Origin of the sequence: Micromonospora sp. NPDC049060, from assembly GCF_040649055.1 — a bacterium.
Classification (GTDB): domain Bacteria; phylum Actinomycetota; class Actinomycetes; order Mycobacteriales; family Micromonosporaceae; genus Micromonospora; species Micromonospora reichwaldensis.
The window spans coordinates 1-57671 of the sequence record NZ_JBEZEV010000031.1 but is presented as its reverse complement, the minus strand read 5'-3'; the positions used below and the strand labels follow the sequence as shown (position 1 = coordinate 57671).

Below are 57671 nucleotides of genomic sequence, written 5' to 3'. Positions count from 1 at the left end.
ACCGTCCTGTCCACCCAGATGTTCCCCGGGATCCTCTTCCTGTTGCCGCTCTTCCTGATCTACGTCAACCTCGGCACCGCCACCGGCATCCAGCTGTACGCCAGCCGCACCGGCCTGATCATCACGTACCTGACGTTCTCGCTGCCGTTCTCGATCTGGATGCTTGTCGGCTACTTCGACTCGATCCCCCGCGGCCTCGACGAGGCGGCGCAGGTCGACGGCGCCGGCCCGCTCCGCACGCTGTTCCGGGTCATCCTGCCGACGGCGGTGCCGGGCGTCGTCGCCGTCGCCGTGTACGCCTTCATGACCGCCTGGGGCGAGGTGCTCTTCGCCTCGGTGATGACCGACGAGGGCAGCCGCACCCTCGCCGTCGGCCTCCAGGGCTACTCCACCCAGTTCAACGTCTACTGGAACCAGGTGATGGCCGCGTCGCTGGTGGTCAGCGTCCCGGTGGTGGCCGGCTTCCTGGCGTTGCAGCGCTACTTCGTCGCCGGCCTCACCGCCGGCGCGGTCAGGTGAGGCCGTGACGGCCGCACACGAGGCCATGTCGGCCGCACATCCGAAGGAGAGCCCACCCGTGCCGGACCTGTCCACGCTGCCGCCCGACTTCCTCTGGGGGGTCGCCACCGCCGCGTACCAGATCGAGGGGGCCGTCCGCGCCGACGGCCGCGCGCCGTCCATCTGGGACACCTTCTGCGACGTGCCGGGCGCCGTCGACAACGGCGACACCGGCGCGGTGGCCTGCGACCACTACCACCGGTGGCCGCAGGACGTGGCGCTGATGCGGCGGCTCGGGGTGGACGCGTACCGGTTCTCGGTGGCCTGGCCCCGGGTGCGGCCCGACGGCGTCGGCCGGGTCAACCCGAAGGGCCTGGACTTCTACGACCGGCTGGTCGACGCCCTGCTGGCGGCGGGGATCCGCCCGTTCGTGACGCTCTACCACTGGGACCTGCCGCAGGCGTTGCAGGACCGGGGCGGCTGGCCGGAGCGGACCACCGCCGAGGCGTTCGCCGACTACGCCGCCGTCGTGGCCGCCCGCCTCGGCGACCGGGTCGCCGACTGGACCACCGTCAACGAGCCGCTCTGCGTGTCCTGGATCGGGCACCTGGAGGGCCGGATGGCGCCCGGCGAGCGGGACCTGGCCAGGGCGGTGCGCGCCTCGCACCACGTCCTGCTCGGGCACGGGCTGGCCACCCGGGCGATCCGGGCCGCCGCCGCCCGGCCCGCCTCCGTCGGGATCGTGCTCAATCCCAGCCCCTGCGAGCCGGCGAGCGACCGGCCCGAGGACGTGGCCGCCGCCCGGCGGATGGACGGCCACGTCAACCGGTGGTGGCTCGACCCGCTGCACGGACGCGGCTACCCGGCCGACATGGTCGCCACGTACGGCGTCGAGCCGCCGGTGCGGGGCGACGACCTGACGGTGATCGCCACCCCCACCGACTACCTCGGCCTGAACTACTACTTCCGTCAGGTGGTGGCCGACGACCCGGCGGGGCCGGCGCCGTACGCCCGGCAGGTGCCGGTGCCGGGCGCGGTGCACACCGCGATGGGCTGGGAGGCGTACCCGGCCGGGCTGGAGCAGCTGCTGGTCGCGGTGACCGAGGAGTACGCCCCGGCGCGGGTGCTCGTCACCGAGAGCGGGTCGGCGTGGCGGGACGAGGTCACCGCCGACGGCACCGTCGAGGACCGGGAGCGCACCGACCACCTGGAGCGGCACCTGGCGGCGTGCGCGGCGGCGGTCGACCGGGGCGTGCCGCTGGCCGGCTACTTCGTCTGGTCGCTGCTCGACAACTTCGAGTGGTCGTACGGGTACGACAAGCGCTTCGGGCTGGTGCACGTGGACTACCCCACCCAGCGCCGGACGGTCAAGGCGAGCGGCCTGCGCTACGCCGAGCTGATCCGCGCCCACCGGCGGCGTACCGGGCGGCTGACGCCCTCCCGGTGAGCCGGCGACGATCCGCCGGACCCCTCGGAGTCCCGGTCCCGCCCGGGACTCCGAGGGTCACCCGCCGGGCGGGGTCAGCAGAACCAGCCGTCCTGCACCCAGCCGCGCCGGTTGACGTGCCCGTAGGCGAAGCCGTAGACGTAGCCGCCGCTGCGCGGCCCCTCGACGAGGAACGTCTGGCCGCGGTAGAGAGTGCCCATCCACGCCCCGACCGGGGCGGTGCGGACGAAGAGGTCCTCGGCGCACACCGTCTCCCGCTGCCCGATCGTCCCGTTCGCGGCGTGCCCGGCCGACGGCGTGAGCGCCAGTACGGCGCAGACGGTCGCCAGCAACGCGCCGAGCCGGCGCGGCACTCCCCCGCTCACCACGAGTCGTAGCCCCCGATGCACTCGCTGCGCACGTAGCCCCAGTCGTTGGGCCCGAAATCGACACCTCCGGGGTGGAAACCTTCCTTCCCGCCCCCCTAACGAATACGTCGAAAACCTTCTATGCCTGCGATCCCCCGCGTCCTCGTGCCGGCGTCCGGGATGCCGATAGGGTCGGGGCCCATGCGGACGAAGCAGGAACTGGGCGCGGCCATCCGGCGGGACCGGCGGGCCGTCCTCGTCGTCAACGCCCACTCCCGCCGTGGCCGCCAACTGCACGAGCAGGCCCGGGCCCGGCTGACGGCGGCCGGCTTCCACCTGCTGGGCGACCACCCCGTCGAGCAGCCCGGCCAGCTCGAACGCGTCCTCACCGCGGCCGTCGACCTCGGGCCGGACCTGCTGGTGGCCGGCGGCGGGGACGGCACCCTCAGCACCGCCGCGCGGCTGCTCGCCCACCGCGACATGGCGCTCGGCCTGCTGCCGCTGGGCACCACCAACAACTTCGCCCGCACCGTCGGCGTCCCGCTCGACCTCGACCGGGCCGTCGACGTGCTGACCGGCGGCACGGTGATCGACGTCGACCTCGGCCTCGCCGGCGACATGCGGTTCACCAACCACGTCGGTGTCGGCCTCTCCGCCGACATCATGCTGCGGACGCCGCCGCGCCTGAAGCGGGTCACCGGCCGGCTGGCGTACCCGCTCACCGCCCTGGCCCTGCTGGCCCGGCACCGCCCGCTGCGGGTCACCGTCCGCGCCGGGGACGCCCGGCACGAGTTCCGCACCCACCAGGTGTACGTGGCCAACGGCGGCTTCCACGCCGGACGCCCGATCGCCGCCGACGCCGACGCCGACGACCGGCTGCTGGTCGCGTACCCGGTCGGCGGCGCGAACCGCCGTGGACTGCTGCGCGACACGGCCCGCAACGCGGTGACCGGGCACCGGCGCTCCGTCGGCGACGAGCCGTTCCTCGCCGTCGGGGAGCTGTGGCTGGAGACCGACCGGCCGGCGCGCGTCGAGGTCGACGGCGAGCTGTGCGGCCGTACGCCGATCCGGATCGGCCTGGACGCCAACGCGCTGCGCGTGATGGCGCCGGCCGGGAGCCCGGACCGCTGACCCGCGCGGCCGGCCGGGGTGCTACTCCGCCCGGTCCGCCGCGTCGAGGGCCGCCAGGAAGTCGGCGACGAGGTCCTCGGTGTCCTCGATGCCGGTGGAGACCCGGACGAGGCCCTCGCCGATGCCGGTGGCGGCCAGCTGCTCGGCGTCGACGATCCCGGCCCACATCGAGCGCGGGTGCACCACGAGGGTGCTGACGCTGCCCAGGCTGGCCGCCCGCTTGGCCAGGCGGAGGCCGTCGAGCAGCCCGGCCGCCGCCCGCCCGTCGCGCAGCTCGACGCTGAGCACCCCGCCGAAGCCGGTCATCTGCCGGCCGGCCAGCTCGTGCTGGGGATGCGTCGGCAGCCCCGGGTAGCGGACCCGCCGCACGGCCGGGTGGCCCTCGACCGCCCGGGCCAGGGCCAGCGCGTTGGCGTTGTGCCGGTCCACCCGCAGCGACAGGGTGCGGATGCCCCGCAGCAGCAGCCAGGCGTCGATGGGGCCGAGGGTGCTGCCGGTGACGATGGCGGTCTGCCAGACCCGGTCGACGAGGTCGGCGGAGCCGACGACCACCCCGGCCGAGACGTCGGAGTGCCCGCCGAGGTACTTCGTCCCGCTGTGCCACACCAGGTCGGCGCCGAACTCCGCCGGCCGCTGGTTGACCGGGGTGGCGAAGGTGTTGTCGACCGCGACCAGCGCGTCGTTGGCGTGCGCCAGCTCGACGACGGCGGCCAGGTCGGTCAGTTCGAGCAGGGGGTTGCTCGGGGTCTCCACCAGGACCAGCCGGGTCTGCGGGCGCAGCGCCCGGACGAAGGCCTCGGTGTCGGTCTGGTCCACCTGGGTGAAGGCCACCCCGAAGCGGGCCAGCAGGCCGGTGACCAGGGACGTCGTGCCGCCGTACGTGCTGCGCTGCACGATGACGTGGTCCCCGGCGGAGAGCAGGGCCAGGGCGATCGTGCTGATCGCGCCCATCCCGGAGGCGGTGACCAGGCCCGCCTCGACGCCCTCCAGCTGGGCGACCACGGCGGCGACCTGCGCGTGGTTCGGGTTGCCGTAGCGCGTGTAGAAGGCGTTGCCCCGGGTCTCGGTGGCGACGGCGGCGAACTGCTCGTCGGACTCGGCGCTGAAGGTGGCGCTCTGCACGATCGGCGGCGACACCGCCCCGCCCGGGCTCAACCCGTCGTCGCCGTGGACAGCGATCGTGCCGGTGCCGGTCACAGGTTCTCCTCACGTGGTGGGCTGCCCGCCGGGACGGCGGGTCGGACAGGTGCGGGCGTCACCCGGGCGGCGGGCGCCCGACGACGGCTCGTCCGCGTGGACGCTCCCGGCGGACGGGCGGTCACCCGGCCGGGACGGGCACGGCCACCGGGGGCTGCGCGGGCGCGGCCCGGTCGGTGAGCATCCGCAGCGCGTCGCGGTGCCGGCGCAGCACGGCGTCGTCCAGGTCGGCGACGGCGAGCCCGGGTCCCGTGCCGGCGTCGGCGAGGACCCGACCGTCGGGAGCGTACACGGCGCTGCGACCGGCGAACTCCCAGTCGCCGTGCGATCCCGCGAAGTTGGCGAACAGCACGTAGCAGGTGTTCTCCAGGGCGCGGGCCGGGAAGTACACGCCGCGCCGGTGGTCGGAGTCGCCCGTCGTGAAAGCGCTCGGGCACAGGTAGGCGTCGGCGCCGGCGAGGGCCAGCGCGCGAGCGTGTTCGGGGAAGCTCGCGTCGTAGCAGACCCCCAGGCCGAGCCGCCAGCCGCGCACCTCGACCAGGCAGTCGGCCCGGCCGGGCACGAACAGCTCGCGCTCGTCGCGGTCGAGGTGGCGCTTGTCGTACGCGGCGGCGGGCCGGCCGTCCGCGCCGACCACCAGGGCGCCGATCGCCCAGCCGTCGGCACGTCGCCGGCAGCCGCCGACCACCGCCACCACCCGGTGGGTGCGGCAGGCCTCGGCGACGACGTCGAGCGGGTCACCGCCCGCCTCGACGGCGCACCGCGCGATGTCGTCGTGCAGCAGTCCGATGTCGTAGCCGCAGAGCGACAGCTCGGGGAAGACGACGAGGTGGACGCCGCGGGCCGCCGCCTCGGCGATGCTCCGCGCCGCGGTCCGCGCGTTGCCGGCGAGGTCGCCGGGGACGGCGGTGACCTGGGCGGCCGCGACCCGCAGCGGGGCGCGGCCGGCGGGGTGGGCGGCCGTCACACGGCCCCCAGCCACCAGCGCAAACCGAAGAAGACCACCAGGCCCACCGTCCAGACGATCATGAAACGCTCGACGAAGAGGCCGGTCACCAGCGTGACCAGGCCCGCCACCAGGTACGGGACGGTGACGACGGTGATCTCGATCCGGTTGTCCACCGGGGCGATCACCGACGGGACGGCGATGGCCGCCAGCAGCGCCGGCGGGAGGTAGCCGAGGAAGACCTTGACGTCGTCGGGGAGCACCCGGTCGCGGAAGACCAGCAGCGGCAGGTACCGGGGCGCGAAGGTGGCGAGCCCCATCCCGAGGATGAGCAGCAGCATGGACATTCCGGTCACCTTCCGTCCGTGTCACGGGCCGTCTCGACGGCCCGGCGTTCCCCGGCCGCCGCCCCGGCGGTCCGCGGCTGCGGCGTTCTCGGCTCCGGCCCGCCCGACTCCGCCGTCTCCCCTGGCGTCTCCCCCGGCTCGCCCGGTTCCTCCCCCGGCTGGCCCGGCTCCGCCGGCTTCGGCGGGAACCACCGCCGTTCCACCAGCTCGCAGGCCATGCCGACGAACGCGCCGCCGAACGCCGCCACGATCAGGCCGAGGTTGTAGGGCAGCCCGAGCAGGAGCAGGGCCAGCGCCCCGGCGGAGACCGCCGTCGTCCAGACCTTCCAGCCGACCAGCGCCGAGGCGAGCACGACCAGGAAGACGGCGGTCATCGGGAAGTCCAGGCCGGAACGCAGCCGCTCCGGCAGCAGGTGCCCGGCGATCATGCCGACCACCGTGGCGACAGCCCAGTTGACGTACATGACCGCGGAGGCGCCGAAGTAGAACATGCTCTTGCGCCGGGCCGGCTCGTCGCCCTTGATCCGGTCGAAGGCCACGAAGAACACCGCGTCGATCAGGCCGAAGCCCAGCAGCAGCCGCCAGCGCTGCGGCAACTCGCGCACGTGCGGCGCGAGCAGCGTGGAGTAGATCAGCATCCGCAGGCTGAGGATCAGCGTCGTCAGGACGATGACCGGCCAGGCCGCCCCCTCCGAGATCAGCTTGAAGCCGATGAACTGGGCGGTCCCGGAGTTGACCACCATGGCCAGGCCGAACGTCTCCAGGTAGGACAGGCCGGCGGCCAGGCCGAGGGTGCCGCCGATCACGCCCAGCGGAAAGGCGGAGAGCAGGAACGGCACCATCGAGCGGGCGCCGGCGACGAACTCGTCCCGCGCGGTCGGCGTACGGTCAGACATGGTTCTCCCCAGGACGGCGGGCGGACGGTACGGCGGCGGCCGCCGGCGGCGCGCCCGGACCCGTCGCGCCGACGATAGCGGCCACGTCGGCCGCGCGGGTGCGGCAGAAGTAGTGTCCGCCCCCGTCGATCTCCCTCAGCTCCACGTCGGCGGCGACCCGCCGCCACGCCTCGTGCGCCGCGCCCGGCCCGGCCGTCAACGGGTCGTCGGCGGCCACGACCACCGTGACCGGCACCGGCAGCGGCTCCCCCACCCGGTCCCGCAGGTAGCGGTGCGAGCCGACGGCGTCGTGCCGGAAGGCGGCGACCAGGGCGTCGACGTGCCCCGCGTCCAGGCCGTCCAGCTCGGTGAAGCCGGTCTGGTCCACCAGCCAGCCCACCACGTCCGCCGGCGCCATGCCGGTGACCTCCGCGATGCTGGCGTCGATCTCCTCCGGCCCGCGCAGCAGCTTGCCGCCGAGGAAGAGCCGCTCGGGTGGCCGGCCGGCGGCGGCGAGCAGCCGGGTGACCTCGATCGCCGCCGCCGCGCCGACGCAGTGCCCCCAGACCAGCACCGGCCGGCCGCCCAGCTCCCCGATCTCGGCGGCCACCCGGCGGGTCAGCTCCGGCAGGTCCAGCAGCGGCTCGGGCCGGCTGACGTCGTGCCCCGGCAGCGCCACGGCGTGCACCGCGATCCGGTGCGGGGCCAGCGCCTCGGCCAGCGGCCGGAAGGCGAGCGGGTTGCCCGCCGCGTACGGGAAGCAGACCAGGACCCGGTCGTGCGCGGCGTCCGGCGGGGACAGCGGTTGCAGCAGCCGGTCCTCCGGCGCGGCGTCCGCCTCGACGGCCCGGGCCAGCGGGCCGAGCGTGGAGGTGGTCATCAGCTGCCGCAGGGTGACCAGGGGCCGTAGCGCGGCGATCACCCGCATCGCGGCGAGCGAGTTGCCGCCCAGGTCGAAGAAGTTGTCCTCCTCGGCGATCCCGGCCAGCGGCACGTCGAGCGCCGCCGCCCACGCCTCGGCGATCCGCCGGGCGACGGGCGTGCCCGGCGCGGTCCGCCCCGCCGGCGCCGCCGGCCGGCGCGTCGCCGGTGCGGCCCGGTCGAAGCGGCGCCGGGTCGGGGCGACCCGGGGCTCGGGCAGGCCGGGCCGCAGCCCGTCGTGGGCGCGCTCCGGGTCGGTCGCCAGCTCCGCCAGCACCCGCCGGTACACCTCGCCGATGCCCGCCGCCTGCTCCGGCGTGAAGGCCGCCGAATGGTAGTGCAGGCTCAGCCGGACCCGGTCGGTGAAGAAGTCCCGCATGAACTCGGCGCGCAGCGCGAACTCCGTCTCCGTGCTCACCTGCACGTCGAGCAGGTCGAAGCCGGGCAGCTCGCGCAGCTGCTTGAGCAGGTAGAAGTGGGTGTAGTTGAAGACGGTCTCGAACAGCAGGTCGGTGGTGCCGGCGTCCGCCTTCATCTGCGCCATCGGGTAGCGCCGGTGGGGCAGCAGGTCCGCCTCCGCGCGGTACACCGCCCGGACCAGGTCGGCCCAGGAGCCGCCGCCCAGGTCCACCCGCATCGGCACGGTGTTGAGGAACAGCCCCAGCGCCCCCGTGGCGCCCTCCGCCTCCGGCCGGCCGCTCTGCTCGTACCCGGTGACGACCTCGGTGTCCCCGGCGAGCGCGCCGACCACCTTGACGTGCGCGGCCAGCAGCACGGTCTTCAGCGGCACCGCCAACCGGTCGGCCGCGCGCAGCAGCCGCTCGGAGAGCGCGTCGTCGATCTCCACCTCGTGGAAGACGACGGGCCGCTCGGCCGGCGCCTCCGGCGGCTGCCACCGGGGCAGCTCGGTGACCCCGCCCGCGGCGAGGACGCCGCGCCAGAAGTCGCGGTCCGCCGCCGACTCCAGCGCCCGGCGTTCCAGCCCGATGTAGTCGCGGAAGTGGTTCTCCGCCGGTCCCTCGTCCGGCCGGTCCCCGGCCAGCAGCCGGTAGTAGGTGTCGAAGAGCTGGGTGTGCAGCAGGGTGATGCTCCAGCCGTCCAGCGCCGAGTTGTGCTGGCTGACGCTGTAGCGGTACAGCTCGTCGCCGAGGACGTGCACGTGGATGCGGACCAGGCCCGGCTCCTGCCAGCGGAACCGGTACGACTGCTCGCGCGCGTGCCAGTCGGCGTGCCAGCGTTCCTGCTCGGCCGGGTCGCGGTCGCGCAGGTCCACCACCCACAGCGGGCTCGGCGCGTCGGCGTGCACGAGTTGCAGGTACTCGCCGAAGCCGGTCAGGTGGTAGCTGGTCCGGAAGATCGGGTGCCGCGCGACGAGGATCCGCACCGCCTCGGTGAACGTCGCCTCGTCGAAGGGCGCATTGATCAGGAAGCTGATGATGTCGTGGTACTGGGCGGCGCCCCGGGACAGCTCGTTCTCGTAGATCAGCCCCGCCTGGAGCTGCCCGAGCGGGTACGCGTCGACCACCCCGTCCGGCAGCAGGGCCCGGTCCGCCTCGTCGAGCAGGGCGAACGGCGGGTGCGCCACCGCCCGTTCCGCGCCCGGCGGGCCGGCCGCGAGCAGCGCCGCGATCGTCGGGTGGCGGAACAGCTGCTGGAACGTGAGGTCCACCCCGGCGGCGTGCGCCCGGGCCAGCACGGTGACGAAGTGGATCGAGTTGCCGCCGATGGCGAAGAAGTTGTCCTCCACGCCGACCCGGTCGAGACCCAGCACCTCGGCCCAGATGTCGGCGAGGATCCGCTCGGGCCCGGTGCGCGGCGCCACGTACGGCCGCTCGGGCGCGGCCGGCTCGGGCAGCGACCGCCGGTCCAGCTTGCCGCTGCCCGACAGCGGGAACTCCGCCAGCTCGACCACCCGGGCGGGGACCAGGTAGCCCGGCAGCAGGGTGCCGAGGTGGGCGGTGAGCGTCGCCTCGCCCACCGGCTCGTCGGCGACCACGTAGCCGATCAGGTTGCCGTCGCGGGCCACCACCACCGCGTCCTTGACGGCCGGGTGCCCGCGCAGCGCCTCCTCCACCTCGCCCAGCTCGACGCGGTAGCCGCGAACCTTCACCTGGTGGTCGAGGCGGCCGAGGTAGTCGAGCGTGCCGTCGGGCAGCAGCCGGGCCAGGTCGCCCGTGCGGTACACCCGCTCCTCGCCCACCTCCGGCGCGGCGACGAAGCGGTCCCGGGTCAGCTCCGGGCGGTTGAGGTAGCCCCGGGCGAGCTGCACCCCGGCGACGCACAGCTCCCCCGGCACCCCCACCGGCTGGGGGCGTAGCCGCTCGTCGAGCACGTACAGGCGGGTGTTGTCCACGGGCCGGCCGATCGGCACCCGCTCCCGGCCGGGCCGGCAGCGGTGGTGGGTGACGTCGACGGTGGCCTCGGTGGGGCCGTACAGGTTGACAAGCGTCGCGCCGGGCAGCAGCTCCGCGAGCCGGTCCACCTGCCGGGGACCGAGCGCCTCGCCGCTGGCGAAGACCTGCCGCAGGCTCGCCAGCCGGCCGGTGTCGGCGGTGCCGAGGTAGTCGAGGAACGCGCCCAGCATCGACGGCACGAAGTGCACGGTGGTGACGCCGTGCGCCTCGACCGCCCCGATGATGGCCTCCGGGTCGCGCTCCGCGCCAGCGGGAAGCAGGCAGACGGAGGCGCCCTCGCGGGCCCACCAGAACAGCTCCCACACCGACACGTCGAAGGTGGTGGGGGTCTTGTGCAGGATCACGTCGGCGGGGCCGATCGGGTACAGCCGCTGCATCCAGGCCAGCCGGTTGGCCAGCGAGCGGTGCTCGATCATCGCGCCCTTCGGGGCGCCGGTCGAGCCGGAGGTGTAGATGACGTACGCGAGGTCCCGCCCGTGGCGCGGCGCGTCGGGGCCGGGCGACGGGACGGCGGCGGGCACCGGGCCGGCGGTCGGCAGCGGGAGCACCGGCACGCCGTCCGGGACCCGCGCCGGGTCGGCGGCGAGCACCACAGCGGCCCCGCTGTCGTCGAGCAGGTAGGCGACGCGCGCCGCCGGGTAACCGGGGTCGACCGGCAGGTAGGCGCCGCCGGCCCGCAGGGTGGCCAGGATCGCCACCAACTGCTCGCGGGAGCGCTCGGCGAGCACGCCGACGATCGACTCCGCGCCCACCCCGGCGCCGCGCAGCCGCTCGGCGTACGCGGCCACCCGGGCCTCCAGTTCCGCGTACGTCCAACTGCCGGCCGCGGTACGGACGGCGACGGCGTCCGGGCGGGCGGCGGCCCACCGGGCGACCCACTCGTCCGGCCGGCCGGCCGGGTCCTGGCCGACGCCGGTGTCGTTGACCTCCCGCAGCACGTCCCGGTCGCCGTCCGTCAGCAGGCTCAGGTCCGCCACCGGCGCGTCCGGCTCCGCCAGCGCCCGACCCAGCAACAGCGCCAGGTGGGCGCCGATCCGCTCGGCCGTGGCGCCGTCGTAGCGGCGGGCGTCGTGGTGGACCGTCACCTCGGCGGCGCCGAGGGCGAAGAACACCCCGACCCCGGCGCCGTCCGGGGCGCCGCCCCCCACCGCCACGTCGACGAGCGGGTGCGGGCCGGGACCGGCGTCCGCCGCCAGTTCCTCGGCCAGCAACTCGACCGGGTAGTCGGCGTGGCGCGCCGCCTCGGGCACCGCCGTGCGCAACTGCCCGACCAGGTCGCGGTAGCTGCTCTCCGCCGCGCAGCGCACCCGCAACGGCAGCATCCCGGCCAACTGCCCCGGCTCGCCCGGACGGCCGACGAGCATGTCGTCGGCGCCGGTGTAGCGGCGCAGCAGGGCGGCCACCGCGGCCGTCACCAGGACCTGGCGGGCGTCCTCGCCGCCCCGGCCGGCCCGGGTGAGCCGGTCGACCACCGCCTCGTCGAGCGGCACGGTGACGGCCGCCGGCTCGGGCGGGGCGCCGGGCGCCGGGGTGCGGTCGGCGGGGAAGCCGACCGGGTCGGCGCCGGAGCCGAGCACGGCACGCCAGTGGCGGGCGTGCTCCGGGCGGCGCGCCGCGGCGATCTTGAGCTGGCCCCGCGTCATCAGCGACTGCATGATCTCTCCGGCTCACAACTCGATGTCGATGGTGGAGGGTGCCCCGGCGGCGACCCGACGGGCCCCGGTCAGCTCGCCGACCGGCACCCCGGGGTCGGCCAGGACGGTGTCGGCGATCTCCAGCCAGAGGTCGGCGAAGGCCCGCACCGTCCCGGGCAGGAACAGCCCGGCGTCGTACGCCCAGTGCACGCGCAGCGAGTCCGCGCGCTCGTAGACCTGCATGTCCAGGTCGAACATGGCCTGGCCGGTGGGCGCGACGGCCAACTCGACCCGCCGCCCCAGGAAGTCGGCGGCGGCCACCTCGGCGTGCTGCATCGCGAACAGCGTGTCGAAGAGCGGATGCCGGTCCTGGTCGCGGACCGGCAGCACCTCGGCGACCAGCGTGTCGAACGGGTAGTCCTGGTGCGCGAACGCGTCGACCACGTCGTGCGCCACCTCGGTCAGCAACTCCCGGAAGGTGGCCTCCGGCCGCACCCGGTGCCGCAGGCAGACCGTGTTGACCAGCATCCCCATGGTCGCGTCCAGGCCCGGGGCGCCGCGACCGGCCACCGGGGTGCCCACCGTGACGTCGGTCCCGCCGGTCGCCGCGGCGAGGAAGGTCGCGTAGCAGGCGAGCAGCACCTGGAACAGGGTCACCCCCTCGCGCCGGGCCAGCGCCCGCAGCGCGGCGGTCCGCTCCGCCCCGACGTCGAACTCGACCGTGCCGGCCCGCGCCGTCGCCGGGCGGCCGGTCAGCCGCGCCGCGTCGGTGGGCAGCCGCAGGGGCGCCGGCGGCTCGGCGAAGCGCCGCCGCCAGTAGTCGCCCCCGGGCGGCTCCCCGGCGGCGGCCCACACCGCGTAGTCGGCGTACTGGGCGGGGACCGGCGGTGGCTCGCCGCCGGCGTAGACGGTGTCGACCTCGCGCAGCAGCAACGCCAGGGAGAGGCCGTCGGTGACGATGTGGTGCAGGTCCAGCGCCAGCACCGGGCCGTCGCCGGTACGCCGCAGGCCGGCCCGCAGCAGCGGCGGGGCGGCCAGGTCGAACGGCTCGACCGGCAGCGTCCCCGTGCCCTCGACCTCCGGCAGGTCGAACCCGACGGCCGGCAGCACCCGCTGCACCGGCCGGCCCGCCTCGGTGCCGAAGGCGGTGCGGAGGATGTCGTGCCGGGCGATGACGGCGCGGAACGCGTCCGCCAGGCGGGCGCGGTCGACGTCCGCCGGCAGCGGCACCAGCAGCGGCAGGTTGTAGGTCACCGACGCGGGGTCGCGGGACTGGGCGAGGAAGACGCGGCGCTGCTGCGGGGAGAGCGGGTAGGCGTCCGCCGCCTCGGCGCGGGGCAGCGGCACGGCCGCCCGGGCCCGACCGATCTCCTCGGCGAGACCGGCCACCGTCGGGTGGCGCAGCACCGCCGCGAGGGAGACGCCCACCCCGAGGGCCCGCTGCGCCTCGACGGCCAGCCCGGTCGCGGCGAGCGAGTCGCCGCCGGCGGCGTAGAAGTCGTCGAGCACGCCCAGCTTCGGCACGCCGAGCAGGCGTTCCGCGATGCGTACCAGGACGCGCTCGGTGTCGTCGCGCGGCGGCAGGTACGCCCCGAACCGGTCGTCCGGCTCCACCAGGTCGGCGGGGTCGAGGGAGTCGACCTGCACGATGTGCCGGGGCAGCTCGGCGTCGGGCACTTCCCGGGCGAGCAGGCCGCGCAGGTGCAGCGGGTCGAGGTAGTCCTCGGCCACCACGTACGCGCAGCCGCCCTTGACGGCCACCTCGCGCACCTGGGGCCAGAGGCGGGTCAGCGTGTCGACGTCGGCCATCACCGCTCCGTACCGGTCGCGCCGACCAGGGCGCGCACCGTGGGGTGCACGTACAGGTGGCGGGGGGTGAACTCGCCGAGGCCCTGCGCGCGCAGTTCACGCAGCAGCCGCAGCGCGAGCAGGGAGTTGCCGCCGAGGTCGAAGAAGTTGTCCTCCGGCCCCACCTCGGCGCCGAGCACCCGCTCCCAGACCACCCGGATCCGCTCGGCGCGGCCGGGTCCCGCCCCGGGGTCGGCGGGTTCCCGGGGGGCGGGCAGGGGCCGGGCGGCCGGCGCGGGCAGCCGGGCGGCGTCGAGCTTGCCGTTGGCGGTGAGCGGCAGCGCCGGCAGCGGCGTCACCGTGGCCGGCACCATGTACTCGGGCAGGATCCGGGCCACCCGGCGGCGCAGCTCGGCGGGCGGGTCGGCCCCGTCGGCGAGCACCACGTACGCGTGCAGCCGGGCGTCGGCGGTGTCCACGGTGACCGCCACGGCCAGCACGTCCGGGTCGTCGAGCAGCACCTGGCGGATCTCGTCCAGCTCGATCCGGTAGCCACGGATCTTGACCTGGTCGTCGAGCCGGCCCAGGTGCTCCAGCCGCCCGTCCGGGAGCAGCCGACCCCGGTCGCCGCTGCGGTACATCCGCCCGCCCCGCCAGGGGTCGGGCAGGAAGCGCTGGGCGGTCAGCTCGTCGCGGTGCAGGTAGCCGTCGGCCACCCCGGCGCCGCCGACGTGGATCTCCCCGGCGGCGCCCGGCGGCAGCAGCCGCCCCGCCGGGTCGAGCACGTGGACGTACCAGCCGGGCAGCGGGCGACCCACGGAGCGGGTGCCGGCCAGGGCCAGGCCCCGGTCGATGGTCTGCGCGGTGACGTGCACGGTGGTCTCGGTGATGCCGAACATGTTGACCATCCGGCAGTCGCGCTCCGGGTACCGGTCGAACCAGCCGGTCAGCATGCCGGCGTCCAGCGGCTCGCCGCCGAACACCACCAGGCGCAGCCCCAGCCGGTGCGCGGCGCGCCGGTCGGCGTCGACGAGCTGCGCGAACGCCGACGGGGTCTGGTTGAGCACGGTGACCCGCTCCGCGCGCAGCAGGGCGTGGAACTCGGCCGGGTCGCGGACCACCAGGTGCGGAACGACGACCAGGTGCCCGCCGGTGAGCAGGCAGCCCCAGATCTCCCAGACCGAGAAGTCGAACGCGCTGGAGTGGAACATCGTCCAGGTGTCCGCCGGGCCGAGCCCGAACTCGTCCCGGGTCGCGGCGACCAGGGCCAGCACGTTGCGGTGCGGGACCTGGACGCCCTTCGGCCGGCCGGTGGAGCCGGAGGTGTAGATGACGTACGCGGGGTCGTCCGGGCCGGCCGTCGCCGGCCCGGTGCCCGCCGCGTCGTCGGTGTCGGCGGCGAGCAGTTCGTCGACCTCCACGCCGTCGGCGCCGACGAGCAGGCTCACGCGGGAGTCCTCGACGGTGTAGCGGATGCGCTCGGCCGGGTAGGCGGGGTCGATCGGCACGTAGGCGGCGCCGGCCCTGAGCACGCCGAGCAGCGCCGCCACCAGGTCCACGGAGCGTTCCAGGCAGACGCCGACCCGGGTGCCCGGGCCGCAGCCCCGCGCCCGCAGCGCCGCCGCGATCCGTCCGGCGCGGGCGTCGAGCTGGGCGTACGTGAGCCGGTCGTCGCCGTAGGACACCGCCGGGGCGTCCGGGGTGGCCCGCGCCCACCCGGCCACCCGGTCGTGGATGCCGCCGGTCGGCTCGGGCAGGCCGACGGCCGCCCCGCCGAGGGCCGCGACCCGGTCCCGATCGGCGTCGTCGAACAGGTCGCAGTCGGCCAGCGCGCGGTCGCCGTCGGCGAGGAGCTGGCCGAGGACGCGGGCGACGTAGCCCGCCACCGTGGCGACCACGTCGGCGGACCACACGCCGGTGCGGAAGTCGCAGGTGACGGTGCCGCCGCGCAGCGTCAGGGTGAGCGGCCACGGCGGCGTCAGGCTGGGCAGGTAGGTGTCGGCGGGGCTGTCGGCGGTGAGCACGCCGACCACGGCCTCCGGCGGCCCGGCGTCGGGCGTCCGCCCGGAGGAGGGCCACGGGGCCGGCTCGGCGGGTCGGGTCGCGAGGGCGCGCAGGGTGCCGTCCACCGACACGGGCACGACCGCCGGCCCCTCGTCGCGCAGCGTGCCGACCCGCACCCGGCGCACGCCGCCGAAGCGGGCCAGCACCGCGCCGACCGCGCCGGTCAGCGCCAGCAGGTCGGTCCCGGCGGGCACGGCGAAGGCGTACGACGCGGGCCGGTCGGCGCGCGGGTTCCCGCCCCGCCAGGCGGTGTCGCCCTCGTGTTCCCCGTCGTTTTCGGCCCCGGTCCCGGCCGTCTCGACGGCGGCGCTCCCCGGCGGCTCCGCCTGCCCGGCCGGCCTCGGCTGCCCGGCCGGGTCCGGCGCGACACCCTCGGGGCGGTCCCCGGGCCCCGGGCCGGCGGTCGGCTCCGCCCCGGCCGACGGCGTGGTCCCGGCCGCCTCGACGGCCAGCTCGCCCAGCGCGCGGCCGTTGAGCGGGCCACGCCGGGCGACGAGCACCAGGTCGGCGCCGTCGTCGTGGCGCAGCAGCACCGCCCGCACCGGCGGACCGTCGGCGGGCAGCGGTCGCGCCAGTTCGGCGGCGCGGCGCGCGGCGGCCGCCGACGCGGGCACCCGGTCCACCCAGAGCCGGGCGGCGTCGAGGCCCCGCCGCGCCAGCGCGGCGGCGAACCGGGCGGCGACCTCGGCGGGGTCGCCGGCGACGGCCACCGCCGCCGCGTGGCAGGAGCGGCCCGGGTCGGACTGTTGTCGGGTGGGCTGTGGACGGCTGCTCATCGGGTCGTGAATCCTCCGTCGACGGTGATGACCGAGCCGGTGACCTGCGACGACTCGTCGGAGGCCAGCCAGAGTGCGGCCTGGGCCACCGAGTCGGGCTCGATCAGGGCGTTCATCGGCTGGGCCTGGACGAACGTCTCCTCGTGCTCGGCGACCGGCACCTCCAGCGACCGGGCGATCTCGGCCAGCATCCGACCCTCGACGTACGGATCGTCGCGCACCGAGCCGGGGCACAGGGCGTTGACCCGCACCTTCAGCGGCGCGTAGTCCAGCGCCGCGGCCCGGGTCAGGCCAACCAGGCCGTGCTTGGCGGCGACGTACCCGGCGAAGTGCCGGTAGCCGACCAGGCCGGCGGTCGACGCCACGTTGACGATGCTCCCGGCGCGCTGCCGGCACATCACCGCGCCGACCGCGCTGACCATCCGCCACGGGCCGGAGAGGTCGACGTCGAGCATGAGCTGCCACTCGGCCTCGCTGATCTCGTGCACCGGCTTGCCGGAGGGCGCCGCGATGCCGGCGTTGTTCACCAGGACGTCGATCCGGCCGAACCGGTCCAGGCAGAGCGCGACGGCGGCCCGGACCGCGTCGAGGTCCCGCACGTCGGCCTCGACCGGGTACGCGGCCACCCCCAGCTCCGCGCAGAGCTTGGCGGTGTGCGTGAGCTGGCTGGCCGAGCCGAGCGGGTACGGCACGTCGGGCAGGTCGTGGGCCACGTCCACCAGGACCAGGTCGGCGCCCTGCGCCGCGAAGGCGGTCGCGCAGGCCCGGCCCAGCCCTCGCGCCGCGCCCGTGATGATCGCGGTCCGGCCGGCCAGCCGGCCCGGCGTCGGCTCAGGCACCGGCCAGCCTCCGTCGCACCAGCGCCAGCAGCTCGGCCGGGTCGTCGGCGAGGTACATGTGTCCACCGGGGACGGTGAGGGAGGCGAACCCGGCGGAGGTGACCCGGTCCCAGCCGGCCAGCGCCGACGCGGCCACCAGGGTGTCGTCGGCACCGCGCAGCGCGGTCACCGGCACGTCCAGCCGCTTGTCGCCGCCCGGCCGGTAGCCCTCGTGCAGCTCCACGTCGGCGCGCAGGGTCGGCAGCAGCAGCTCCCGCATGTCGGGGTCGGCCAGCGCCGGGTGCGTGTAGCCGGCGAACTCCTCCACCCGCGCCACGAACTCGTCGTCGGGCAGGTCGGCGGCCGTGTGGTCGCGGCCCGACCACGGGTCGGGCGAGCCGCTGACGAACAGGTGCGCCAGCCGCACCCCGACCGCCTGGGCCAGCCGGCCGGCCATCTCGTACGCGAGCACCGCGCCCATGCTGTGGCCGAACAGCGCCACCCGGTCGCGGCCGGCGACCAGTTCGAGCACCTCGTCGAGGAGCCCGTCGACGGCCTGGTCCATCCGGCGGTACGGCTCCTCGACGAAGCGCTTCTCCCGGCCCGGCAACTGCACCGGGAGGATCTCCAGGTCGGGCGGTGCGACCCGCTGCCACGGTTGATACACCGAGGCGCCCGCGCCGGCGTACGGGAAGCAGAGCAGTGACGTGACGGTCAAGACGGCTCCTTGCCGAGGAGGGCGGACCGGACGGCGCCGAGCAGTCCGGGGTCGGCCCGGGCGAGCAGGTCGTGCCCGCCCGGGACGGTGACGGTGGTGCAGCCGGCGGTGGTGAGGTCGGCCCACGCCGCCGTCCCGACGTCGTCGACGTGCGGGTCGGCGTCGCCGCGGATCGCGGTGACCGGCACGCCGATCGGGCCGGCGTCGCGGTAGCGGTAGCTGCGGCCGAGTTCGAAGTCGGCGCGGGCCGCCGGCAGCGCGGCGGCGGCCAGCTCCGGGTGCGCGGCGACGGCCGCCGGCATCGTGCCCAGCGCGACCAGCTCGGCGAGGAACGTGGCGTCGTCGGCGCCGGAGTGGTCCGGTTCGACCTCGGCGCGGTGCGGGGCGACAGCCGAGGAGACCACCAGCAGATCGGCCGGGCGGTGCCCGCGTCGCTCCAGCCGGCGGACCAGCTCGAACGCCACGTACGCGCCGAGGCAGTCGCCGTAGACCGCGTAGGGCCGGTCCAGGTGCGGCGCCAGGGCCGCCTCGAGGGCCTGCACCAGCGGCGTCATCCGTCGTGGCGCGGGATCGGCGACCCGCTCTCGGCGGCCCGGGTACTGCACCGCGTTCACCTCGACGGCGCGCGGCAGCCCCGCCCGCCAGGTCTCGAAGGCCCCGGCGTTGCCGCCCGCGTAGGGCAGGCAGAACAGGCGCAGGGCGGGCCGGGCGACGGGCGCCCGGACCACCAGCCACGGGTTCTCAGCCATCGCGGCTCACCCGCTCGACGACGGCGCCGTAGCTGCCCAGCGCGACGAACTCCGGCAGGGTGATGGTGCTGCCGTGGCGCTGCCGCAGCGCGGTGACCAGGCGCAGCGCGCGCAGCGAGTCGCCGCCCGCGGCGAGGAACTCCGCCCGCTCGCCGCGCGGCGCCACGCCGACGACCTCCTGCCAGACCGACGCGACCCGGGCCGCCCAGCGGTCCCGGGCGTCCCCGTCGCGCGGGGCGGGGACGACGGGACCCGACGGTCCGACGGCCGGCAGCGGCGCCGTCGGGTCGGTCGCCAGCAGCCGGCGGTACGCCTCGGCCAGCCGGTCGGCCCGCGCCTCGTCGACGTGCCGGGCGTCGTACTGGAGGGTCAGGGCGAGCTGGCCGGTCGCCGGGTCCACCTCCACGTCGACGGCGAGGCTGAACGCCACGTCGACAGTGATGCCCCGGCTGTCGACGATGCGGCTGCCACGGCCCCCGCCGCCCTCGCCCTCCTCGGCGCCGCCGTGGAAGTGGGTCCAGTTGAAGAAGTGGTCGAACCGGGGCCCGGCCCCGCCCGCACGGACGATCTCGGCGAGCGGGAACCGGTGGTGGCCCATCAGCGACCGCTCCGCCTGCCAGGCGTCGGCGGCCAGCTCGGCCAGCGACCGGGTGCCCAGCACGGCGCTCACCGGCAGGGTGTTGAGGAACAGCCCGAGCGTGGCGTCGCTCCCCTCGGCCTCGGGCCGGGCGCCGACGACCAGCCCGGTCACCACCTCGTCCCGGCCGGCGACCTCCCCGATCACCCGCAGGTGGACCGCGAGCAGCCAGGACTTGGCCGGTACGCCGGCGGCCCGGGCGGCCTCGGTGACGGCGTCGGTGGTGGACGCCGCCAGCGGCACCCGACGGGTGGTGGTGATCCGTGGCTCCGCCCCGCCGAGCAGCAGCGGCGGCACGCCGCCGGCGCCCTCGAGCCAGAACCGGCGCGACCCGGCGTCCGCCACGGCCTCCCGTTCCGCCGCCACGTACGCGCGGAAGGGCAACGTCGGGCGGTGCGGCACGGACAGCCCGGCGCGGCGCCGGTCGTACGCGGCCAGCAGCTCGCCGAGGAGGAGGTGCAGGCTCCAGCCGTCGAGGATCGCGTGGCACTCCGCCACGATCAGGGTGAAGGTGTCGGTGTCGTCGCGCACGGCGTGCAGCCGCAGCAGCGGCGGCCGGTCCCAGTCGAAGGGCCGCACCCGCTCGGCCGCCACCAACTCGTCGACGCGGGCCCGGCGGGTGGCCTCGTCGGCGTCGGTCAGCTCCGTCACCGGCACCTCGACCGGCACCTCGGCGTGCACCAGTTGCAGCGGCTCGGTGTGGGCGCCGAGGGAGAAGCCGGTCCGTAGCACCGGGTGCCGCGCGACCAGGTCGGCCAGCGCGGCGCGCAGCGCCTCCGCCTCCAGCGGCGCGTCGACGCGGTGCGCGGTGACGTTGTGGTACATCGCCGGGTCGCCGGTCAGCTCGCAGTGGTAGACCATGCCCTGTTGCAGCGCGGTCATCGGGTAGGCGTCGGTCAGCCCGGCGGGCAGGCGGTCCCGGTCGGCGGCGACGACCAGGGCGAACGGCTCCGCCGCCCCGGCCACGTCGGAGGCGTCGGTGGCGTCGGCGTCGGGCCCGGTGAGGGTGATCTCGCCGTGCGCGACCAGTTCCCGGATCGACTGGTGCACGAAGATGTCGCCGAGCCGGAACGACAGGCCGCGCCGGTTCGCCGCGACCTGCATCTGGATGCTGCGGATCGAGTCGCCGCCGAGGGCGAAGAAGCTGTCGGTCACCCCGACCGACTGCGTGCCCAGGACCTCCCGCCACGCCTCGACGAGGATCTCCTCGGCCCGGTTGGCCGGCGCCACGGCCGGCTCCCGCCGGGCCCGGTCGAGCTCCGGCGCGGGCAGCGCGGCCCGGTCGAGCTTGCCGTTGCGGGTCAGCGGCAGGTCGTCGAGGAGCACCACGGCCGCGGGGACCAGGTGGGCGGGCAGCCGCTGGGCGAGCCAGTCGGTCAACCGGGCCTCCAGCGGGCCGGCGGCCGGGCCGTCCGGGACCGCCACCGCGGGCCGCGGGTCGGCGGCGTACTCGGGACGCACGGCGTGCAGGGTGTGCCGGTCGGTGCCGGTGAGCAGGTCGTCCTGGCGGGTGACCACGTCGAACCCGCGGTCCTCGAAGAGGGCGATCAGCTCGTCCAGGCGCCCCTCGGTGCCGGTGCCGACGGCGTCGTGCACCTCCATGGCGACCTGCGCGATGAGCGGCCAGTGCCGCTCCTCGATGCCGGCGAGCACGTCGGCCTCGGCCCGCTGCACGTCGATCTTCAGCAGGTCGATGCGCTCCGGCGCGACCTCGTCGATGACCTCCGACAGCGGGCGCACGTCGACTGTCACCTCGGCGCCGTCGAAGCGCTCCGCCAACAGCTCGTCGACCCGCTCCAGCAGGGTCTCCCGGTCGGACTCGCCCCGGTCGCGCTCGTTGGCGAGGAACCGCTTGATCACGGCGACCTCGGCCGCCGGGTCGGCGTACGCGGCCTGGCCGGACATCATCGAGTAGCCCGGGTAGTAGGTGAAGGAGACCTGCCCCGGCGCGGTGGACAGACCCACCGGGTGCACGGTGGCCGGCACGCCGAACTCCTCGACGTTGCGCCGCAGGGCCGCCACGACCGACGGCACCGGCTCGAAGGCGTGGATTGTCGCGTCCGGGCAGGCCGCGTGGACGAACAGCGAGAACATGCCGATGTTGGCGCCGACGTCGAAGACCGTCGCGCCCCGGCGCAGCACGATGCCGTCGCGCAGGTAGACCCGCTGCGTGAAGATCTCGTCGTACAGGTAGCGGGTCTCGTGCGGGTTGATCCCGGCGACCCGGTCCAGGTCGACGTCGACGGCCGGCGCGGCCGGGCGGACGTAGCCGACGAGGCGGTCGCCGTGCCCGTCGTCGTCGCGGGCCACGACCGCCGCGTCGGCGACCTCCGGGTGTGCCCGCAGCGTCGCGGCCACCTCGCCCGGCTCCACCCGGAAGCCGTGGATCTTCACCTGGTCGTCCAGCCGGCCCAGGTAGCTCAGGCGCCCCTCGGCGTCGAAGCGCACCCGGTCGCCGGTGCGGTAGACACGCTCCGTCCGGCCGCCGGGCAGGGCGGCCCGGACGAACCGGCGGCCCGTCGTCTCCGGGTCGCCCAGGTAGCCGTCGGCCAGCTGCGGCCCGCTGACGCAGAGCTCGCCGGCCACGCCGGGCGGCACCGGCCGCAGCCGCTCGTCGAGGACCCACGCGCCGACGCCCGGCAGCGGACGGCCGATGGTCGGCGCCGTCGCGGGGCGGATCTCGGCGGCGGTGCTGTCCACGGTGCACTCGGTGGGCCCGTACAGGTTGACCGCCCGGACGCCGGGCAGCGCGGCGAGGGTGTCCCAGAGGTCCGGCGGGATCGCCTCGCCGCCCACCAGCAGCAGCTCCGGCAGCCGGGCGTCGCCGGCCCCGGCGAGCAGGATGCGCAGCTGGGAGGGGGTCAGGTCGAGCACGTCGACCCGGTTGTCGGCGAGGGTCGCGGCCAGCTCGGCGCCGTCGCGCCGGGCGTCCTCGGGCACCAGGTACAGGCTGCGGCCGTGGGCCAGCTGCACGAGCTGCTTGACCGAGGCGTCGAAGGTGAGCGGGGCGTTCACCGCCACCCGCAGCCCGGCCCGGCTGCCCGCGTACACGGTCTCCTCGAGCGCGTACGCCAGGTGGGCCGCGGCGCCGTGCGGGACCTGGACCGGTCGCGGCGTGCCCGTGGAGCCGGAGGTGAAGATGACGTAGGCCACATCGGTGGGCGCCGCCGGGGGCACGGCCGCCGTCGCGGTGCCGGCGGCCAGCTCGGCGACGGTGGCGCCGGCGAGTCCCGCCGGGCCGCCCGCGCCGACGACGAGCCCGGCGTCGACCGCGCGGACCTGCGCGGCGAGCCGCTCCGCCGGCGCCGCCGGATCCAGCGGTACGTACACCGCGCCGGCCCGCAGCACGCCGAGGAACGCGGCGACGGTGTCCCGGGACCGGGTGGCGAGCACGCCCACAGGTGAGCGGTGCAGCCCCCGCTCGACCAGGCCGGCGGCGACCCGGGCCGCGACGTCGCGCAGCTCGCCGACGGTGTACGTGCCGTCGGCGGCGACCACCGCCGGGCTGTCCTGGTCGGCGCCGGCCAGCCCGTCGTCGAGCAGCTCGACGAGGGTGCGCACCGCGGCGCGGGACGGCTCGCCGGCCGCGTCGGCGAGCCAGCGGGCCTCCCCCTCGCCGGTGAGCACCAGCGGCGTGCCGTCGGCCAGCGCCCGGGGCAGCGACCCCAGGATCGCCAGCAGGCCCTCCAGCAACCAGCGGCCCCCGACGACCCGCAGGGTCACCTCGTCGTCGCCGACCACGGCGGTCAGCTGCGGGCCGGCCGTCGCGGGCGGCGCGGAGACCTCGACGGCGGTGGCGCCCAGGCCACCCAGGGCCGCCGGGTCCCCGGCCGGTACGACGGCGAAACCGGCGACCGCGTCGGAGTGTTCGCCGACCGGCTCGACCAGGTGGAACGCCTCCTCGGCGGCGGACTCGGCGGCGCGTACCTCGTCGAGCAGCGCCTTGGGCGCGGCCGGCAGGGGCAGGCCCAGCCGGACCGGCGCGTGGCCGCCCAGCGGGCCGACGACACCGGCCGTCCCGGTGGCCTGCCGCCCGTCGCTCCACCGGGCCAGCACCAGGTCCGCGTCGTCGACCCCGGCGGGCGGCTCGGCCCGGCGGGACAGCGCGAGCGCCCAGGCGGCGAAGAGCAGGTTCGCGACGCCGACGCCGGCCTCGCGCGCGGCGGCGCTCAGCGCCGCGGCGGGCACGGTCGCGGTGCCGACCTCGACCGGGTCGTCGCCGTGCGGGGTGACCAGCCGCGCGGCCGGCGCGGCGGGGGCGCCGAACGGGTCGGCCTCCTGCCGCTGCGACAGCTGCCACTCGGTGACGTCGAGGAACTGCAGGGCGTCGGGGTCGTCGGCCAGCCGGCCGTCGGCGTACGCGCGGGCCAGGTCGGCGAGGACGAGCCGCAGGCTCGCCGGGTCGGCGATCAACGGCGTGGCGGCCAGCTCCAGGGCGTCGTCGGTGACGGTCACCGACAGCTCGCCCTGGGCGCCGACGACGACGCTGCGGTCGTCGTCGACGTCCTGCAACGGCACCCGCAGCCCGGGGTGGTGCACCAGGGTCAGGCGCAGCGCCTCGTGCCGGGCGACCACCGCGTCCAGGGCGGTCTGCAACCGGGCCCGGTCCAGCGGGCGGTCGAGCAGCACCCGGGCGCGGACCAGGTCCTGCGCCCCGGACCAGGCCAGCCGCTGGATCGGGGACAGACGGTAGCCGTTCACACCACGCTCCGGTTGAGGTAGAGGTCGGACATGGCGACCAGGATCTGCCGGTCGCCGCTGAAGGGTTCGCGACCGTGGGTCGCGAGGAAGTTGTCCACCACCAGCACGTCGCCGCGCTGCCAGGGAACCGACACCGCGTGTTCCCGATACAGGTCCCGGATGCCGGCCACCACCTCGTCGGGGATCGGTTCGCCGTCGCCGTAGTAGGCGTTGCGGGGCAGCCCCTCGGGCCCGTACTCGCGCAGCAGGGCGGCCGACACCTCGGCGGGCATGTTGGAGACGTGGAACAGGTGCGCGTGGTTGAACCAGACCGTCTCGCCGGTGCGCGGGTGGGTCGCCACCGCCTGCCGACGGGCCCGGGTCCGCAGCCCGTCGCCGTCGAGCCAGGTGTACTCGGTGGCCGAGTCGGCGCAGTACTTCTCCACCTCGGCGCGGTCGGTCGTCTGGAACGCCTCCTGCCAGGGCAGGTCCAGGTGCGGGCCGTAGTTGCGCACGTAGCTGACCCCGTGCCGGAGGAACCGCTGTCGTACCTCGGCGGGGATGCGCGGGCTCACCACCCGCTCGCTGGCCAGCGGGGTCGCGCCGCCGCTGCCGGTGGCCGGCTGGGCGCACCAGAAGTAGAGGTGGGTGGGCCAGTTGTGCGAGTACGACATCTCGTGGTGCAGCGGGATCCACTGCTCGGCGTTGAACTCGGTGGAGGTGAAGACCTTCTCCGCGACCTCGTGCCGGGGCGCGGCGCGTTCCAGGTAGCCGAGCAGGTCCGGGCTGACCGCGCGGGCGGCCCGGCTGAAGTCGTCGGCCGTGGCCACCTCGAAGCCCCGGAAGAAGACCGCCCCGTGGGCGTCGAGGTCGCGCAGCAGCTCGTCGCGGCGCCCCGCCAGCCAGCCGGCCAGGTCGAGGTCCGGCACGGCGGCCTCCACCAGCAGCACGAACGTGTCGTCGACCAGCACCCGGCGGGACACCGGCGAGGTGACCGCGCCGCTGCCCCGTCGGCGCGGCGCCGGCCCGGTCACGACCGCACCCCCGTGGCGGTCACGGTGGCGGCGGCCAGCTCGGGCGCGGCGACCGGGTCGGACATCGCGGTCAGGATGCGCCGGGGCGGCGTGAACGGCTCCCGGGCGTGCGCGGCCAGCATGTTCTCCACCAGCAGCACGTCGCCGCGCCGCCAGGCGAAGGAGCGGGTCTCGGCCGCGTACGCGGCGCGCAGCTCGGCCAGCACGTCGTCGCCGATGGGCGTGCCGTCGCCGTACGCGGTCTGGTAGGGCAGGTCCTCCTCGGCCAGCGACGCGCGCAGCCCGGCGCTGACCTCCGCCGGCAGCGAGGTGACGTGGAAGAACAGGGCGTGGTTGAACCAGGTCCGCTCCCCCGTCACGGGGTGCTCCCGCACGGCGGGGCGGACCTGGCGGGTACGCAGCTGCTGCTCGCCGACCCACTCGACGTCGATCAGCGCGCGGGCGCAGTACGCCTCGACCTCGGCCCGGTCGTCGGTCTGGAACGCCGTCTGCCACGGCAGGCTGATCCCCGGCAGGTAGTTGCGCCGGTAGAGCACGCCCCGGCGCTCGAACCCGGCGACCGTCTCCGGGCGCAGCCGGGCGAGCACCCGGCGGCTGTCGGCCAGCGGGGTGCGCCCACCGGCGGCGGGCTCGGTCTCGCAGTGGAAGACGATGCGCAGCGGCCAGTTCACCGTGTACGACTGCTCGTTGTGCAGCACGATCGGCTGGTCGGCCGGGTGCTCGGTGGAGGTGTAGACGCCCTCGGTCACCTCGCTGCGCGGCGACGAGCGCTCGCCGTAGCTGAGCACGTCGTCGGAGAGGGCGGCCATGACGGTGCGGAAGTCGGCCGCGCCGTCCACCGCGAAGCCACGGAACAGCACGGCGCCGGCGCGGCGCGCCAGTTCGTCCACGGTGGACCGGTTGCCGGCCAGCCAGGCGGCCAGGTCCACGTCGGGCACGTTGGCCTGGACGAGGGCCGGCAGGGGCCCGCCGGGCCAGTCGGGGCGTACGTCGACCAGGGACCGTTCGCGGCCGCGGCGCGGGATCACCGGCGCGACCGGGGTCTGCTCACTCATCTCTCGTTCCCCCCAGGGTGTGGGCACATCGGGCGAGGCTGCGCCGGGGATCGGCGGCCGCGCCGCGTAGGAATGCGGTGAAGCGGCGGTGCCACGTGTCGACCAGTTCGCCGTCGAAGCGGTCGGTGCGGTAGGTCCAGAGCGCCGCCAGCCCGTCGCGGCGCTCGTCGAGCCAGAGGGTCAGGTCGAGCCGGGCGGTGTCGGGGGTCAGCTCCACCCCGACGAACTCGCCGCCGGAGGCGTCGACGTGCCGGGCCGCCGGGGCGTTCTGCACGCCGAACGCGACCTGGACCAGCGGGTTGCGGCCCGGCTGCCGGGCCGGGCGGAGCCGCTCGACGACGACGTCGAACGGCACGTCCTGGTGGGCGGCGGCGAAGAGGGTCACCCGGCGCGCCTCGTCCACCAGGTCGGCGAAGGACCGCTCCGGGGCGGGCCGCAGGCGCAGGGGCATGGTGTTGACGAAGCAGCCGACGCTCTGTTCGGCGGCGACGCTGGTCCGGCCGGCGAAGGCGACACCGATCAGCACGTCGGTGCGGCCGGTCTCCGCAGCGACCAGCGCGGCGAAGGCGGCCAGCCCGACCATGTGCAGGCTGGCGCGGCTGGCGCGGGCGAGGTCGCGGACCACGGCGGCGGTGTCGTCGTCGATGCGGGTCCGCAGGGCGGCCCCGGCCGGGGAGCTGTCGGCGCGGGGCGACGTGGCGGCGGCGAGCGCCGGTGCGGCGGCGGGCAGGTCCAGGGTCGTCGGCGCGCCGCGCAGCGCGGCGACCACGGCGGCCACGGCCTCCCGGCCGGCCGGGGCGGCCAGCCAGTCCCGCTGGGCCACGGCGAGTTCCGCCGGGCCGGTCGCCGGACCGGCCGGCCACGGCGGGCCCGCCCCGGCGCCCGCCGCCTCGGCCTCGCAGGCGCGGCCCAGGTCCCGCACGATGACGCTGAACGACCAGTCGTCGCAGACGATGTGGTGGGCGACCAGGAGCAGCGCCGCCCGCCCGTCGTCGGCGGCGACCAGTCGGGCGCGCAGCAGCGGGCCGGTGGCGAGGTCCATGAGGGTACGCGCCTCGGCGGCGGCGAGCTGGTCGAGCTGCTCGTCCAGCGGCACCCCGGCGCGGGGCGGGGCGACGACCAGCGGGACGTCGAGGTCGTCGCGGACCCGCTGCACCGGGCCGTCCGGGGTCGACGGGAAGACGGTACGCAGCGCCGGATGCCGGGCCACCACGCGGCGCAGTGCCCGGTCGAGCGCTCCCGGGTCGGTCCCCGGCGGCAGCCGGACCGCGAACGACACCAGGTAGGAGGTGTCGGCCGGATCCAGCTGGTGCAGGAACCACAGCCGGGTCTGCGCGGCCGAGAGCGGGGCCGCGTCCACGGGCGCCGCGGGTGGCGTACCGCCCGCCGGGTGCCCCGGCCCGGGTGCGGCTCCGGCGGTCGCGGTCCCGGCGGTGCCCGTGGTGGTGGCTCCGGCGGCCCGGCGCAGGTCGTCGAGGTGGCCGGCGAGCGCCTCCACCGTGGCGTGTGCGAACAGCGCCGCCGGGGCGACCGGCAGGCCCGTCGCGGCGGCGAGCCGGGTGGCGCAGCGTACGGCCAGGAGGGAGTCGCCCCCGAGGGCGAGGAAGTCGGCGTCCGTTCGGTCCACCGGCCGGCCGAGCACGTCGCGCCAGACGGCGGCGACCGTGGCGGCGGAGCCGGCCAGCGGCGCGCCGTCGCCGTCGCTCGCGGCGGGGGCGACCTCCGGGGCGGGCAGCGCCGCCCGGTCGACCTTGCCGTTGGGGGTGGTCGGCAGGCGGTCCAGCCAGACGACGGCGGACGGCACGAGCGGGGCGGGGACCGTCTCCCGCAGCAGGTCCCGCACGTCGTCGCGGCGCTCGCCGACGAGGTAGCCGACGAGCAGCGGGTCGCCGCTCGGCCCGGTCCGCACCGCGGCGGTCGCCTCGCGTACGCCAGGCAGGGCGGCCAGCCGCGCGGCCACCTCGCCCAGCTCGATGCGGTATCCGCGCAGCTTCACCTGGTCGTCCATCCGGCCGAGGAACTGCAACTGCCCGTCCGGGCGCAGCCGGACCCGGTCGCCGGTGCGGTACATCCGCTCCCCGGGGCGGAACGGATCGGCCAGGAAACGCGCCCGGGTCTCCTCCGGCCGGTTGAGGTAGCCCCGGGCCAGCCCGGCGCCGGCCAGGTACAGCTCTCCCGGCTCCCCGGGCGGCACCGGCCGGCCGTCCTCGTCGAGCAGGTAGACGCGGGTGCCCGGCAACGGACGGCCGATCGGCGGGTCTCCCCCCTCGGCCGGCACCTCCGCCCAGGTCGAGTAGGTGGTGTCCTCGGACGGCCCGTAGAGGTTGCAGAGCCGGCGTACGTGCGGCCGGGCGAGCACCCGGGCGGCGAGCGCCGCGGTCAACGGCTCGCCGGCGAGGCAGACGGTGCGGACGCTGCCCGGTAGCGCGCCTGCCGCGAGCAGCTCGCTCATCGCCGACGGCACGGTGTTGACCAGGGCGACGGGCAGCCGGTCGGCGTCCGGCGCGGCCAGGGCCAGCGCGTCGCGGACGAGCACCACCCGACCGCCCCAGCAGAGCGGGCCGAAGAGCTCGAAGACGGACAGGTCGAAGCAGACGGACGTGGCGGCGAGTACGCCGCCCAGTTCGACGTCGGTGAAGGTCTCCCGGGTCCAGTGCATGAGCACGGAGGCCGAGCGGTGCTCGACGGCGACGCCCTTGGGCCGGCCGGTCGAGCCGGAGGTGTAGATGACGTACGCCAGGTCGGACGGGTCGCCGGGCAGGCCGGGCCGGGCCGCCGGGCGGGCGTCGGGGTCGAGGTCGGGGTCGTCGAGACGCAGCGCGGCGTCGGCGAACCGGTCGGCGAGGTCGGCCACCGTCAGCACCAGTCGGGCCCCGGAGTCCTCGGTCATGAAGGCGACCCGGGCGGCCGGGTAGGCCGGGTCCAGCGGCACGTAGCAGGCACCGGCCTTGAGCACGCCCAGCAGCGCGGCCACGAGCCGGGGACTGCGGGGCAGGCAGACGCCGACGCGGTCCCCCTGGCGCACCCCCCGGTCGACGAGGAGCGCGGCCACCCGGTTGGCCGCCGCGTCCAGCTCGCCGTAGGTGAGGACCTGCCCGTCGCACCACACGGCGTCGGCGTCCGGGGTCCGGTCGACCTGGGCCTCGACCATCCGGTGCAGGGTGTCGACCGTGGACGGTCGGACGGCGGGTCGGGACGGGGTGGGCCGACGGACGGGCCCGGCGGGGCGCGCAGGTGCGCTCACCGCGAACCGCAAACTGGCATGGCGCGTCCCACCGAGCGCTCCCCCAATACTGACGGTGATCGGTCGCGCGCCCGCTGCCAGGTCGACGACCGGAGATGGTGACACATCGTGACCATGAGCCACCGAGCCATCGCTCTCCGCAGAGAGAGTCCACGACCGCCGATTCCACTGCCAAGATGTCTCCCAGAATTCGGGACACGAGTGGCGCCCGCGTGGAATCCCAGATCCGGCCGATCCCGCGGGTGATCGGGCCGCCCCGACGGGCCCCACCACGGCAGACGTCCCGCCGCGCGATCAACGGGTCCGATGTGGGCACCCGGCGACTGTCAGGTATCGGGCAGCTCCCCCGGCCGCCGGCGGCCGGTCGCGTCGGCAGCGTTCGCGCCGGGACTGGAAAGCGCTTACCATCTTCCATGCATCGACGGGATTGGATTGCTGGCGGCCTCGACGGGGTGGTCACGCACCCCTCCCGCCGCCCCGCGCCAGCCGAAGGAGCCACATGACGTCCCCCGACACGCACAGACACCCCACCCGTCGACGCCTCGGCCTGGTGGCCACGGCCGTGCTGGCGCTCGTCGGCGCCGCCGTGGCCGTCGGTCCGCGACCCGCCGCGGCGGCCACGGTCGACCCCGGCGCCACCTACGTCCTCGTCAACCGACACAGCGGCAAGGCCATGGACCTGTGGGGCTGGTCCACCGCCGACGGCGCGCCGGTCAACCAGTTCACCCGCAACGACCTGGCCGTGCAGCAGTGGCGGTTCGTCGACGTGGGCGGCGGATACCACCAGATCCGCTCGGCGCACAGCGGCAAGGTGCTGGAACTGCCGAACGCCGAGGACGGGGTCCAGCTCGTCCAGAACACCGCCGCCAGCGGCAACACCCGGCAGCACTTCCGGCTCGCCGACTCCGACGGCGGCCACGTCCGCCTCGTCAACCGGCACTCCAACAAGGCGCTGGACGTGTGGCAGTGGTCGACCGCCGACGGCGCGATGATCTCCCAGTACCAGGACCTCGGCGGCGCCAACCAGCAGTGGCGGTTGGTCAACCTCGGCTCCGGCGGCACCGGCTGCGGCAGCGGAACGTTCCACGCCGAGGCGGTGCTCAGCGGCGGCACCTGGACCGCCCGCAACGGCGCCAGCACGGTCTACACCGGAAGCGACATGCGCGCCGCCGTCCAGGCCGCCGTGAACAGCCTCAGCGCCGGGCGGACCAGCAAGCAGCGCGTCGTCGTACGCGGCTCCGGCTCGATCAGCGCCGGCTCACGGATCTCCCTGCCCAGCCACACCGCGATCGACGTCTGCGGCACCATCAACGTCACCGGCTCGGGCAGCGGCGACCAGGCGCCGATCTACTCCCGCGGCACCAGCGACATCGAGGTCGGACACCTCACCGTCACCGGCACCCCGCTCTACGGGATCTTCCTGCGCAACGTGACGAACGTCGTCCTCGGCCGGATCGACATGCGGCTGGGCGGCGGGCTCGGGATCCGCATCGACAACCGCGGGGACACCAGCCAGTGGACCCGCAACGTCCGCATCGACAGCGCGTACGTCTCCGGCGCCAGTTCCCACGCGGTCGAGACGTACGGCGTGGACGGGCTGACCATCGGCACCGTCACGGCGCGCGACGTGGGCGAGTCGGGTCTGCTGCTCAACCAGACGATCAACGCCACGGTCACCACCGTCGACGCCGAGAACGCCGGCGCCGGCACCGGGTACGCCGCCTTCCGGATGGCCAACCGCAACGGGCGCGTGGGCTCCGGCTACCCGACCAACATCCGGGTGGGCACCGTCCGGGCGCGCGGCGGCGGCCGAGGGATCTTCTGCGTCTCCGAGTCCGGCGGAGCCGTCATCGACCGGGTGGACATCGCCAACACCGGCAACAACGCGATCCTGATCGAGAACTGCCAGAACGTGGACATCGCGGCCGGCGGCGGCACGATCAGCGGCGGCGGCGAGGTGCGGCTGGCCGAGCGCACCGAGTTCCCCGGCAACCGGGACATCACGCTGCGCAACTTCACCCTGGTGAACAGCCGGATCGTGGAGAACCCCTGCGCGGACAACCTGACCATCAGCAACGTCGGGCTGAGCAACTCCACGATCGTCCGGTGCTGAGACGGGGCGGCCCCGGCGCGCTCGCCGGGGGCCGCTCCTGCCGTCCGGCGTCAGCGGTCGACCGTCGACGCCGGGTCGACGGCCGCTGTGCCGGCCAGGGTGTGATGGCGGTGGGTAGGTTGAGGCCGCTGGCACAGGCGAGCAGACCGGCGGTGGCGCCGACGATGATGGCGGCCAGGGCGGCGATCGCGAGCCAGAGGCCGCGCGGTGACCGCCATCGACACCACCGGCGGCCGGTGGATCGTCATGATCGAAGCGCCGCGACGGCGGCGGGTGGGCGCTGCCCGGCGGCAACGTCGAGCCGGGCGAGACCGCGGCCGACGCGGCGGCCCGGGAGCTGACCGAGGAAACCGGGCTGGTCGTCACCTGCGCCGACCCGCGGGTCGAGACAATCGATCGTCAAAAAGTCCCGAAGTCACGGCAACGTTTGCTGGAGTCGAGAGCGTAAGTAGTGGCCGTGAGATTGAAGCTCAGGGTGCGGGTGGCTGATGCATGATCGCGAGGACAAGGAGGTGACGGCCTTTGTGCGGGCGCGGTACGGAGCGCTGCTCCGGACCGCCTTCCTGCTGTGCGGAGACCGAGGGAAGGCCGAAGATCTGGTCCAGACAACGTTGGCCAAGACGGTTGTGGCATGGCCTCGACTGCAACGCTCGGAAGGCGTCGATCACTACGTCCGGCGCATTCTGGTCAACACCTTCGTGACCTGGAGGCGGCGCCGATCCTGGTGGGAACAGCCCTTGGGCCGGCTGGTGGAGGGTCAGGCACGCGACGAGTACGTGGGGGTGGAACAGCGGGACCTGCTCCGCCGGGCGTTGGACGGGCTGCCAGCACGACAGCGTGCCGCCGTCGTACTGCGCTTCTACGAGGACCTGTCCGAGCAGGACACGGCGCACGTACTGGGTTGTTCGGTCGGCACGGTCAAGAGTCTTTCTTCAAGGGGTCTGCAGGCTCTGCGTAAGCAGTGGGTTGGGGCCGACGCGGTTGCTGATGAAGAGGTGCGCTATGCGTGACACGACAGAGTTGCGTGACGGCCTGGCGGATCTGGCCGAGTCGGTGGTACCGACCGCGGGCTATGAAGGCAAGATCATGCGGCGGGCAGAGCGGCGTCGCGGGCGGCGGCGTATCACCGCCGCAGCCGCAGCTGCCATGTGCGTGGCGGTGCTGGTCGCGATGTTTCGGGTTGTCGGATTCGGGCCCGCACCGCAACTCGCTGCACCGCCGCCGGACGGCCCGTTTCTGGGCTGGTCCCCGGTGGGAGACGTGGACGCTGGCCTGGTAGATGAGGCCACCAGCGTCTGGGACCGTACCAACTCGGCAGGCCCGCACACTGATGTTCGGGCCCTTGTCGCGACGCGCCATTCACGCCTACGCTCGACGGTGGTCGTGCTGCAGGGATACGACAAGCAGGGCGACGCGCGGTTGGCGTTCTTCACCGGTGATCTTGGTGCGGCGGACGCCTTGAGGATGAGGGTTGATCGGCCGGCGCCCGACCCGGTGAAGACCCAGGTGATAAGCCTGGTCAGTCCACGGTTGTCCGGAGCCGCCGGCGAGGTCAGTCATGACCCTGCGGGCACCTACGCCATCGCCATTGCCGTGCCGGGCGTGACAGCGGTGCGGGTGTCGAATACCGCAGTCGATGATGAAACGGTCCAAGAACCGGACGGACCCACCAGTCGCCTTGTGGTAAAACGATTCCCGCTCGCTGCGACCGCGCAGACGACGACGATCGCGGGGTTCACCAAGCCGAAGCGACCGTTCGCCAGCCTCACGAAGGTGTTCGAGGTACCCGGAGAGGACGGCGTGGACGGCGACGCGCGGGCCGTACCCGCTGAGGTGGTCGGCAGGAGTGGCCAGCAGATGATCGTGGCGTTCCCGAAGGACCAGGGAGTCCGGCAGGGGCAACTAGCCGTGGTCGCCGAAGGTTTGGTGGGACGCGTAACGGCAGTCGATGCCGTCCGCGGCGAAGCCACTGTCGACCTCATTACCAGCACCGGTTTCACCGGCCAGGTATACACGAATATCAGTAATGTTCCGGGTTCCGTACGTGGCACCGGCGAAAAGCTGGTCATGGAAGGCGTTCCCGCAGACGGTGAGGTCTACCAGACCAACCGTGTCTTGATGCCGGATCCGTCCCAGCAGAGCAGCCAGGTTGGCGCTGTCACGATCGGGCGGGCGTCTGCGGACAAGGCGGCAGGCGCGACCACGGTGGAGCTTACGCCGACAGCCGACCTTGCCAACCTGACCAGATTGTCGATCATGACGCCATCCCCAGGCTGACGGCAGCCCGCCGACGCAAGGATGCGCGGAGGCGACTCGCCTCCGCGCTGAGGCGAAACGGATGGGTGTACTCGATACCGCAGCAGGTGCACCAGGCCCGGAACAGCAGACTGGTCGCGGTGTCGACGGAGCTTGGTTCCACCTCGTAGCGGATGCCGTCGATCTTGTCCAAGAAGCGGGAGGATCCCGCAAGCCCTGCGGCATGACTCGAGCAGGCCCATCCGATCCGGCGCGTCGGCCTACTCGCCTCCGCTCGGTGGGTGCCTGGCGACGACGTCCGCGAACAGCTCGGGGTCCGAGTGCGGCATGACCGCCCAGTGCAGGTCTTCGGCGGAGTCGATCAATGAAGCGTCGGGCGCATCCTGTTGACGGGTGTGGTCCTCGATCAGGTGCATCTGCACCACTTTGGCGGTGCGCCGGATGGCGTTCGCGATGTCGCCGGCGGTGATGGCGAGAGGGCTGGTGATGCTCTCGCCGTCCCGATCGACGTAGAAGCCTGCCTGCTTGTCGAGGTTGCGCTGCTTGGCTGTAGCCGTGAACGTCTCCAAGTCGGGACGCTCGTAGTACTCCATCCGCCGGTCCAGGCTCCAGAACCCGGCGAGCCCCGAGGCGAACTGCTCAGCCGCCTGCAGCTTCTCCGCGTGCGGCCGTCGGGTCGAGCGCAGGCCCTCCGGCACGATCACGTCGCCCGCGGGCCTCGGTTCGAGGCCGTAGAGGCCGAGCGGCGCCGTCCACTGGTGCTCGGCCGCCTCGTACAGCCAGCGCGCCTTGGCGAGTTCCTCCATGGCGAGCACGATCAGCGCCTGCGCCCGGCCGGGGCTGTCATGGGAGGCGAGGAGCGCCGCGTCCTCGACCAGCGCGACCGTGTTCGCCATCAGGGACTTCCACCACCGCCGCGCGAAGTCCGCGGTGATGGTCTCGGGTTCCTTCTCGCTCGTCTTCGCCATGATCCAAGTATCGGCGGAGGCTCGTGCGCTGATACGTGAAACGACGTCGTGTCGGCGGTGATCCAAGCCGCCATCAGGGACGCAGATGGTCGATCATCACCCGTTCGACGCGTCGATGAGCCCCTGCAGCGCGTCCCTCGTCGTCGTGAGCTCAGCGATGCGGCCGTCGTACGTCTGGAGATGCTCCATGAGCAGCGGAACTGCGCACGGTTCGAGGCGGTCGGTGTCGTGGATGCAGTCGAGGAGCTCGCGGATAGCCTCCACGGGCAACCCTGCGCTGAGCAGCCACCGGATGGAGCGGACCTGCTCGACGACGGACGGGTCGAACAGGCGCTGGCCGGCGGACGAGCGCTCCGCGGCGATGAGGCCCTGGTTCTCGTAGTGACGCAGCATCCGCGGCGTGGCCGACGTGAGAGCCGCGACATCGCCGATCCGCAGTGCCGTTCCCTGGGTCGCGCCGCTTGCCCCTGCCACTGGTGTCAACTCCTACGGTCGCTTGCATGACCACATCGATCACTCTGTTCAATGGTAGGGCGGCCGAGGCGGCGGACCTCGCGCCACTGGCCTTCGCCGGGTTCGCCCACTTCACCGCGATGCAGGTCCGGGACCATCGTGTGCGGGGGCTGGACCTGCACCTGGCTCGTCTCCGGGAAGCCAGCGACGAGCTCTTCGGCCGCCACCTGGCTGACGAGACGATCCTCGAGCAGATGCGCAGCGCTCTGGCGGCCGCTCCCCCGGACGCGTCGCTGACATGCTTCGTCTCCTCGCGGCCGGGAGAGTTCGCCCCCGCTGGGGACGACGTTGACCTCGACGTGCTGGTGAAGGTCACCGATCCCGCGACTGCGCCGTCCGGACCTCTCTCGCTCGACGTCGTCGAGCACGAGCGGCATCTCCCCCGCGTCAAGCACGTCGGCGAGGTGTCCAAGACGCTCCTGCTCAGGCGCGCGAGCGCCCGGGGCTTCGACGGCGCCGCGTTCGCCGACCGATCGGGTCGGCTGAGCGAGGCCACCATCTGGAACCTCGCCTTCTGGGACGGAGAGGCCGTTATCTGGCCGTGCGCCGAGGTCCTCCCCGGCATCACGATGCAGATCCTGACGCGCCGACTCGACGCACTAAGAGTCCCGCAACGGACGCAGGAGGTCAGGCGCGGCGAGCTCGGCGGGCGTCTCGCGGCCGCGGTGATGAACTCGTGGACGCCGGGCATCGCGGTCGCGCGACTCGGCGACGAGCCGCTCGTTCAAGACCAGGAATTCCTGCGCATTCTGAACGCTGCCTATGCCGAAGAGCCTGCGGTCGCCCTGTGATCGTCGAGAGCGCTGTGGTGTAACGGCGTGGGCGGTCACCCGCTCGTGACCGCCGGCCATCCGGGTTGGGCTGGCCGCAACGACCTGATCTTGCCCAACCCGTCGTAGCGTGAGCGGCAGCCGTACCCGCACGTGGAGCTGATGCTGGCGGCCGCGGCGGACGCGGACGATGAGCAGCGGTGGCCGATCCACCCGCGCGGACTGGTCAAGGTCCGGCCGACACCGCGTTCCGCCGGCAGCGACCTCGCAGCGAAACAGGACGCCGCGCGGCGACATGCCGCTGCCGTGCGGGCCCGCCGCGGGACCCGCGACGAGCTGGCCGGCGCCCGGGTACTGCTGGTCGACGACGTGTTCACTACCGGCGCCCAACTCGATGCTGTCGGCCGCAAGCTGCAGCAGCGCTGGGGCGCCGACCGGACGGTTCGGACGGGGCACGGACGCCGCGCGGGCGACCGTGCCCCGTCCTCCCGCCCTGGGCGCTCCCGGCCCCGAAGGGGGCGGGACCGGGAGCGCCCGGACGGAGCGCGTCGGTCAGCCCGCGGCGGAGCGGAAGACCGGGTAGTAACCGCCGGACTGGCCGGCCGCGGTCGGGTGGTACGAGACGCCGAGGGTGGCGAAGTTGAGGGCGTGCAGCCACTTCTCGCCGTAGCTGCACAGCTGGTGCCCGACGAACTGCGCACGCACATCGGCGAACTTGAAGCCGGCGGCGACGGCGGCGCTGCGGGTGATGTCGTCCACCAGGTTGATGCCCTCGTTGATCTTCGCCCGCGAGGTGGCGCTCAGGCCGGCGCAGACCGTGCCGAGCTGGTAGAAGACCGGGTAGCCGACGACCACCACGCGGGCGTTCGGCGCCCGGGTCTTGATGCCGTTGTAGACGTTGCGCAGCAGGCCGGGCAGCTGGGCACGGGCCTTGTCCTCGGCGGCCTGCACGGCGGCCACGCACTGCGTGGTGCCCTGGAGCACGCAGGTGGACATGATGTTGGCGAAGCCGACGTCGTTGCCGCCGACCGTCACGCTGACCAGCGTGGTGGTCGAGCTGAGCGCCGACAGCTGGGTGTTGATCACGCTGGTGGTGGTGGCACCGGAGCAGGCGACCGAGCGGTACGACGCGGGCTTGATGTTGGCCGCGTACAGCGCCGGGTAGGCCCTGGTGCTGCGCTGGCAGGAGCCGCTCTCGCTGGTGTAGCTGCCGGCGCCCACGCCCGAGGCGTACGAGTCACCGAGCGCCACGTAGCGGTCGGTGGCGGCGGCCTGGGCGGGGGCTGCCATGGTGAGGCTGACGCCGAGAGCCGTGGCCAGGCTCAGGGCGAGGGAAACGAGACGGGTTCTCCGCACGTCGCAACTCCGGGGGTAGAGGAATCGAGTGCGAGATTGATATCACCGAATATTCGCGAACGAAAGATCTTGCCGGAACATATAGGGGTGCCGGTAAAGACCTACCGGGTTCAGGCGCCGACACCGGTGCTCCACAGGGGTCGCGCGCGTCCCGACCGGGGTCCCGACCGCGGGGTGCCGCGAGTCGCGCGGCCCGGCGGAGGCGACCCCGGTCGGGGCGTACGCGGACGGGGCGGACCTCAGCGGGACGCGCCGCCCCCACCGGTGGCCGTCGCCACGAACATGGTCTGCACCTGATCGGCGGCGTCGAGCCCGGGCACGGCGTGCGCCCGCACGTCGACGAAGCCGGCCCGGCCCAGGGCGGCCCGCCAGCCCGCCACGTCCAGCAGCGGGGACGCCGGCACCCGCGGCTCGTCCTCCGCGTGCCGCCACCAGCCCTCGGCCAGGCCGAAGGTAAGCGTGTTGTAGTCGAGGCGGCTGGTCATCTCGTTGATCACCAGGATGCCGCCGGGCTTGAGCAGCGCGTGGCAGTGCCGCAGCGCGGCGGAGATCCGCAGGGTGGCGTGCAGGACGTTGCTGGCCAGCACGACCTCCATCGAGCCGGGTTCGAAGCCCTGGTCCTCGGGCGCGCCCTCCACGTTGTAGCGGGCGAAGTCGACGTGGGGGCGGTCGACGCCGAAGCGCTGCCGTCCCAGCCGCAGGAACGCGGGCCCCACGTCGGTGTAGAAGTACCGCAGCCGCTCCGTCCGGTCCGTCAGGGCGTCGAGCACCGGGCCGCTGGTGCCACCGGTCCCCGCGCCCACCTCCATGACGTGGGCGTAGGACCGCGGATAGCGCCGCAGGAACTGCCGGACGTGCTCCCGCACCCGCGCCGCGCAGAGCCGGTTGTAGAAGTCCAGCTGGACGTTGTCCCGGTAGATCGCGGAGACCAGGTCGGCGGAGCCGCCCGGGAAGAGCACCTCGTTGGCCGGCCGGTCGCCCCGCACCACCTCGACGAGCTGCGTCTGGCAGGCGACCAGCAGCGGCACGTACCCGGCGGCCTCCGGGTGCTCCCGGCGCAGCGTCGCCGCCGCCGCGTCCACCGCGTCGTCCCCGGCGAACCCGGCCGCCTCGGCGACCCGTCCGGTCACGGCGAGCCCGTCGCCCTGCCGACGCAGCAGGCCGGCGTCCGCCAGCAGGTCGAGCAGGGCGTCGCCGAGCCGCTGGTAGCCGGGAGCCACCGCGAGCCGGGCCAGGATCTCCTCCCGGCCGGCGACGGCCCCGGGGGCGGGCAGGACGCCCGCGGCGGCCAACCGGGCCGCCAGCAGCCGCCGCCCGAAGTCCGTCACCGCCTCGAAGGAGGTACGGAACCGCGCGTGGCGTTCCTGGTCCACGTCCACGAGCGGCTGCGGCGTCGCCTCGACGTCCGGTGCGGTCACGATGCGCCCTCCAGGTGCGAATCCGGCGGTGCCGGTCAGGTCAGGTGCGCGGCCACGGATGCCGCGGCACGGGGTACGGTCGGCCGGCCGGCGAGCTGCGCGGTCAGGTCCGCGAGCAGCTCCGCCCGCGCCGGCACGAGATAGAAGTGGTCGCCGGGGAACGCCCGCAGCCGGAAGCCGCCGGTGGTCAGCTCCGCCCAGGCGGAGACCGACTCCCGGTCGCAGGCCGGATCCCCCGTGCCGAGGTACGCCGTGATCGGCGCGGGCACGCTCCGCGGCGCGCGCGGCAGGTAGCCGTGGATCAGCCGCAGGTCGGCCCGGAGCGCCGGTACGACCAGCTCCCGCAGCTTCGACGAGCGGAATACCACCGGATCCACCTCGCCGAGCGCGGCGATCCGGACGAGGAACTCCTCGTCGTCGAGGTGGTCGGGGTGCTGGTCGATCCGGGTGACGTGCGGTGCCCCGTGCCCCGAGACGAACAGGAACTCCGGCACGACGCCGAACCGCTCCTCGAGCCGGACGGCCACCTCGTAGGCGACCGAGGCGCCCATGCTGTGGCCGAACAGGGCGAGGGGACGGTCCAGGTACCCGGTGAGCGCCTCGGTGACCCGGTCGGCGAGCACGTCCATCCGGTCGACGCACGGCTCGGAGAGCCGGTCCTGCCGGCCCGGGTAGCGGACGGCGAGCACGTCGACGGAGTCCGGCAGCCGCGCCGCCCAGGTCTGGAAGAACCCGGCCGAGCCGCCGGCGTGCGGCAGGCAGACCAACCGCAGGCCCGCGTGCGCGCCGCCCCGGAACACCCGCAGCCAGGGATCGCCGCCGGTCGGGCGGGACAGGGACATCTGGGGCACTTCCCGGTCGCGCCGCTCAGTCCGACATCGCCACCAGCACCCGGCGGTCGCCCGTGTACGGGCGCCGGCCGTGCGCGGTGAGCACGTTGTCGATCAGCAGCAGGTCGCCGACCCGCCAGTCGACGTCGACCGCCGCCTCCAGGCCCCGGTCGCGGATCTGGGTGACGTACTCGTCGGGGATCGGGGAGCCGTCGGCGAAGGTCACCGACTGGGGCAGCTCGTCCGGGCCCATCACCTGGGTCATCACCCTGGCGATGTCGTCGTCCAGGCCGGCCGGGTGCCACTGGTCGGCCTGGTTGAACCACACCTCGGCCCCGGTGACCGGGTGCCGCAGGGTGGACTCCCGCAGCTGGACCACGCGCAGCCCGTCGGCGGTCCACTCCCAGGTGGCGCCGGCGCCGGCGAGGAACTCCTCGACCTCGTCGCGGCTGTCGGTCTCGAAGGTCTCCCGCCAGCTCTTGCCCAGCCCCATGCCGTCGTGCAGGTTCTGCTGGTAGCGCAGCCCACCGGCGAAGTCGGCGCGCAGCTGCGGGTCCAGGGAGTTGAGCCACAGCTCGGCGTCGACGACGGGGGTGGCACCGCCGGTCTCGGCGGCGATCTGGCAGAAGAAGAGCAGCCGGGCCGGCCACTGCGCCGCGTACGACAGCTCGTTGTGCATCGAGATGGTGTACCGGGACGGGTACTCGGTGGAGGTGTAGACGTTGCGGCCCACCTTGGTGCGGGGCGAGTTGCCGTGCACGTACGCCAGTCGCCTCGGCAGCAGCAGGTCCATCACCGGGTCCAGGGTCTCCGGCCGCACCCCGAAGCCACGGAAGACGAGCGCCTTCTCGGCCGTGAGCACCTCCGCCAGGTCCAGCTCGCGCAGGTGGCCGACCAGTCCCTCGGCGCTCGGCGCGCAGCCGGCGCTCTCCGGGGTGATCTCCAACGGCTTCCAGCTCGCGTGCTCGTTCATTCCGGGGCTCCTCACCGTCCCAAGCTGTGCGATCCCTCCCAGGCTCTGCCGCTCCGCTATATTCCGTCCATATCGCCACCGTCCCGGGTCGCGTGGCCCGCCCGCTCGGCGGCCTCCGCCCGTTCCGCCTCGGCCCGGGCCCGGCCGCCGAAGCCGAGCACCGCGAGCACCGCGATCACCCCCATCGCCCCGCCCACGATCAGCATGGCCCTGGTGATGCTCGTCGAGTCGAGCAGGAAGCCCGCGAACAGCGCCCCCAGCGAGTTGGCTCCCGAGCTGAGCAGCATGACGATCGAGCCGGCCCGCCCGCGCAGGTGGTCGGGTGCGCTCTGGAGCACGTACAGCATCCCGGCCACGTTGCTGATGCCGGCGCCATAGTGGATCAGGGCGAAGATCGCGCCGAGGACGACGAGTCCCGGTGCCAGCGCGAGTCCCGGAGCCAGCGCGAGCAGCGGCATCAGCACCGCCCAGGCGATGTTGACCCCCATGATGATCCGGCGGATCCCCCACCGGCTCAGGTAGAAGTTGCTGGTCATCGCGCCGGCCATGCCGAAGACGCTGTTCACCACGAGCAGCATCCCGACCGTGGGTGGCGAGCCGCCCTGGTTCTTGACGATCACGACGAGGCCCAGGCCCAGCACCTGGAACAGGATGTTGCTCGCCGCGAAGAGGCCGAGGGCGCGGCGCAGGTAGAGCTGGCCCCAGACGAAGACGAAGCCCTCCCGTACCCGGGCCAGCAGGCCACCTGGCTCGTCCGCGCGCGCCTTCGGCGCCTGCAGGTCCCGCCGCACGAACAGCAGGGTGACCAGCGAGATCACGTGCATCAGCACGGCGAAGCCGAACGGCGCCCAGCGGGTCAGCGCGTACAGCAGGGTGCCGGCCGGCTGGCCGAGGATGCTGGCCGCGTTGGCCCGCGACTCGTTCGCCGCCGTCGCGGCGCCGTACCTGTCGGCCGGGACCACGTTGAACACCGCGGCGCGTTCGGCCAGGGCGTAGCAGATGCCCAGGCTGGCCTCCACGAACGCGACCGCCATCAGGTGCGGCAGCCACACCGAGTCCCGGGCCACCGCGACCGCGACGCTGCCGATCGCGACGATCCGCCCGACGTTGCAGAGCACCATGGTCCGCCGGCGGTCCCAGCGGTCCACCAGCGCGCCGGCCGGCAACTGGGTCACAAGGTTGGGCAGCAGCGCGGCGAAGGTCACCAGGCTGGCCGCCGTGGCCGAACCGGTCGACCAGAAGACAAGCAGGGTGTAGCTGATCGAGGTGGCCCGGGAACCCAGCGCGGAGACCCCGGAGCCGACCCAGAGCAGCAGGAAGTCGCGGTTGCCGGTCAGGCGCCCCGGCTGCCGGGACGTGGCCGCCGGGTGCCCGACCGCGCTCACGACGCGGACCCGGCGGGGGTGGCCCGGCACCAGTCGAGCACGGCCATCGCGCTGTAGAGCTTGTTCTCCGCCTGCTGGAAGGCGATGCTGGCCGGCCCGTCGAGCACCTCGGCGGTGACCTCCTCCCCCCGGTGCGCCGGGAGGTCGTGCATGAAGACCGCGTGCGGGCTGCGCCGCCACAGCTCCCGATCCACCTGGAACGGGGCGAAGTGCGTCCGCCAGTCCGGGTCGGGCTTGCTGGTGCCGGTGGTCTGCCACCGGGTGGTGTAGATGGCGTCCAGGTCACCCGGCAGGTCGTCCATGTGGTGCCGTTCGACGAGGTGGGCGCCGCAACGTTGGGCCTGCTCCCGCGCGACCGCCGCGATCTCCGCCGGCAGCCCGTACCCCGCCGGGGTGCGTAGCTCCAGCTCGACGCCGGGGAAGCGGGTCAGCGCCAGGGCCAGTGCGGTCGCGGTGTTGTTCGCCTCGCCCAGGTAGAGCAGCCGCAGGTGTTCGATGCGGCCGAAGCGCCGCAGCAGGGTGGTCAGGTCGGCCAGTGCCTGCGTCGGGTGCTCCTCGGCGCTCATCGCGTTGATCACGGCCATCCGGTGCTGGCGCGACCAGTCGCGCATCTCCCCCGGGTCGGCGGCGGTCCGCGCCACCAGCACGTCGAGCATGCCCGACAGCACCCGGCCGGTGTCCTCGCTGGACTCGCCGGTGTTGACCTGGAGGTCGTTCGGCCCGTACTGGATGGTCTTCGCGCCGAGCCGCAGCGCGGCCACGGTGAACGCGGTCCGGGTCCGGGTCGACGTCTTCACGAAGTAGGTGCCGACCACCCGGTCCGCCAGTGGGCTGGCGGTCTCGCCGGCGGCGAACCGCGCCCCCCGCGCCACGATCGAGTAGAGGTCGTCGTCGGTCAGGTCGCGGATCGACACCAGGTGCCGCACCTGCCGGGTCGGTGGGTCGGTGACCGTGGCAAGGATGCTCGGTACGGTCGTCATCACATTTCCTCCGTCAGTGCGATGTCGGACGCCAGCCGCGACACGACCTCATGGCCCTGGTCGCCGTTGGTCAGCAGCACCAGCCCGGAGCCGTCGGGCACCCGGCCGGCGGTGAGCGCCTGGTAGCCGGGGATGCGGCCCCGGTGGGTGAACTCCACCCGTGCCCCGGCGGGCCCGTCGATGCGGTCCACCATGCAGCCGAGTCCGAAGACGCCGCCCGTTCCGGTGGTCAGTTGCGCCACCGCCAGCTCCCGGCTCAGCAGGGCCGGGTCGCCCCGGTACGCGAGGTGGATCTCCCTGACGAGCTGGGCCAGGTCGGTGGCGGTGGTCCAGAGGCCGGCCGCCGCCAGGTCCGTACGCACCTGCCAGCCGCCCGGGAGCGGCTCACCCCGCTCGTCGTGCCCGACGGCCACCGGCCGGCCGGACGTCTCCGGGAAGCTCTGGTCGAAGCTGCTGCCGGTCATCCCCGCCGGTCCGAAGACCAGCTCGGCCATCAGGGCGGCGAAGGGCGTCGCGGTGACGTCCTCCATGAGCTGCTGCACCACCACGAAGTGGCTGTTGCGCTCCACCGCCACCGCGTCGGGCGCGTCGAGCGCCCGGACCGGACCGGTGGGCACGCCCCGGCCGTGCAGCACGTCCGACAGGCTCGGCACGGGGCCGCCACGCGGGTGTCCGGTGCTGCCCGTCGGGGTCAGCCCGGCGACGTGGGAGAGCAGCTGCCGCAGGCTCACCGGCCGGTCGGCCGGCAGCTGCCAGCCCTTCAGGTACGCGTTGACGTCCGTGTCGAGCTGGAGCTGCCCCCGCCCGACAAGGACCAGCGCGCCCACCGCGGTGACCAGCTTGCTGACCGAGCCGACCTGGAAGATCGTCGCCGGGGTCACCGGGGCGTCGCCGCCGGCCGCGCGGTGCCCGGCGGCGCGGACCTCCACCACCTCGCCGTCGGCGAGCAGGACCAGCGAGGCGCCGGGCACCCGGTGGGCGGCGAGCAGCGGCTCGACGGCCGGCAGCACCGGCACGGTACGCGCCACGCGTACCGCCGGATCCGCCGCGTCGACGGACGCCGCCGCCCCGGTCGGGGCGAGCGAGGCGGCCAGCTCGGCCAGGGTCCGGTCGAGCATCGCCGCCCGCAGCGTCAGCGGAACTCCGGCCTGCCGGGCCGCCGTGACCACCGGTACGACCAGCAGCGAGTGCCCGCCCAGGGCGAAGAAGCGGTCGTGCCGGCCCACCCGGTCGACCTCCAGGATCCCGGCCCAGATGTCGGCGATCAGCTTTTCCAGACCGGGGCGGGGCGGGGTGTGGTCGGCCGCCGCGGCCAGGTCCACCGGGGGCAGCGCCCGACGGTCGACCTTGCCGTTGGCGTTGAGCGGGATGGCCGGCACCGGGACGAAGACGCTCGGGACCAGTTGGCTGGGCAGCCACCGGGCACAGTGCGCGGCCAGGTCCGGCGCGTCGCCGACGTGGTAGGCCACCAGGCGGGGTCCGCCGGCGCCCGTCGACTCGACGGTCACCACCGCGTCCCGCACGCCCGGATGCGCCACCAGCGCCGCCCTGACCTCGCCGGGCTCCACCCGGTGGCCTCGGATCTTCACCTGGTCGTCGATCCGGCCGAGCAGGTCGAGCTGCCCGTCCGGCAGCCAGCGGCCCAGGTCGCCGGTCCGGTACAGCCGCCCGCCGTCCGCACCGAACGGATCGGGCACGAACCGGTCGGCGGTCAGGTCCGGCCGGCCGGCGTAGCCCCGGGCCAGGCCGGGTCCGCCGAGGTGGACGTGGCCGACCACGCCCACCGGCACCGGTTGCAGGTCGGCGTCGAGGACGTACGTGCGCATCCCGGCCATCGGCCGGCCGATCGGCGCGACGTCGGCCGGCAGCGGCCCGGTGACCGGGTACCGGCTGACGGCCACGGTCGCCTCCGTCGGCCCGTACTCGTTGAGCAGCACGCTGCCCGGCGCGAGCGCGTGCCAGCGGTCGCAGACCTGCCGGGTCAGCGCCTCGCCGCCCAGGACCAGCAGCGGGGTCAGGGCCGCCGCCTGCTCCGCGTCGAGCTGGCGGGTCAGCAGGTCGAGGTGGCCGGGGGTCAGCTTGACGAAGCTGAACGGGCCGGCGTCGGCCAGCCTAGGGCCCAGCTCGTCCAGGCCGGCGTCGGGCGGCAGCAGCCACAGCCGCTGCCCGGTGACCAGCGGCGCCCAGATGCTGGTCACCACCATGTCGTACGCGACCGACGAGAAGAGCGCGGCGCCGCCGGTGCGGTCCCCGATCAGCTCCTCGGCCGCCCAGCCGAGGTAGTTGGCGAGGCTGCCGTGGGTGATCTGCACGCCGTTCGGCCGGCCGGTCGAGCCGGAGGTGAAGATGACGTACGCGAGGTGGTCCGGGTCGGGGCGGCCGGGCGGCGGGTCGGCGGGCAGCGCGGCGATCCGCTCGGCGTCGCGGTCGAGCAGCACCAGCTCGACGCCGGTGAGCCGGTCGGCGTGGCCGGCCGAGGTCACCACCACCGTCGCCCCGGCGTCGGCGAGCATCGCGGCGACCCGCTCGGCCGGGTGCCCCGGGTCGATCGGCAGGTACGCGCCGCCGGCCCGCCACACCCCGAGCAGGGCGGCGACGAGGTCGACGCCCCGGTCCAGCAGCACCCCGACGACCCGCTCCGGGCCGATCCCCGCCCCGCGCAGGTGGTGGCCGATCCGGTTGGCCGCCGCGTCCAGCTCGGCGTAGGTCGTACCGTCGACGGCCTCCGCGTCGGGGGTGGCGGCGGCCCGCGCCGCGACCCGGTCCGGGACGAGGTCGACGCATCCGGGCGCGGCCGAGGCGTTCCAGCCCACCAGCACGTCGTCGCGTTCCCCGGCGGGCAGGTACGCCGCCCGGGGGTCGCCGTCGGGGTCGGCCACCATGGCCTCCAGCACCAGCCGGTACATGCCGCCCAGCCGCGCGGCGTCGGCCCGGCCCATGGCGTGGCTGTCGGTGCTCAGTTCGAGCCGGCCGGCGCCCGCGGCGACGGCGAGCGCGAACTCGGAGGTGCTCGCGCCGATCCGCTCCACGGGCGCGGTGCGCCCGCCGTCGACCTCGGTGAAGTCGAGGTAGCTGAAGTAGACGTCGGTGAGGCCGGCGCCCCGGCCGGGGGTGCGGATGGCCGGCGCAGGGTAGCGGCGGTGCGGCCACAGGTCGGCCTCGCGGGCGTGCACCCGCTGGACGAGTTCGCGCCAGCTGCCCGCCGTCCGGTCGTGCGGGAACGGCAGGGTGTTCAGGGACATGGCGTAGACCCGCTCGCTGCCCACCACGTCGGGGCGGGTGTTGCAGACCAGCCCGCTGTAGAAGGCCGGCTCGTCGGTGAGCTGGCTGAGCACCTTCAGGTGCGCGGCGTGCAGCACCGCCTTGAGCGAGACCCGGGCCGCCGAGGCCAGGGCCCGCAGCCGCGGCTCCAGGTCCGCGTAGGACACCACCTCGGTGTACGGCTCCCGGACGGCCGGCGCGGGCGGCGCCCACGCGGCGGGAAGCAGGAACCTCGGGTGCCGCTCGACCACGTCCTGCCAGTACCGCTTGTCGGCCGCCGAGTCCAGGGCGCGCAGCTCACCGGCGACGAAGTCGGCGAAGCGCACCCCGGGCGGGGCGGCGACGTCGGGCTCCGCGCCCGCCCGCCGCGTGTGGTACCGGTCCAGGATCTCCATCACCAGGGCGTGCAGGCTCCAGCCCTCGATGATGACGTGGCAGATGGTGAGTACCAGCCGCCAGCTCCGGTCGGTCTCCAGGCACACGGTGAACCGCAGCAGCGGCGCCCGCTCGACGTCGAACAGCTCGGCGTACTCCTCGCCGACGAGCCGGCGCACCAGGGCCGTCCGGTCCGCCTCGGCCAGCCCCCGCAGGTCGCGGGTTCCGACCGGGACGTCCACCGTGCGGTGCACCAGCTGCATGGGCACCGAGTAGCCGCTCGTGTCCACCGACGTACGCAGCACGTCGTGCCGGGCCACCACCTCGGCGACGGCGGTCCGCAGCGTCGCCAGGTCGAAGGGCTCGTCGTCGGGGATCAGGAACGAGACGACGTTGTGGTAGTGGTTCTGGCCGTTGTCGGCCAGCATCTCCAGCAGCATCCCCAGCTGCACCCGCGACAGCGGGTACGCGTCGTCCAGCCCGGCCGGCAGCAGCGGCAGGTCGGCGGGGGCCACCAGCTCGAAGGGCTCGACGGGGCGGTCCGTCGGCGCCGGCGCGTCCCGGCTCGCCAGCACCTCGCCCAGCGCCCGGACGCTCGGGTGCCGGAAGATGTCCGCGACCGTCACGTCCAGCCCGGCCGCGCGCATCGTGCCGGCCAGCACCAGCGCCGTGATGGAGTGCCCGCCGAGGTCGAAGAAGCCGTCGGTGACGCCGACCGCCGGCAGGCCCAGCACGTCGGCCCAGACGGCGGCGACGCGCTCCTCCAGCGGGCCCGCCGGGGCGACGAAGTCCCGGCCCGCCAGCGTCGCGCCGGTCGGGGCGGGCAGCGCCCGCCGGTCCAGCTTGCCGCTGTTGTTGCGCGGCAACTGCTCCAGCAGCACGAACGCCGACGGGACCATGTACTCCGGCAGGCTGCGCCCCAGCCGCTCGCGCAGCGTGGCGACCTGCGGCGGCTCCCCGCCGCCGGCCACCAGGTACGCGGTCAGCCGGGGATCGGCCGGGTCGTCCGCGCGCAGCACGACGACCGCCTCCGCGACACCGGGCAGCGCGGTCAGCGCCGCCTCGATCTCGCCCGGCTCGACCCGGTAGCCCCGCAGCTTCACCTGGTCGTCGAGGCGGCCGAGGAACTCCACGCTGCCGTCGGGCAGGCGGGTGGCAAGGTCGCCGGTGCGGTACATCCGGCTGCCGGCCGGGCCGTACGGGTCGGGCAGGAACCGCCGGGCGGTCAGGTCGGGCTGGTTGAGGTAGCCGCGGGCCACCCCGTGCCCGGCCAGGTACACCTCGCCGGGCACCCCGATGGGCGCAGGGTGGCCGTACTGGTCGAGCACGTACATCCGCACGCCGGACAGCGGGCGGCCGATCCGGCTGCCCACGCCGGGTGCCAGGTCGGCCCGGGTGATCCGGTGGTAGGTGGAGTAGACGGTGGTCTCGGTGATCCCGTACATGTTGACCAGCGCCGTACGGGCCAGCCCGAGGCGGGACGCCCACGGGGCGAGGTCGGCGAAGTCGAGCTTCTCCCCCGCGATGACCACCGCCCGCAGCGACAGCTCCCGGATCCCGGGGGCGTCCTCGGCGGCGAGCCGGACCAGCCCGCGCAGCGCCGTCGGGGTCTGCGCCAGCATGGTGACCCGCTGCGTCACCAGCAGGTCCAGCAGGTCCTGCGGCACCCGGGCCACCTCGCGGGGCACCACCACCAGCCGGCTGCCGTGCAGCAGCGCCCCCCACAGCTCCCAGACGGAGACGTCGAAGGCGTACGAGTGGAACAGCGCCCACACGTCGGTCTCGTCCACCGCGTAGTGCTCCTGCGCGGCGTCGAGCAGGCGCAACACGTTGACGTCGCTCACGCAGACGCCCTTGGGCCGGCCGGTCGAACCGGAGGTGTAGATGACGTAGACGAGGTCGTCGGGGTCACGGGCGATCCCCGGATCGGTCTCCGGGTGCCCGGCCAGGTCGCCTGCGTCCAGCAGCACCCGCCGCCCGTCGAAGCCGGCGAGCACCTCCGCCTGTGCGGAGGTCGTCACCACGGTCCGCGCCCCGGCGTCGGCCAGCATGTAGCCGAGCCGCTCGGCGGGCTGGGCCGGGTCCAGGGGCAGGTACGCCGCCCCCGCCTTGAGCACGCCGAGCAGCGCGGGCACCAGGTCCGCGTCCCGGTCGAGGCAGACCCCGACGACTGTCTCCCGGCCGGCGCCGGCCGCGCGCAGGTGGTGCGCGAGCCGGTTGGCGGCGGCGTCGACCTGGGCGTACGTCAGCTCGACCGCGCCGGCCACCACCGCCACCGCGTGCGGGTCGCGGGCGAGCTGGGCCTGGAACAGCTCGACCATGGTGCCCGTGACCGGCTCGTCCGCGCCCTGGTCGGTGACGCCGAGCAGCCGGTCGCGCTCGCCCCCGGGCACGCAGACGGCCTGGCAGTCGCCGTCGGGGTCGGCGACCATCGCCTCCAGCACCGCCCGGTACATGCCGGCGATCCGGTCCAGGTTGGCCTGGCTGACCAGCCCCGCCCGCGCGGAGAGCGCGTAGCGGCCCCGCTGGGCGAAGCAGGAGAGGTCGAACTCGGTGGCGCCCTCCCCGGCGGCGCCGGTGACCACCGGGCCCGATCCGTCGCCGCCCTGCGTCGCGCGGGTGAAGTCCTGGTAGTTGAACAGGACGTGCAGCAGCCGGTGGCCGGCCTCGCGCTGCATCTCCGCCAGCGGGAACCGCCGGTGCGGCCACAGCGCGACCTCCCGGTCGAACACCGCGGCGACGAGGTCCCGCCAGGTGCGGGCCGACCGGTCGTACGGGAACGGCACCGTGTTGAGGTACATGCCGTGCACCTCGTCGGCGCCGAGCACCTCGGGCCGGGCGTCGCAGACGAGGCCGGCGTGGAAGCCCGGCTCGCCGGTGAGCTGGCTGAGCACCTTCAGGTGCACGGCGTGTAGCACCGCCTTCACCGACACGTCGGTGTCGCGGGCCAGGGCGCGCAGCGCCTCGTCCAGGTCGGCGAAGTCGACGGTGGCGTCCACCGTGGCGTCCGGCGCGTCCGGCTCGCCCCAGCCGGCGGGCAGGGTGAACGGGGCACGCCCGTCCCACACCGACCGCCAGTGCTCCCGGTCGGCGGTCGACTCCAGCGCGGCGACCTCGGCGGCGATGAAGTCGGCGTAGCGCACGGCCGGAACGGCTGCCGGCGCCGGGGTGCGGCCGTCGGCCAGCTCGGCGTAGCGGTCGAGCACCTCGGTGACCAGCCGCGCGCTGCTCCAGCCCTCGGTGACGGTGTGGGAGATGGTGAAGGTGAACCACCAGCTCTCGTCGCTGTCCACGTGCGCCGTGACCCGCAGCAGCGGCGCGGTGGCGACGTCGAACGGGCGGGCCCGCTCGGCGGCGATGAACTCCGCGAAGAGCGCGGCGTGCCGCTCGGCGAGGACGCCCCGGCCGTCCTCGACGCGCACGTCGGGGTCGGCGTCGGCGTGCACGAGCTGCATCGGCACCGAGTAGCCGACCAGGTCGAACGACGTGCGCAGGATCTCGTGCCGGGCCACCACGGCGCGGACCGCGCCGCGCAGCGCCCCGGCGTCGAACGGCCGCCCGTCGCGCACCTGGTGGGCCAGGACGCTGTGGTAGACGGCGCGGTCGCCGCTGACGGCCGACTCCACAAGCATGCCGAGCTGGGTGCGCGACGCCGGGTAGGCGTCGACCAGGCCGCCGGGCAGCCTGGCGCGGTCGGCGGCGCCGATCAGCGCGTACGGGGCGACCGGGCGGAACTCGTCGGCGTCGGCGTCGGTAAGCGCGGCGGCCAGCCGGCGTACGGTGCGGTGGGCGAAGACGTCCCGCACGCTGGTGGGGTGCCCGGCGGCGCGCAGCGTGCCGACGAGGGTGACCGCGAGCATCGAGTCGCCGCCGAGGTCGAAGAAGCTGTCGGTGACGCCGACGCGGGACACGCCGAGCACCCGCGCCCAGATCCCGGCGATCTCCTCCTCCACGTCGCCGGTCGGGGCCTGGTAGTCCCCGGTGGCGTACGCGCCGGTGTCGGGGGCCGGGAGCTGGCGCCGGTCGACCTTGCCGTTCGGGTCCTTGGGGATGGCGTCGAGGGTGACGTAGGCAGCCGGCACCATAGCCTCGGGCAGCGCGGCGAGCAGCCGCTCCCGCAGCCCGGACGGGGTCGGTGCGTCGCCAGGGGTCGGCAGCACGTACCCGACGAGGGTGCGGCGGCCGTCATGCTCGCGGACGGCGGCGACGGCGTCGGCCACGCCGGGGCAGCCGCGCAGGGCCGTCTCGATCTCCCCCAGTTCGATGCGTACGCCGTGCAGCTTCACCTGCGAGTCGAGCCGCCCCAGGAAGTCGACGGTGCCGTCCGGCCGCCACGCTGCCGCGTCCCCGGTGCGGTAGAGCCGGGACCCGGGCGGGCCGTAGGGGTCCGGCACGAACTTCCCGGCGGTCAGCCCGGGCCGCCCCAGGTAGCCCCGGGCCAGCCCCGTCCCGCCGATGCACAGCTCGCCGGGCACGCCCAGCGGCACGAGGTCGAGCCGCTCGTCGAGGACGTACAGCCGCAGGTTCGGGTGCGGGGTGCCGAGCGGCACCCGGGACAGCCCGGCCAGGGCGTCGGCGGTGCACGCCCAGCTGCTCACGTCGACGGTGGCCTCGGCCGGGCCGTACGTGTTGTGCAGCTCGCAGCCGGGCAGCGCGGCCAGGAACGCCCGCGCCACGTCGACGCCGATCTCCTCGCCGCCGACGGCCACCGACCGCAGTGACCGGCAGCCGGCCAGCCCCTCGGCGAGCAGCGCCGGCAGCATCGATGGTACGAAGTGGACCGTGGTGACGCCCTCGCGGGCCATCAGCTCGCACAGGTACGCGGGGTCGCGGTGCCCGCCGGGGCGGGCCACCACGATCCGGGCGCCCGCCGACAGGGCCGCGTAGACCTCTCCCGGCGAGACGTCGAAGCCGATCTCGGTCTTCTGGAGCACGACGGCGTCGGAGTCCAGCCGGTAGACCCGCGCGCCGACGTGCCCGGTGCGGTTGACCAGGGCCCGGTGCGACAGCAGCGAGCCCTTGGGGCGGCCGGTGGAGCCCGAGGTGTAGATGACGACGCTGCCGTTGTCGGGGTCGGTGAGCGGTTCCGGGTCGGTCGGCGGCCGGTCGGCCCAGGCGTCCGGCTCGTCGAGCAGCACCACCGTGGCGCCGACCGGCGGCAGTTGCGCCCGCAGCTCGGCGGTGGTGAGCAGCACCGGGGCCGCCGCGTCGGCAAGCATGAACGCCAACCGCTCCGCCGGGTACGACGGATCCAGCGGCAGGTACACCCCACCCGCCTTGTGCACCGCCAGCATTCCCACGACCTGCTCCACCGACCGGTGGGCGCACACCCCGACCAGCACCTCCGGCCTCACCCCCAGCTCCCGCAGGTGGTGCGCCAACCGGTTCGCCCGGCCGTTGAGCTGCCCGTACGAGAACGACACGCCCTCGGCCGTGATGGCCACGGCGTCCGGCCGCCGCGCGGCCTGCGCCTCGAACGCCGCCGGCACGTACCCGCCGACCTCGACGGTCCGGCCCGGGACGAACCGGGCGATCTCCTCGCGTTCCCCGGCCGGCAGGCGCGGCGCCGCCGCGTCCCCGTCCGGGTCGGTCACCATCGCCGTCAGCACCTCGCGGAACATCGCCCCGATCCGCACCAGGGCGGCCGGGTCGGCGGTCCGGCTGTCGCTGACCAGGCGGACGGTGCCGCCGCCCGCCCCGACCGACAGGCCGAACTCGGTGGCGCCCGGCCCGCCGACCTCGACCAGATCAGTGCCGGGTGCCTCGGCCGCCGCGCCGCCGTCCTGCCGGGTCTCCACGTAGCCGAAGACGACGTCGATCGGCCGGGACCCGGCGTCGGCCAGCCGCGCCACGGCCGGCAGCGGGTAGCGCCGGTGCGGCCACAGCTCCACCTCGCGGTCGAAGACCGACCGCACCAGCTCCCGCCACGTCCCCGCCGCGCGGGCGTGCGGGAACGGCAGCACGTTGATGTACATCCCGTGCACCCGCTCCGCGCCCCGCACCTCCGGCCGCGCGTCGCACACCAGGCCCGTGTAGAAGGCGGACCCGCTGGTGAGCTGGCTCATCACCTTCAGGTGCGCGGCGTGCAGCACCGCCTTGACCGAGGTGCTGGTGTCGCTGGCGAGGCGTCGGACGGCCGCGTCCAGGTCGTTGACGTCCACCGTGTACCGGCAGACCGTCGCCGCGCCGGAGCGGTCGCCGAAGGCGTCCGGGAGGGTCAGCTTGGGCCGCCCGGTCACCACCGCCCGCCAGTGCTCGGCGGTCTCCGGCGAGCGCAGCGCCGCCAGCTCCCCGGCGACGTGGTCGGCGTACCGGACGGCGGGGGGCTCGTCCTGCTTCGGCGCCTCGCCGCGGCTGCGCCGGGCGTACTCGCCGAGCAGTTCGGCGAGCAGGGCGTTGAGGTCCCAGCCGCCGGTGACCAGGTGGCTCACCGCGAGGGTCAGCCACCAGGCCCCGGCGCCGTCGGCGTGCGCGGCGACCCGCAGCAGCGGGGCGTCCGAGTCCAGGTCGAAGGGGGTACGCCGCTCGGCGGCCAGGTGCTCCTCGTGATCAGCGGCCGGGTGCACGGCGACCGGCACGGCGGCGCTCGCGCGCACCAGCTGCATCGGCACCGAGTAGCCGGTCAGGTCGACCGAGGTGCGCAGCGTCTCGTGCCGGGCGACCAGCGCGTCGACCGTCGCCTGGAGCGCGCGGTCGTCGAACGGCCGCCCGTCGTCGACCCGGATCGACTGCACGATGTGGTACAGGGACCTCTCCGGGTCCTTCTGGATCTCCACGGCCATGCCGACCTGCGCCTGCGTCGCCGGGTACGCGTCGACCAGCCCGGCCGGCAGCCTGGCCCGGTCGGCGGCGTCGATCAGCGCGTACGGCTCGACGGGGCGAAAGGCCCCCTCCTTGGCGGTGTCGGCCTCGGCGAGCGCGGTGACCAGGCGGCGGATCGTGCGGTGCGCGAAGATGTCCCGCACGGTGACGTCGTGGCCGGCGGCGCGCAGCGACCCGACCAGGGTCACCGCGGTCATCGAGTCGCCGCCCAGGTCGAAGAAGCTCTCGGTGACGCTGACCCGGTCGAGGTCGAGCACCCACGACCAGACGCCGGCCATCGCCGACTCCACCGGGCCGTTGGGCCGCTCGTAGCGGCCCCGGGCGTAGGACCGCGCGTCCGGCGCCGGCAGCTGCCGCCTGTCGACCTTGCCGTGCGGGTCCACGGGAACGGCGTCGATCGTGACGTACGCGGCCGGCACCGTCGCCTCGGGCAGCTCGGCCAGCAGCCGCTCCCGCAGCTCACCGGGGGTGGGCGCGGGCCCGCCGTCGGTGACGAGGTAGCCGACCAGGGTGCGCCGGCCGTCCTGCTCGCGGACGGCGGCGACCGCGTCGGTCACCCCGGGGCAGCCGCGCAGGGCCGTCTCGATCTCCCCCAGCTCGATGCGTACGCCGTGCAGCTTGACCTGCGAGTCGATGCGCCCCAGGAAGTCGACGGTGCCGTCGGGCCGCCACGCCGCCGCGTCCCCGGTGCGGTACAGCCGCGATCCGGGCGCGCCGTACGGGTCCGGCACGAACCGCTGCGCGGTCGTTCCCGGCGCCCCGAGGTAACCCCGGGCCAGCCCAAGACCGCCGATGCACAGCTCGCCGCGCACCCCGACCGGCACCGGTTGCAGGTGCTCGTCGAGCACCCGGACGGTGAGGTTGGTGAACGGGGTGCCGAGCGGCACCCGGGTCAGCCCGGCCAGGGCGTCGGCGGTGCAGAGCCAGCTCGTGACGTCGACCGTGGTCTCGGCCGGGCCGTACGTGTTGTGCAGCTCGCAGCCGGGCAGCGCGGCCAGGAACGCCCGCGCCACGTCGACGGCGATCTCCTCGCCGCCGACGGCCACCGACCGCAGCGACCGGCAGCCGCCGATCCCCTCGGCCAGCAGCGCGGACAGCATGCTCGGCACCAGCTCGACGGCGGTGACGCCCTCGCGGACGATCAGCTCCCGCAGGTACGCGGGGTCGCGGTGCCCGCCGGGGCGGGCCACCACGATCCGGGCGCCCGCCGACAGGGCGGCGTAGACCTCGGCCGGGGAGACGTCGAAGCCGATCTCGGTCTTCTGGAGCAGCACCGCTTCTTCGTCGAGGCGGTTGATCCGCCGGCCGGCGTACGCGGAGCGGTTGACCAGGGCCCGGTGCGGCACGAGGACGCCCTTGGGCTGCCCGGTCGAGCCGGAGGTGTAGATGACGTAGCAGCCAGTGTCGGCGTGGGTGCGCGGCTCGGGGTCGGTGGCCGGCTGGCCCGCCCAGGCGTCCGGCTCGTCGAGCAGCACGGTGGCCGCCTCGGCCGCCGGGAGCTGACCGCGCAGCTCGGCGGTGGTGAGCAGCACCGGGGCCGCCGCGTCGGCAAGCATGAACGCCAACCGCTCCGCCGGATACGACGGATCCAACGGCAGGTACACCCCACCCGCCTTGTGCACCGCAAGCATCCCCACGACCTGCTCCACCGACCGGTGGGCGCACACCCCGACCAGGACCTCCGGGCCCACCCCCAGCTCCCGCAGGTGGTGCGCCAACCGGTTCGCCCGGGCGTTCAGGTCCCGGTAGCCGACGCGGGTGCCGTCGCAGGTGATCGCCACCGCGTCCGGCCGCCGCGCGGCCTGCGCCTCGAACGCCGCCGGGGCGTACCCGCCGACCTCGGCGGTGCCGCCGGACGACCAGCCCTCGACCTCGTCGCGTTCCGCCGCCGGGAGGCGGACGGCGACCGCGTCGCCCTCGGGGTCGGCCACCATCGCCGTCAGCACCTCGCGGAACATCGCCCCCACCCGGGCCAGCGCGGCCGGACCGAAGACGTGGCTGTCGCCGACCAGGTCGAGGAAGCCGCCGGCGGCGGTCACCTGGAGGGCGAACTCGGTGCCGCCCTCCCCGGCGATGGCCTCGAAGTCGACGGACTCGTCGGCGACCGCCCCGGTCCGGCGGAACTCGGTGTAGTCGAAGACGACGTCGATCGGGCGGGACCCGGCGCCGGCCATCCGCTGCACCGCCGGCAGCGGGTACCGCCGGTGCGGCCACAGCTCCACCTCGCGGTCGAAGACCGACCGCACCAGCTCCCGCCACGTGCCGGCACCCCGGGCGTGCGCGAACGGCAGCACGTTGATGTACATGCCGTGCACCCGCTCGGCGCCCCGCACCTCGGGCCGCGCGTCGCACACCAGGCCCGTGTAGAACCGCCCCTGGTCGGTGAGCTGGCTCATCGCCTTCAGGTGCGCGGCGTGCAGCACCGACTTCGGCGACACGTCGAGGGTCGACGCGAGCGCGCGCAGCTTCGGCTCCAGGTCCTGGTAGCTGACCCGGGTCCGCAGGCTCTCGCGCGGGCCGTCGGTGCGGCCCCAGCCGTCCGGCGTGGTGAAGCCGGCGTACGTGTCGACGACGCCCCGCCAGTACGCCTCGTCCTCGCCGCCCTTCAGCGCGGCCAGTTCGGCGGCGACGAAGTCGGCGTACCGGACGGCGGTCGGCTCGGGCGACTCGGGCACCATGCCGGCGCTGCGCCGCTCGTAGCAGCCGATCAGCTCGACCAGGAGGGTGTTCAGGTCCCAGCCGCCGGTGACCAGGTGGCTGACAGCGACGGTGAGCCACCAGCCCCGCTCGTCGGTGCGGTGGGCGGCGACCCGCAGCAGCGGCGCCGGCTGGTCCAGCGCGAAGGGCCGCGCCCGCTCCGCGTCGACGTACGCCCGCAGCCGCGCCTCGACGTCGTCGCCGGTCAGCTCCGTCACCCGTACGTCGACGGGCGCCTCGGCGTGCACGAGCTGCACCGGCACCGAGTAGCCGGTCAGGTCGAACGAGGTACGCAGCGTCTCGTGCCGGCCGACCACGTCCCGCACGGCGGCCCGCAGCGCGTCGGCCGAGAACGGCCGTCCACTGTGCACCCGGAAGCAGCGCACGATGTGGTAGAGCGACTTGCCGGGGTCCTTCTGGATCTCCACGGCCATGCCTACCTGCGCCTGCACGGCCGGGTAGGCGTCCACGAGGCCGGCGGGCAGGGCGGCCCGGTCGGCGGCGGTCAAGAGGGAGAAGGGCGCGACGGCCTGGAAGGCCGGGGCCGCCGGGGCGGCGTCCTTGGCGGAGAGGTGCCCGGCCAGGGCGGCGACCGTGCGGTGCACGAAGACGTCCCGGACGGCCACCCCGAAGCCGGCCGCCCGCAGCGCGCCGACCAGGGCGACCGCGCGCAGCGAGTCGCCGCCGAGGTCGAAGAAGCTCTCCCGGGTGCTGACCTGTTCCAGCTGGAGCACCTGGCCCCAGATCCCGGCGAGCTGGCTCTCCAGCTCGGTCTCCGGGGCGACGTGTGCCCGCTCGACGGGCACCGCCGCCTCCCAGAGGGCGGCGCGGTCGACCTTGCCGTTGGCGTTGAGCGGGATCGCCTCCACGGCGACGAACTCGGCCGGGACCATGTACTCCGGCAGGTGCTCGGCGCACCGCTGCCGGATCCGGTCCAACAGGCCCGGCGTCGCCGGCGCGCCAGGGCGGTAGAACGCCACCAGCCGGGCGTCGCCCTCGGCGGCCGATCCGGAGACCAGGGCGACCGCGTCGGCCACGCCGTCGGTGCCTTCCAGGACCGTCTCGATCTCGCCGAGTTCGATCCGGTAGCCGCGGATCTTCACCTGGTGGTCGACCCGCCCGACGAACTCCACCGCCCCGTCGGGCAACCGCCGCACCAGGTCCCCGGTGCGGTACATCCGCGCCCCGGCCGTGGTTCCAGCGGCGGCTGCGGTTCCGGCGGTTGCGGTCTCGGATGCGGCGGCGAACGGGTCGGGCAGGAACCGCTCCGCCGTCAGCGCAGGCTGCCCGGCGTAGCCCCGGGCCACGCCCACGCCACCCACGTACAACTCGCCGACCACGCCCACCGGGGCGAGGTGCAGGTCCCGGTTGAGCACGTACATCGTCATGCCCGGAAGGGCACGACCGATCGGCACCACCGGACCCGCCTGCTCGGTCTCCACCGGGAAGATGCACGTGCCCACACTCGCCTCGGTCGGCCCGTACTCGTTGACCAGACCGCCCGGCCCCAGAAGCGTCAGCCACCGGTTGGCCAACGCAGCCGGCAGCGCCTCACCAGCGACCACCACCACCGGCGCCAACGACGCCAACGCCTCATCCGACAACTGCCGACCAAGAATCTCCAGATGACCCGG

The 57671-nt window shown here is 74.8% G+C and carries 31 protein-coding genes and 1 pseudogene (1 of these 32 running past the window's edge); 8 read left to right on the top strand and 24 right to left on the bottom strand.

What is annotated here, in order from left to right; all coding sequences use genetic code 11:
* Both AB0B83_RS14515 and AB0B83_RS14510 read left to right on the top strand, forming a co-directional pair.
* Positions 1 to 519, top strand: partial view of a carbohydrate ABC transporter permease gene (locus AB0B83_RS14515; RefSeq protein WP_132238333.1) — the 3' portion only. The gene continues 321 nt to the left of window position 1, outside the view; only the last 519 of its 840 coding nucleotides appear in the window; its start codon lies off the left edge, out of view; the stop codon is at positions 517 to 519.
* A 25-nt stretch (positions 520 to 544) separates the two neighbouring features.
* A complete protein-coding gene (locus AB0B83_RS14510; RefSeq protein WP_357578595.1) occupies positions 545 to 1945 on the top strand; it encodes a GH1 family beta-glucosidase in 1401 nt (466 codons plus the stop codon).
* A 74-nt stretch (positions 1946 to 2019) separates the two neighbouring features.
* Here the strand turns inward: AB0B83_RS14510 and AB0B83_RS14505 are convergent, their stop codons facing one another.
* Positions 2020 to 2310 carry a hypothetical protein gene (locus AB0B83_RS14505; RefSeq protein ID WP_207914442.1) on the bottom strand — a complete coding sequence of 97 codons (291 nt, stop codon included), beginning with the start codon at positions 2308 to 2310 and terminating at the stop codon, positions 2020 to 2022.
* 183 nt (positions 2311 to 2493) lie between these two features.
* Here AB0B83_RS14505 and AB0B83_RS14500 point away from each other — a divergent pair, with 183 nt between their 5' ends.
* Positions 2494 to 3423 (top strand): diacylglycerol kinase family protein, encoded by a 930-nt coding sequence (locus AB0B83_RS14500; RefSeq protein ID WP_357578590.1) that lies wholly within the window; start codon positions 2494 to 2496, stop codon positions 3421 to 3423.
* A 21-nt stretch (positions 3424 to 3444) separates the two neighbouring features.
* Here the strand turns inward: AB0B83_RS14500 and AB0B83_RS14495 are convergent, their stop codons facing one another.
* The 14 genes from AB0B83_RS14495 to AB0B83_RS14430 form a co-directional block, all read right to left on the bottom strand.
* Complete coding sequence (locus tag AB0B83_RS14495) at positions 3445 to 4620, bottom strand: PLP-dependent aspartate aminotransferase family protein (protein WP_357578589.1); 1176 nt, start codon at positions 4618 to 4620, stop codon at positions 3445 to 3447.
* Positions 4621 to 4741: 121 nt separating this feature from the next.
* On the bottom strand, positions 4742 to 5602 hold the full coding sequence (locus tag AB0B83_RS14490) for a carbon-nitrogen hydrolase family protein (RefSeq protein WP_357578588.1): 861 nt from the start codon (positions 5600 to 5602) through the stop codon (positions 4742 to 4744).
* Complete coding sequence (locus AB0B83_RS14485; protein WP_357578587.1) at positions 5584 to 5913, bottom strand: AzlD domain-containing protein; 330 nt, start codon at positions 5911 to 5913, stop codon at positions 5584 to 5586. Before AB0B83_RS14485 ends, AB0B83_RS14490 begins: the two co-directional genes overlap by 19 nt.
* A gap of 5 nt (positions 5914 to 5918) precedes the next feature.
* Positions 5919 to 6809, bottom strand: a complete 891-nt coding sequence (locus AB0B83_RS14480) for an AzlC family ABC transporter permease (RefSeq protein WP_357578586.1) — start codon at positions 6807 to 6809, stop codon at positions 5919 to 5921.
* Entirely contained in the window at positions 6802 to 11778 is a 4977-nt protein-coding gene (locus AB0B83_RS14475) for an amino acid adenylation domain-containing protein (protein WP_357578585.1), read from the bottom strand. Before AB0B83_RS14475 ends, AB0B83_RS14480 begins: the two co-directional genes overlap by 8 nt.
* 12 nt (positions 11779 to 11790) lie before the next feature.
* Positions 11791 to 13566 (bottom strand): condensation domain-containing protein, encoded by a 1776-nt coding sequence (locus AB0B83_RS14470; protein ID WP_357578584.1) that lies wholly within the window; start codon positions 13564 to 13566, stop codon positions 11791 to 11793.
* A complete protein-coding gene (locus tag AB0B83_RS14465; protein WP_357578583.1) occupies positions 13566 to 16385 on the bottom strand; it encodes an amino acid adenylation domain-containing protein in 2820 nt (939 codons plus the stop codon). The genes AB0B83_RS14470 and AB0B83_RS14465 overlap by 1 nt, the downstream gene beginning before the upstream one ends.
* Complete coding sequence (locus tag AB0B83_RS14460; protein WP_132238351.1) at positions 16382 to 17224, bottom strand: SDR family oxidoreductase; 843 nt, start codon at positions 17222 to 17224, stop codon at positions 16382 to 16384. The genes AB0B83_RS14465 and AB0B83_RS14460 overlap by 4 nt, the downstream gene beginning before the upstream one ends.
* Positions 17217 to 17921, bottom strand: a complete 705-nt coding sequence (locus AB0B83_RS14455; RefSeq protein WP_357578582.1) for an alpha/beta fold hydrolase — start codon at positions 17919 to 17921, stop codon at positions 17217 to 17219. Before AB0B83_RS14455 ends, AB0B83_RS14460 begins: the two co-directional genes overlap by 8 nt.
* Positions 17918 to 18670, bottom strand: coding sequence for a thioesterase domain-containing protein (locus AB0B83_RS14450; RefSeq protein WP_151457456.1), 753 nt, complete (start codon positions 18668 to 18670; stop codon positions 17918 to 17920). Before AB0B83_RS14450 ends, AB0B83_RS14455 begins: the two co-directional genes overlap by 4 nt.
* Positions 18663 to 24008 (bottom strand): amino acid adenylation domain-containing protein, encoded by a 5346-nt coding sequence (locus AB0B83_RS14445; protein ID WP_357578581.1) that lies wholly within the window; start codon positions 24006 to 24008, stop codon positions 18663 to 18665. Before AB0B83_RS14445 ends, AB0B83_RS14450 begins: the two co-directional genes overlap by 8 nt.
* Positions 24005 to 25021, bottom strand: a complete 1017-nt coding sequence (locus tag AB0B83_RS14440; protein ID WP_132238359.1) for a TauD/TfdA family dioxygenase — start codon at positions 25019 to 25021, stop codon at positions 24005 to 24007. The genes AB0B83_RS14445 and AB0B83_RS14440 overlap by 4 nt, the downstream gene beginning before the upstream one ends.
* Entirely contained in the window at positions 25018 to 26076 is a 1059-nt protein-coding gene (locus AB0B83_RS14435) for a TauD/TfdA family dioxygenase (RefSeq protein WP_357578580.1), read from the bottom strand. The genes AB0B83_RS14440 and AB0B83_RS14435 overlap by 4 nt, the downstream gene beginning before the upstream one ends.
* Positions 26069 to 29227: an amino acid adenylation domain-containing protein gene (locus AB0B83_RS14430; RefSeq protein WP_357578579.1), complete on the bottom strand. Its 3159-nt coding sequence runs from the start codon at positions 29225 to 29227 to the stop codon at positions 26069 to 26071. The genes AB0B83_RS14435 and AB0B83_RS14430 overlap by 8 nt, the downstream gene beginning before the upstream one ends.
* Positions 29228 to 29819: 592 nt before the next feature.
* On the opposite strand from AB0B83_RS14430, the gene AB0B83_RS14425 reads away from it, so the two are divergent.
* The 4 genes and pseudogenes from AB0B83_RS14425 to AB0B83_RS14410 all read left to right on the top strand — a co-directional run bounded on the left by AB0B83_RS14425 (position 29820) and on the right by AB0B83_RS14410 (position 33710).
* Complete coding sequence (locus tag AB0B83_RS14425; protein WP_357578578.1) at positions 29820 to 31433, top strand: RICIN domain-containing protein; 1614 nt, start codon at positions 29820 to 29822, stop codon at positions 31431 to 31433.
* A 207-nt stretch (positions 31434 to 31640) separates the two neighbouring features.
* Positions 31641 to 31794, top strand: a pseudogene (locus tag AB0B83_RS14420) (NUDIX domain-containing protein); the annotation flags it as partial.
* 127 nt (positions 31795 to 31921) lie between these two features.
* Entirely contained in the window at positions 31922 to 32443 is a 522-nt protein-coding gene (locus AB0B83_RS14415) for a SigE family RNA polymerase sigma factor (RefSeq protein WP_357578577.1), read from the top strand.
* A complete protein-coding gene (locus tag AB0B83_RS14410) occupies positions 32436 to 33710 on the top strand; it encodes a rod shape-determining protein MreC (RefSeq protein WP_357578576.1) in 1275 nt (424 codons plus the stop codon). The genes AB0B83_RS14415 and AB0B83_RS14410 overlap by 8 nt, the downstream gene beginning before the upstream one ends.
* A gap of 239 nt (positions 33711 to 33949) precedes the next feature.
* On the opposite strand, the gene AB0B83_RS14405 is transcribed toward AB0B83_RS14410, so the two are convergent.
* Together AB0B83_RS14405 and AB0B83_RS14400 are read right to left on the bottom strand one after the other, a co-directional pair.
* Positions 33950 to 34657 carry an AbiV family abortive infection protein gene (locus AB0B83_RS14405; protein WP_357578575.1) on the bottom strand — a complete coding sequence of 236 codons (708 nt, stop codon included), beginning with the start codon at positions 34655 to 34657 and terminating at the stop codon, positions 33950 to 33952.
* 96 nt (positions 34658 to 34753) lie between these two features.
* Complete coding sequence (locus AB0B83_RS14400; protein WP_357578574.1) at positions 34754 to 35131, bottom strand: MerR family transcriptional regulator; 378 nt, start codon at positions 35129 to 35131, stop codon at positions 34754 to 34756.
* A 26-nt stretch (positions 35132 to 35157) separates the two neighbouring features.
* On the opposite strand from AB0B83_RS14400, the gene AB0B83_RS14395 reads away from it, so the two are divergent.
* A complete protein-coding gene (locus tag AB0B83_RS14395; protein ID WP_357578573.1) occupies positions 35158 to 35961 on the top strand; it encodes an aminotransferase class IV family protein in 804 nt (267 codons plus the stop codon).
* Positions 35962 to 36492: 531 nt separating this feature from the next.
* Here AB0B83_RS14395 and AB0B83_RS14390 read toward each other — a convergent pair.
* From AB0B83_RS14390 to AB0B83_RS14360, 7 genes are all read right to left on the bottom strand, one after another.
* A complete protein-coding gene (locus AB0B83_RS14390; RefSeq protein ID WP_357578572.1) occupies positions 36493 to 37296 on the bottom strand; it encodes an SGNH/GDSL hydrolase family protein in 804 nt (267 codons plus the stop codon).
* Positions 37297 to 37535: 239 nt separating this feature from the next.
* Positions 37536 to 38714 carry a class I SAM-dependent methyltransferase gene (locus tag AB0B83_RS14385; RefSeq protein WP_357578571.1) on the bottom strand — a complete coding sequence of 393 codons (1179 nt, stop codon included), beginning with the start codon at positions 38712 to 38714 and terminating at the stop codon, positions 37536 to 37538.
* 35 nt (positions 38715 to 38749) lie between these two features.
* Entirely contained in the window at positions 38750 to 39556 is an 807-nt protein-coding gene (locus AB0B83_RS14380; RefSeq protein ID WP_357578570.1) for an alpha/beta fold hydrolase, read from the bottom strand.
* Positions 39557 to 39581: 25 nt separating this feature from the next.
* Positions 39582 to 40517, bottom strand: coding sequence for a TauD/TfdA family dioxygenase (locus tag AB0B83_RS14375; protein WP_357578569.1), 936 nt, complete (start codon positions 40515 to 40517; stop codon positions 39582 to 39584).
* A 56-nt stretch (positions 40518 to 40573) separates the two neighbouring features.
* Positions 40574 to 41902 (bottom strand): MFS transporter, encoded by a 1329-nt coding sequence (locus tag AB0B83_RS14370; RefSeq protein WP_357578568.1) that lies wholly within the window; start codon positions 41900 to 41902, stop codon positions 40574 to 40576.
* Positions 41899 to 42882 carry an ornithine carbamoyltransferase gene (locus tag AB0B83_RS14365; protein WP_357578567.1) on the bottom strand — a complete coding sequence of 328 codons (984 nt, stop codon included), beginning with the start codon at positions 42880 to 42882 and terminating at the stop codon, positions 41899 to 41901. Before AB0B83_RS14365 ends, AB0B83_RS14370 begins: the two co-directional genes overlap by 4 nt.
* Positions 42882 to 57641, bottom strand: a complete 14760-nt coding sequence (locus AB0B83_RS14360) for an amino acid adenylation domain-containing protein (RefSeq protein WP_357578566.1) — start codon at positions 57639 to 57641, stop codon at positions 42882 to 42884. Before AB0B83_RS14360 ends, AB0B83_RS14365 begins: the two co-directional genes overlap by 1 nt.
* Positions 57642 to 57671 lie beyond the last annotated feature (30 nt).

Bases quoted from the DNA above. Each gene is read 5' to 3' on its own strand.
- AB0B83_RS14510 (WP_357578595.1), top strand. From the start codon at position 545: ATGTCGGCCGCACATCCGAAGGAGAGCCCACCCGTGCCGGACCTGTCC.
- AB0B83_RS14500 (WP_357578590.1), top strand. From the start codon at position 2,494: ATGCGGACGAAGCAGGAACTGGGCGCGGCCATCCGGCGGGACCGGCGG.
- AB0B83_RS14485 (WP_357578587.1), bottom strand. From the start codon at position 5,913: ATGTCCATGCTGCTGCTCATCCTCGGGATGGGGCTCGCCACCTTCGCG.
- AB0B83_RS14480 (WP_357578586.1), bottom strand. From the start codon at position 6,809: ATGTCTGACCGTACGCCGACCGCGCGGGACGAGTTCGTCGCCGGCGCC.
- AB0B83_RS14475 (WP_357578585.1), bottom strand. From the start codon at position 11,778: ATGCAGTCGCTGATGACGCGGGGCCAGCTCAAGATCGCCGCGGCGCGC.
- AB0B83_RS14470 (WP_357578584.1), bottom strand. From the start codon at position 13,566: ATGGCCGACGTCGACACGCTGACCCGCCTCTGGCCCCAGGTGCGCGAG.
- AB0B83_RS14465 (WP_357578583.1), bottom strand. From the start codon at position 16,385: ATGAGCAGCCGTCCACAGCCCACCCGACAACAGTCCGACCCGGGCCGC.
- AB0B83_RS14450 (WP_151457456.1), bottom strand. From the start codon at position 18,670: ATGGCTGAGAACCCGTGGCTGGTGGTCCGGGCGCCCGTCGCCCGGCCC.
- AB0B83_RS14435 (WP_357578580.1), bottom strand. From the start codon at position 26,076: ATGAGTGAGCAGACCCCGGTCGCGCCGGTGATCCCGCGCCGCGGCCGC.
- AB0B83_RS14430 (WP_357578579.1), bottom strand. From the start codon at position 29,227: ATGGTCGAGGCCCAGGTCGACCGGACCCCGGACGCCGACGCCGTGTGG.
- AB0B83_RS14425 (WP_357578578.1), top strand. From the start codon at position 29,820: ATGACGTCCCCCGACACGCACAGACACCCCACCCGTCGACGCCTCGGC.
- AB0B83_RS14415 (WP_357578577.1), top strand. From the start codon at position 31,922: ATGCATGATCGCGAGGACAAGGAGGTGACGGCCTTTGTGCGGGCGCGG.
- AB0B83_RS14410 (WP_357578576.1), top strand. From the start codon at position 32,436: ATGCGTGACACGACAGAGTTGCGTGACGGCCTGGCGGATCTGGCCGAG.
- AB0B83_RS14405 (WP_357578575.1), bottom strand. From the start codon at position 34,657: ATGGCGAAGACGAGCGAGAAGGAACCCGAGACCATCACCGCGGACTTC.
- AB0B83_RS14395 (WP_357578573.1), top strand. From the start codon at position 35,158: ATGACCACATCGATCACTCTGTTCAATGGTAGGGCGGCCGAGGCGGCG.
- AB0B83_RS14380 (WP_357578570.1), bottom strand. From the start codon at position 39,556: ATGTCCCTGTCCCGCCCGACCGGCGGCGATCCCTGGCTGCGGGTGTTC.
- AB0B83_RS14375 (WP_357578569.1), bottom strand. From the start codon at position 40,517: ATGAACGAGCACGCGAGCTGGAAGCCGTTGGAGATCACCCCGGAGAGC.
- AB0B83_RS14365 (WP_357578567.1), bottom strand. From the start codon at position 42,882: ATGACGACCGTACCGAGCATCCTTGCCACGGTCACCGACCCACCGACC.